This window comes from Burkholderia sp. ABCPW 11 (assembly GCF_001523445.1).
Lineage (GTDB): Bacteria > Pseudomonadota > Gammaproteobacteria > Burkholderiales > Burkholderiaceae > Burkholderia.
Genome location: NZ_LOVM01000013.1, coordinates 1 through 57,671 on the forward strand (window position 1 = coordinate 1; position 57,671 = coordinate 57,671).

Sequence of the window (57,671 nt, forward strand, 5' to 3'; positions counted from 1 at the left end):
CTGACAGGAATATGAATTGCTTCATAAACCTGACTTACTTTAGTGTGAGACTCTTGATACTTTTGCTATCTGATCCGGGGATCAGCTCGCTTCCATCAAGCGCCCACACTTATCGGCTGTTAATTTTTAAAGAGCATTCTGCGAGGAATCCTGAACCCCTCAGCAGCGCTGCGTTTTCAGCAGCAGAGAAGCGAGATTATGAACCGTGTTTCGCAGCGCGTCAACTACTTTCTGCACGACATCGTTGCGACTGCGGGGTCATCTTCCTGCGCCGTCGGGGCTCGCTACTTCCGAACCCCAACAGCACCGCTTCCCTTCCTCCCGCGCTGCGTTTCCGTTAGCGCGAAAGAGGCGTGATTCTATGCATCCGCCCCCTTCCGTGCAAGCTCTTTGTGAAGAAAGTTCGAAAAAGCCCCCGTGCGCTGCCGCGCACGGGGGCTTTTGAAGAACCGAGCGAAGCAATCACGCCGAGAATCGATACAGAGCAGTCACCGGATACCTACCGCGGTGCGCGGCGCCCGCCGATCAACGGTGCTTGAACACCGGCTTGCGCTTCTCGACGAATGCCGCCATCCCTTCCTTCTGGTCTTCGGTTGCGAACAACGAATGGAACAATCGCCGCTCGAAGTGGACGCCTTCGGCCAGCGTCGTCTCGTACGCGCGGTTCACCGACTCCTTGACCATCATGACCGCCGGCAGCGAGAACTCGGCGATCGTCGTCGCGGCGGCAATCGCCTCGTCGAGCAGCTTGTCGGCCGGCAGCACGCGCGACACGAGCCCGGCACGCTCGGCTTCGGCGGCGTCCATGAAGCGCGCGGTCAGGCACATGTCCATCGCCTTCGCCTTCGATACCGCGCGCGGCAAACGCTGCGTGCCGCCCGCACCCGGCATGACGCCCAGCTTGATTTCCGGCTGACCGAATTTGGCCGTGTCCGCCGCGAAGATGATGTCGCACATCATCGCGAGCTCGCAGCCACCGCCCAGCGCAAAGCCCGAAACCGCAGCAATGATCGGTTTGCGGATCTCGCGGACCGTCTCCCAGTTGCGCGTGATGTAGTCGCCCCGATAGACATCCATATAGGAGTAGGCCGCCATCATGCCGATGTCCGCGCCGGCAGCGAATGCCTTCTCGCTCCCGGTCACGACGATCGCGCCGATATCGTCGTCCGCATCGAACGCCTTCAGCGCAGCACCCAGCTCGTCCATCAGCGCATCGTTCAGCGCATTCAGCGCCTTCGGACGGTTCAGCGTCACCAGACCGACACGCCCGCGGGTCTCCACCAGGATGTTCTCGTAAGCCATCTATTTCTCCTCGATCAATGAAATGAGAAACGCCTCGCACATGCGAATAGTTTGATGCTACCATTCTCCGACCAACCGGTCGGTTAATTAATCGATCCGATCCCTCTCAACGTTCATCAGGCCGCCGCCATGACCCATGCCCTGTTCACGAAGCACGAAGACACGCTGAAACACGCACTCGCCGCCATCGAGAGCCGCGGGTACTGGAGCCCGTTCGCCGAAATGCCGAGTCCCAAAGTGTACGGGGAAAGTGCAAGCGCGGACGGTGAGGCCGCGTTCAAGTCGCACCTCGACAAGACCTTCGTGCTCGACCAGCCGGCGTCCGGTGAAACGGTCGGCGCCGAGCGCTCGCCGTACGGCATCGCGCTGGGCGTCCGGTATCCGAAATCGACGCCCGACGCCCTGATCGCTGCCGCAGCGGCCGCGCGGCGCACGTGGCGCGAAGCCGGCCCGAGCGCGTGGGTCGGCGTCAGCCTCGAAATCCTCGCGCGCCTGAACCGCGCAAGCTTCGAAATTGCCTACAGCGTGATGCACACCACGGGGCAAGCCTTCATGATGGCGTTCCAGGCCGGCGGCCCGCACGCGCAGGACCGCGCCCTCGAGGCAGTTGCCTATGCGTGGGACGAACTGCGCCGCATCCCGGCCGATGCGCACTGGGAAAAGCCGCAAGGCAAGAACCCGCCGCTCGCGATGCACAAGCGCTATACGATCGTGCCGCGCGGCACGGGCCTCGTGCTCGGCTGCTGCACGTTCCCGACCTGGAACGGCTACCCGGGCCTGTTCGCCGATCTGGCAACCGGTAATGCCGTGATCGTCAAACCGCATCCGGGCGCGATTCTGCCGCTCGCCATCACGGTGCGGATCGCCCGCGACGTGCTGCGCGAAGCCGGGTTCGACCCGAACGTCGTCACGCTCCTCGCGACCGAACCCAACGATGGCGCCCTCGTCCAGGATCTCGCGCTGCGCCCGGAGATCAAGCTGATCGACTTCACCGGCAGCACGCAGAACGGCACGTGGCTCGAACGCCATGCCCATCAGGCGCAGGTCTACACCGAGAAAGCCGGCGTCAACCAGATCGTGATCGACTCGACCGACGACCTGAAGGCCGCCGCCAAGAACATCGCGTTCTCGCTGGCGCTGTACTCCGGCCAGATGTGCACGGCACCGCAGAACATCTACGTGCCGCGCGACGGCATCCGGACGGCCGACGGCCATGCGAGCTTCGACGACGTCGCACAAGCGATCGCGATTGCCGTGCAAAAACTCACCGGCGACCCGGCACGCTCGGTCGAACTGATCGGCGCGATCCAGAACGACGGCGTGACCGCGCGTATCGACGACGCGCGCAAACTCGGCCGTGTGCTCGCGGACAGCGTGCCCCTCCAGCACCCCGCTTTCCCCGATGCGCGCGTGCGTACCCCCCTCGTGCTGCAACTCGACGTGGCCGACCGCGAGAAATTTACGCAGGAGTGGTTCGGCCCGATCTCGTTCGTGATCGCAACCGACTCGACCGCGCAATCGCTCGATCTGGCCGGTGCAATCGCCGCCGAGCATGGCGCACTGACCCTCTCCGTCTACAGCACCGACGACGCAATCGTCAACGCCGCACACGACGCAGCGGTGCGTGGCGGCGTCGCGCTGTCGATCAACCTGACGGGCGGCGTATTCGTCAATCAGTCGGCCGCGTTCTCCGACTTCCACGGCACGGGCGCGAATCCAGCCGCCAACGCCGCGCTGGCCGACCCGGCATTCGTCGCCAACCGGTTCCGCGTGGTTCAAAGCCGCGTCCATGTTGCCCCGAAGGCAGTACCTGCGGAAGCTGGCCAGACGGCATAACCCGAATGGCCGACGTGCAAACGCCGCCACGTTCTCTACCATGAACGAATCCGCCACCCGGCGGGTTCGTCACTCACCGATACGCTCATGACAGACGCCTACATCTGCGACGCGATTCGCACTCCCATCGGCCGCTACGGCGGCGCCCTGAAAGATGTCCGCGCCGACGACCTCGGCGCGGTGCCGCTCAAGGCGCTGATCGAGCGAAACCGCGACGTCGACTGGGCAGCGATCGACGACGTGATCTACGGCTGCGCGAACCAGGCCGGCGAGGACAACCGCAACGTCGCGCGCATGTCCGCGCTGCTGGCAGGCCTGCCCACCGCCGTGCCGGGCACGACGCTGAACCGACTGTGCGGCTCCGGAATGGATGCGGTCGGCACGGCAGCGCGCGCGATCAAGGCAGGCGAAGCGCGCCTGATGATCGCAGGTGGCGTCGAGAGCATGACGCGCGCACCGTTCGTGATGGGCAAGGCCGCGAGCGCGTTCGCGCGCCAGGCCGACATCTTCGATACGACGATCGGCTGGCGTTTCGTCAATCCGCTGATGAAGCAGTTGTATGGGGTCGATTCGATGCCGGAGACGGCCGAGAACGTTGCGGTCGATTACCACATCAACCGCGCGGATCAAGACCTGTTCGCGCTGCGCAGCCAGCAGAAGGCCGCGCGGGCACAGCAGGACGGTACGCTCGCCGAGGAAATCGTACCGGTCACGATTGCGCAGAAGAAGGGCGATCCCGTGGTCGTGTCGCGTGACGAGCATCCGCGCGAGACGTCGCTCGAAGCGCTCGCGAAGCTGAAGGGCGTCGTGCGCCCGGACGGCTCGGTCACGGCCGGCAACGCGTCGGGCGTCAACGACGGCGCCTGCGCGCTGCTGCTCGCCAATGCGCAGGCGGCCGACCAATATGGCCTGCGCCGCCGCGCGCGCGTCGTCGGGATGGCGACGGCCGGCGTCGAGCCGCGCGTAATGGGCATCGGTCCCGCGCCGGCCACGCAGAAGCTGCTGCACCAGCTCGGCATGCGCATCGACCAGTTCGACGTGATCGAACTGAACGAGGCGTTCGCGTCGCAAGGTCTCGCGGTGCTGCGCATGCTCGGCGTCGCCGACGACGATCCCCGCGTGAACCCGAACGGTGGTGCGATCGCGCTCGGCCACCCGCTCGGCGCATCGGGCGCGCGGCTCGTCACCACGGCGCTCCATCAACTCGAGCGTACCGGCGGCCGCTTCGCGCTCTGTACGATGTGCATCGGCGTCGGCCAGGGCATCGCGCTCGCGATCGAACGCGTGTAACCGACGCGCCGCGCGCCTATAACGAAGTCATGAAGGAGACACTGCATGTCCTATCAGGCGATCCAGCTGGATATCGATCAGGCCGCGCGCGTGGCCACGATCACGCTCAACCGCCCCGACAAGCTGAACAGCTTCACACGGGCGATGCATCGCGAACTGCAATCGGCGCTCGATGAAGTCGAAGCGGCCGGCGCACGCGCACTGATTCTGACGGGTGCGGGACGCGGCTTTTGCGCGGGCCAGGACCTCGCCGATCTCGACTTCACGCCAGGCGCGTCCACCGACCTCGGCACGCTGATCGACGAGCATTTCAATCCGCTGATCCGCCGCCTGCAGCGTCTGCCGATTCCCGTGATCGCCGCCGTCAACGGAACGGCGGCCGGCGCCGGCGCAAATCTCGCACTTGCGTGCGACCTGGTGTTCGCTGCCCGCTCGAGCAGTTTCATCCAGGCCTTCGTCAAGATCGGGCTCGTGCCCGATTCGGGCGGCACGTGGTTCCTGCCGCAACGCGTCGGCATGGCACGCGCGCTGGGGCTCGCGCTGACCGGCGACAAGCTCGGCGCCGAACAAGCCGAACAGTGGGGCCTGATCTGGCGCGCGGTCGACGACGACGCGCTCGTCGCCACGGTCCGCCAGCTTGCCACCCAGCTCGCGCAGCAGCCGACGCTCGCCATCGCATCGATCAAGCAGTCGATGCGAGACAGCGTCACGAACACGCTCGATCAGCAGCTCGACCTCGAGCGCGACCTGCAGCGCAAGCTCGGCCAGTCGGACGACTATGCGGAAGGTGTGAAGGCCTTCATCGAGAAGCGCGTGCCGCGCTTCGAAGGGCGTTGACATGATGAACGCCACCGCCACGCTCGACCCCGATTCGCTTGCCCGCGCCACCGCGCAGGCCATGTACGACGCCGACGCCTGCAGCCGCGCGTTCGGCATGGAAATCGTCGAAGTACGCGCCGGCTACGCCCGCCTGCAGATGCGCGTGCGGCCCGAATTCCTGAACGGGCACCAGACCTGTCACGGCGGAATCATCTTCACGCTCGCCGATTCGACGTTCGCGTTCGCGTGCAACTCGTACAACCTGAATGCGGTCGCGGCCGGCTGCTCAATCGAATTCCTGCGCCCCGTGCACGGTGGCGACGTGCTGACGGCCGAGGCGGTCGAACAGGCGCGTGCCGGCCGCCACGGCATCTACGACATCCGCGTCACGAACCAGACAGGCGACACGATCGCGATGTTTCGCGGCAAATCGGCCCAGATCAAGGGCACGGTCATCCCGGAAGACCGCTGACGTCGACGGCTCGCCCCATAACAAACACTGGAGACATGCATGACTACCCCGCTACCGCTCGAGCCGATCGAGACCGCCTCACGCGACGAGCTGACCGCACTGCAGCTCGAACGCCTCAAGTGGTCGCTCCGGCACGCGTATGACCACTCGCCCGTCTATCGCCGCAAGTTCGACGAAGCCGGTGTGCATCCGGACGACCTGAAAACGCTCGCCGACCTGTCGCGCTTTCCGTTCACGACCAAGGGCGATCTGCGCGACAGCTATCCGTTCGGGATGTTCGCGGTGCCGCAGGACCAGATCTCGCGCATTCACGCGTCGTCGGGCACGACCGGCAAGCCGACGGTCGTCGGCTATACGGCCGCCGACATCGATACGTGGGCGAATCTCGTCGCACGCTCGATCCGCGCCGCCGGTGCGCGCCGCGGCGACAAGGTCCACGTCAGCTACGGCTACGGGCTGTTCACGGGCGGGCTCGGCGCGCACTACGGCGCCGAACGCGCAGGGCTGACCGTGATCCCGTTCGGCGGCGGCCAGACCGAAAAGCAGGTACAGCTGATCCAGGATTTCCGGCCCGACATCATCATGGTCACGCCGAGCTACATGCTGTCGATCGCCGACGAGATCGAGCGCCAGGGTCTCGATCCCGTGCAGAGTTCGCTGCGCATCGGCATCTTCGGCGCGGAGCCGTGGACCAACGACATGCGCGTCGCGATCGAACAGCGGATGGGCATCGACGCGGTCGACATCTACGGGTTATCCGAAGTGATGGGCCCGGGCGTCGCGTCCGAATGCGTCGAGACCAAGGACGGCCCGACCATCTGGGAAGACCACTTCTATCCGGAAATCATCGATCCCGACACCGGCGAAGTGCTGCCGGACGGCCAACTCGGCGAACTCGTGTTCACGTCGCTGACGAAGGAAGCGCTGCCGATCGTCCGCTATCGCACGCGCGACCTCACGCGCCTGTTGCCGGGCACCGCCCGGACGATGCGCCGGATGGAGAAGATCACCGGCCGGTCGGACGACATGATGATCGTGCGTGGCGTCAACGTGTTCCCGACACAAATCGAGGAACAGTTGCTCAAGCAGCGCGCGCTCGCGCCGCACTATCAGATCGTGCTGACCAAGGAAGGTCCGCTCGACGTGCTGACGCTCAACGTCGAGCCGTGCCCGGAAACCGCGCCCGATACCGCGGCGATCCAGGCGGCAAAACAGGCGCTCGCGTACGACATCAAGTCGCTGATCGGCGTGACGGCCGTGATCAACGTGCTGCCCGTGAACGGCATCGAGCGCTCGGTCGGCAAGGCGCGCCGCGTCGTCGACAAGCGCAAGGGCTGAGGTCGCTCGCCGCGCATGCGGCGCGCAGCGGCCGATCCGCGCCTGCAAACGAAACAGCCCGGTCGGCCAATGCCGATCGGGCTGCTCGACTCCAAAGCGTCGTTCGACGTGACGCGCACAGCATTACGCGAACTGAAATCACATGGGCACACCGGCGATCAGACCGGCACACCCACGCGCACGAGGCGCGCCGTCAATGCCGCCGCTTCGTTCGCGCGCGACCGTCCTGCCAGCCGGCGCCGCCCGACATCACGAATTCGGGAACAGCAGCCACATCCTGCCGACCTGCTTCATCCGGCCGGCCAGATCACCGGCATCGTCGCCGAGCCCCCAGAAATAGTCTGCCCGCACGCCGCCCTTGATCGCCGAGCCCGTATCCTGCGCGAACACGAGCCGGTTCATCGGCGTATTCGTCAGCGGACGCGTGGTCTGCAGGAACACCGGCGTGCCGAGCGGGATCGACGACGGATCGACCGCGATCGAGCGCTCCGGGGTCAGCGGCACGCCGAGCGCGCCGATCGGGCCGTCCGCGCCGCCGTGCGGCGCATCTTCCTTGGTCGGCATGTCGCGGAAGAACACGAAGCGCGGATTCGTGTCGAGCAGCGCGTCGACGCGCGTCGGGTTCGCCTTCGCCCAGGCCTTGATGCCCTGCATCGTCGCCTGCGCGGGCGTCAGCTCGCCGCGATCGAGCAGCCACTTGCCGATCGAACGGTACGGCTGATTGTTGGTGCCGCCGAAGCCGACCCGCATCACCGAACCGTCGTCGAGCAGCACGCGACCCGAGCCCTGCACCTGCAGGAAGAATGCCTCGATCGGATCGTCGACCCACACGAGCTCGTTGCCGTTCAGGATGCCGGCGCGCTCGAGCTGCGCGCGTGCCGGCAGCGCGGCGCCCGCGCGATAGCCGGCCGGCCAGCGATAGAGCGCGTATTGATACGGGCCGCGGCGCACGCGCGACCCGTGCAGCAGCGGCTCGTAATAGCCGGTCACGAGCCCGTCGAGCGTCCCGTCGGTATTCGCGAGCTGGAACGGCGTGAAATACGTTTCGAAGAAGGTGCGTGCGCTGCTGACGTCGAGTTCGTCGAGCCGATCGGCGGCCGCGCAAGCGCGCGTCCAAGCCGGCTGGCGCGCGAGCCGCGCACAATTCTGCCGCAGCGCGGCCGTCGCGCCGATCAGCGAATCGTCCTGCCAGCCCGGCACCTGCTGCCACGCGACCGGCGTGAGCCGCTTCGCGGCGACCTGCCCCGGCACGATCGCCGCGCCGGTCGGCGGCTTCAGCGCGGAGGTTCGCGTCGGCGCGCCGCCGCACGCGGCGAGCAGCGCCGCCGCCGCGGTTGCGGCCATCCACCCGGCCAGCCGGGGCCCAAACCACATACAATGTCCGTTCTTGATGGAAACCGCCATGTCAGATTTTCTCGACCAATATCCGATGCTCATCTTCGCGCTCGAAGCCTTCGTAGCGCTTGCCCTGCTGATCTTCATCGTCGTGTGGACGTCGTCGGGCAGAAAGAAGCAGGCCCGCCACAACGACCGCCAGCCGCGCTGACGCGCGCCGCACGCTCAATGCAGCGTGCGCGGCATGTGCAGGGCGAACTCGTCGACCGGCGCCTCGAAGCGCTCACCGTCCTCCGCCACGCAGAAGTACGCGCCGCGCATCGTGCCGACCGGCGTCGCGATCACGGCCCAGCTCGTGTATTCGAAATGCTCGCCCGGCTGCAGCAGCGGCTGGTGGCCGACGACGCCGAGTCCCTTGACTTCCTGCACGTGGCTCTCGCTGTCCGTGATGATCCAGTGGCGCGCGATCAGTTGTGCCGCGACCTGCCCCGTGTTGCGGATGGTCAGCGTGTACGCGAATGCGTATTGACGGTGATCGGGGTCGGATTGTTCCGGCAAGTAGCTGGTTTTCACCGAAACGGTGAACTGATACTGACTCATGGTGTGTCCACTGTAGGTAACCGCGCGCGCCGACTCGGGCGGCCGGGCCGCGGGCGCGCTGCATTGGTTCGGCATTCTATGCGCAATCGGGCCGCAACCGCACGGCCTGCCGCCGCGCACCGGGTCGCCGGACGGTAGAATGACGGTTTTGCGCCGCAACGTCCCCGCTCCCCTGTCATGACTCAATTCCGCATCGCTCCCAGCATCCTGTCGGCCGACTTCGCACGGCTCGGCGAAGAAGTCCGCAACGTGGTCGCCGCCGGCGCCGACTGGATTCACTTCGACGTAATGGACAACCATTATGTGCCGAACCTCACGATCGGCCCGCTCGTCTGCGAGGCGATCCGCCCGCACGTGCAGGTACCGATCGACGTGCACCTGATGGTGCGCCCGGTCGACCGGATCGTGCCCGATTTCGCGAAGGCCGGCGCGAACCTGATCAGCTTTCACCCGGAAGGCTCGGACCACATCGACCGCACGCTGTCGCTGATCCGCGACCACGGCTGCAAGGCCGGCCTCGTGTTCAACCCGGCCACGCCGCTGAACTACCTCGACCACGTGATGGACCGCCTCGACTTCGTGCTGCTGATGTCGGTGAACCCGGGCTTCGGCGGCCAGTCGTTCATTCCGGAAACGCTGAACAAGCTGCGCGAGGCGCGCGCCCGCATCGACGCGTACACCGAACGCACGGGCCGCGAGATCCTGCTCGAAGTCGACGGCGGCGTGAAGGCCGACAACATCGCGGAAATCGCGGCAGCCGGCGCCGACACGTTCGTCGCGGGTTCGGCGATCTTCGGCAAGCCCGACTATCGCAAGGTGATCGACGAGATGCGCGCGGCGCTCGCCACCGTCGAGCGGAGCTGACGCCGTGGCCGACTCGTCGTTCGCCGGCCACGCGCCGGCCGGGGCCGCCTCAGACGCGGCCGCGATCCGCTTTGCCGCGCCGCGCATCGATGCCGCGCTGATCGACCTCGACGGCACGATGGTCGACACGGCCGACGATTTCACGGCCGGCCTGAACGGGATGCTCGCGCGGCTCGGCGCGCCGGCCACGTCGCGCGACGAAGTGATCGGCTACGTCGGCAAGGGCTCCGAACACCTGATCCAGAGCGTGCTGAAGCCGCGCTTCCCGGCCGATGAAGCGCACGCGCGCTTCGACGACGCGCTCGCGATCTACCAGACCGAATACGCGAAGATCAACGGCCGCCACACGCGTCTCTATCCGGACGTGGCGGCCGGGCTCGACGCGCTGCGCGCGGCCGGCATCCGGCTCGCGTGCGTGACGAACAAGCCGCACCGCTTCGCGGTCGAGCTGCTCGAGCAATACGGGCTGGCCGGCTGCTTCGGCATCGTGCTCGGCGGCGACAGCGTCGCGCGCAAGAAGCCCGATCCGCTGCCGATGCTGACGGCCTGCGACGCGCTCGGCGTCGCGCCGGACACCGCGGTCGCGATCGGCGACTCGGAAAACGATGCGCTGGCCGGCCGCGCGGCCGGGATGGCGACGCTGACGGTGCCGTACGGCTACAACCACGGCAAGGCTATACAAACGATAAATTCGGATGGTATAGTCGATTCGTTGCTGGTCGCGGCTCGCGCAATTTCCGCGCACAACGCCGGCCGGCCAACCGTCTGATTATTTCTTCCATCCGCATGTTTCTGAATAAAAAACGGAGTCTGAGCAGCATCGACCGGGGAGCCTGGCCCTGGCGTCGCTGGTCGCGCTAACCTCTTCGATGAGGTACGCTGAAGCACGTCTTCAGCGCCGTTTTTTATCTCGCTGCGCATCCGCGCGCCGATCGTCGCACCACCTCGAGTTCCACCGCGCCCGAACGCTTGCGTTCAGGACCGGCCGCAGGCTCGCGACGTTCACGCCCGGAGTGCCGGCCGGCAACAGGCACTTCTCGATCGACCGCCCTTTCGCCGACGGCCACCCGCGCAGCGTCAAGTGATCCCTGGCGCCCGCGCCGCTCGTCCCGAACAGGACCGGAACATGACCGAACTCGAATTCCAATCGCTCGCGAACGAAGGCTACAACCGCATCCCGCTGATCGCGGAAGCGCTCGCCGATCTCGAAACACCGCTGTCCCTCTACCTGAAGCTGGCCCAGCCCGAACGCGCGGGCGCCAACTCGTTCCTGCTCGAATCGGTGGTCGGCGGCGAACGTTTCGGCCGCTACTCGTTCATCGGCCTGCCCGCCCGCACGCTCGTGCGCACCCGCAACGGCGTGTCGGAAGTCGTGCGCGACGGCCAGATCGTCGAGACGCACGACGGCGACCCGTTCCAGTTCATCGAATCGTTCCAGGCGCGCTTCAAGGTCGCGCAGCGCCTGGGCCTGCCGCGTTTCTGCGGCGGCCTCGCAGGCTACTTCGGCTACGACGCGGTGCGCTACATCGAGAAGAAGCTCGCGAACACCGCGCCGCGCGACGATCTCGGGCTGCCCGACATCCAGTTGCTGCTGACCGAGGAAGTCGCGGTGATCGACAACCTCGCCGGCAAGCTGTACCTGATCATCTACGCGGACCCGGGCCAGCCCGAAGCGTACGCGAAGGCAAAACAGCGGCTGCGCGAACTGAAGCAGCGCCTGCGCACGACCGTGCAGCCGCCCGTCACGTCGGCGAGCGTGCGCACCGAGACGTTCCGCGAATTCAAGAAGGACGACTATCTGGCCGCCGTGCGCCAGGCGAAGGAATACATCGCGGCCGGCGAGCTGATGCAGATTCAGGTCGGCCAACGGCTGACGAAGCCGTACCGCGACAATCCGCTGTCGCTGTATCGCGCGCTGCGTTCGCTGAATCCGTCGCCGTACATGTATTACTACAACTTCGGCGATTTCCACGTGGTCGGCGCGTCGCCGGAAATCCTGGTGCGCCAGGAAAAGCGCGGCGACGACCAGATCGTCACGATCCGTCCGCTCGCCGGCACGCGCCCGCGCGGCAACACGCCGGAGCGTGACGCGGAACTCGCGACCGAGCTGCTGAACGATCCGAAGGAGATCGCCGAACACGTGATGCTGATCGACCTCGCGCGCAACGACGTCGGCCGCATCGCGGAGATCGGCTCGGTGCAGGTGACCGACAAGATGGTGATCGAGAAGTACTCGCACGTGCAGCACATCGTCAGCTCGGTCGAAGGCAAGCTGAAGCCCGGCATGACGAACTACGACGTGCTGCGCGCGACGTTCCCGGCCGGCACGCTGTCCGGCGCGCCGAAGGTGCGCGCGATGGAACTGATCGACGAGCTCGAGCCGGTCAAGCGCGGGCTGTACGGCGGTGCGGTCGGCTACCTGTCGTTCTCGGGCGAGATGGATCTCGCGATCGCGATCCGCACGGGCCTGATCCACAACGGCAACCTGTACGTGCAAGCGGCGGCCGGCGTCGTCGCGGATTCGGTGCCCGAATCCGAATGGCAAGAGACCGAGAACAAGGCGCGCGCGGTGCTGCGTGCGGCCGAACAGGTCCAGGACGGCCTCGATAGCGACTTCTGACCGGAGACTGACCATGCTGCTCATGATCGACAACTACGACTCGTTTACCTACAACCTGGTCCAGTACTTCGGCGAACTCGGCGAGGACGTGCGCACCTACCGCAACGACGAAATCACGCTCGACGACATCGCGCGCCTGAATCCCGACACCATCTGCCTGTCGCCGGGGCCGAGCAATCCGCAACACGCGGGCATCACGCTCGAGGTGCTGCGCGAATTCGCGGGCAGGAAGCCGATCCTCGGCGTCTGCCTCGGCCACCAGGCGATCGGCGAAGCGTTCGGCGGCCGCGTGGTGCGCGCGAAGACCATCATGCACGGCAAGGTGAGCCGGATCGAAACCGACTGCCGCGGCGTGTTCGCCGACCTGCCGAAGCATTTCGACGTCACGCGCTATCACTCGCTCGCGATCGAACGCGAATCGCTGCCCGATTGCCTCGAGGTGTCCGCATGGACCGACGACGGCGAGATCATGGGCGTGCGCCACAAGACGCTGCCGGTCGAAGGCGTGCAGTTCCACCCGGAATCGATCCTGTCCGAGCACGGCCATGCGCTGCTCGAGAATTTCCTGAAGCAGAGCCGCGCCGCGGCCGCACCGGCCGCCTGACGGGAGACGTACGATGACGATTACCCCGCAGGAAGCGCTGCAGCGCACGATCGAGCACCGCGAGATCTTCCACGACGAAATGCTGCACCTGATGCGGCTGATCATGCGCGGCGACATGTCGCCCGTGATGGCGGCCGCGATCATCACCGGGCTGCGCGTGAAGAAGGAGACGATCGGCGAGATCGCCGCCGCCGCGACCGTGATGCGCGAATTCGCGAACCACGTCGAGGTGCGGGACAACTCGAATTTCGTCGACATCGTCGGCACCGGCGGCGACGGCTCGCACACGTTCAACATCTCGACCGCGTCGATGTTCGTCACGGCGGCTGCGGGTGCGAAGGTCGCGAAACACGGCAACCGCGGCGTGTCGAGCAAGTCCGGCAGCGCCGACGTGCTCGAGGCGCTCGGCGTGAACATCGACCTGCAGTCGGACCAGGTCGCCGCATCGATCGCCGAAACCGGCATGGGCTTCATGTTCGCGCCGAACCATCACCCGGCGATGAAGAACATCGCGGCCGTGCGCCGCGAACTCGGCGTGCGCACGATCTTCAACATCCTCGGCCCGCTGACCAATCCGGCCGGCGCGCCGAACCAGCTGATGGGCGTGTTCCACCCCGACCTCGTCGGCATCCAGGTGCGCGTGATGCAGCGCCTCGGCGCACAGCACGTGCTCGTCGTGTACGGCAAGGACGGGATGGACGAGGTGTCGCTCGGCGCCGCGACGCTCGTCGGCGAATTGCGCGACGGCGAGGTGCACGAATACGAGATCCATCCGGAGGACTTCGGCCTGCAGATGGTGTCGAACCGCACGCTGAAGGTGGAAAATGCCGACGAATCGCGCACGATGCTGCTCGGCGCGCTGGACAACCAGCCGGGCGTCGCGCGCGAGATCGTCACGCTGAACGCGGGCACCGCGCTCTATGCGGCCAATATCGCCGAGTCGATCGCGGACGGCATCCAGCTGGCCCGCGAAGCGATCGCGAGCGGCAAGGCCCGCGCGAAGGTCGACGAACTCGTGCGCTTCACGCAGCAGTTCAAGCGCTGACCCTCTTACGAATCAAGCAGGAATCCCTATGAGCGACATTCTCGACCGAATCATCGCCGTCAAGCGCGAAGAAGTGGCGGCGGCCATGCGTAGCACGCCACTCGAGGCGCTGAAGCTGGAAGCCTCCGCGCGCGACCTGCGCGACTTCGTCGGCGCGCTGCGGGCGAAACACGCGGCCGGCAACGCCGCCGTGATCGCCGAAATCAAGAAGGCAAGCCCGTCGAAAGGCGTGCTGCGCGAGCATTTCGTGCCGGCCGACATCGCGCGCTCGTATGCGGCGCACGGCGCCGCGTGCCTGTCGGTGCTGACCGACGAGCAGTTCTTCCAGGGCGGCGTCCGCTACCTCGAGGAAGCGCGCGCGGCCTGCACGCTGCCGGTGCTGCGCAAGGACTTCATCGTCGACGCGTACCAGATCGTCGAAGCCCGCGCGATGGGCGCCGACGCGATCCTGCTGATCGCCGCGGCACTCGACACGCCGCTGATGCAGGATCTGGAAGCCTATGCGCACTCGCTCGGCCTCGCGGTGCTGGTCGAAGTGCACGACCGTAACGAGATGGAACAGGCGCTGACGCTCAAGACGCCGCTGCTCGGCATCAACAACCGCAACCTGCGCACGTTCGAGACGTCGATCCGGACCACGCTCGACATGCTCGACATGATTCCAGCGGACCGCATCGTCGTGACCGAATCGGGCATCCTGTCGCGCACCGACGTCGACACCATGCGCGCGGCGAACGTGAACACGTTCCTCGTCGGCGAGGCGTTCATGCGCGCCGACCAGCCGGGCGAGGAACTCGCACGGATGTTCTTCTGATGGCGATCGAAAAGGAAATCAAGCTCGCGCTGCCGGCCGGCCAGGCCGACGCGGCGCGCCGCTTCTTCGAGACGCTGACCGGCGAACCCGGCCACACGATCACGCTCGCGAACGTCTATTACGACACGCCCGATCTCGCGCTGGCGCGCTCGAAGAGCGCGGTGCGCGTGCGCCGCACGCCGGACGGCTGGCTGCAGACGTTCAAGACAGTCGGCAGCGCGGAAGGCGGCCTGCACCGCCGCCACGAATGGGAACTGCCGGTCGCGGGCGACGCGCTCGAAATCGACGCGCTCGTCGCGGCCTGCGACGTGCCGGAAGCCGCCGCCGCGCTGAATGACGCGGCCGGTGCACTGTACGCGCTGTTCCGCACGGATTTTTCGCGTACGCTGTGGCGCATCGCAATCGGCGGCGCGACCGTCGAGGCCGCGGTAGACCTCGGCGAGATCGTCGTCCAGGCGGAACACGAAACGCGCCGCGAACCGATCAGCGAAATCGAACTCGAACTGATCGACGGCCCGGAAACGGCGCTCGCGACGCTCGCCGCCGAACTGCAGCAGGCACTGCCGGGCCTCGTTCCCGAAAACATCAGCAAGGCGCAGCGCGGCTACCGGCTGCGCGCGCAATAAACACGCATCACGCATGGCAACCCGCAAGACTTCCCGCGCGCCGCAACAGGCGTCGCTGTTCGACGATCCCGTGCCGGAACCGGCACCGGCCGATATTCCGTCCGAGGCTTCCGAGCCGCCCGCGGCCCAGCGAAAATCCACGAAGAAGACAGCCGCACCGGCGCCCGCGCCGGCCCCGACCGCCTCGGCACCGCAGCCCGTTGCTGCCGACGTGCCACATCTCGCCGCGCAATTCGACGCGCTGCCGGCCGTCTGGCGCGACGTGCTGAAACCGTTCACCGACAGCGACGCGTACGCGCCGCTGTGCCGCTTCGTCGATGACGAGCGCGCGGCCGGCAAGACGGTCTACCCGACCGACGTGTTCCGCGCACTGCGCCTGACGAGCCCGGACGACGTGAAGGTCGTGATCCTCGGCCAGGACCCGTATCACGGCGACGACCGCGGCACGCCGCAGGCGCACGGCCTCGCGTTCTCGGTGCCGCCGGCCGTGCGCCCGCCGCCGTCGCTGCGCAACATCTTCAAGGAAATCTCCGCGAACTTCGGTCACGACACACCGCGTCACGGCTGTCTCGATACATGGGCGCGCCAGGGCGTGCTGCTGCTCAACACCGTGCTGACGGTCGAGCGCGGCGCGGCCGCGAGCCATGCGAAGCGTGGCTGGGAGCAATGCACGGACACGCTGATACGCGAGCTCGCCGGCCGCCATCGCGGGCTCGTGTTCATGCTGTGGGGCGCGCATGCGCAGGCGAAGCGCGCACTGTTCGACGCGAACGCGCATTGCGTGCTCGAGGCGCCGCATCCGTCGCCGCTGTCCGCGCACCGCGGGTTCCTCGGCTGCCGCCATTTCGCGCTCGCGAACGACTATCTGATCGATGCAGGCCGCGAACCGATCGACTGGCGCCTGCCGGACGCAGCCGAAACGCTCGCGTAACGGCCTAGCGCCCGTCCACGCTAATAACGGGCTTGCGCCGGCCCCAGGGTTCGCCGGGCGAATACGAAAATGCCGCGTCCCTTTCGGGGCGCGGCATTTTTTATCGGGCGATGCAGCGGGTGCATCGCACCCGCATCGACCTGACGCGTTACGCGGCGGCGATCGCTTCGCGTGCGCCGGCCAGCGCGGCGCTCTGCGCATCCGGGCCAAGGTTCAGGCCTTCGGCGTGGATGAAGCTCACGTCGGTCATGCCGACGAAGCCGAGGAACGTGCGCAGGTACGGCGTCTGGCTGTCGTTCGGCGTACCCAGGTACTTGCCGCCGCGCGCCGTCACCACGTAAACCTTCTTGCCCTTGATCAGGCCTTCCGGCCCGTTCTCGGTGTAGCGGAACGTGACGCCTGCACGGGCGATCCAGTCGAAGTACGTCTTCAGTTGCGACGAGATGCCGAAGTTGTACATCGGTGCGCCGATCACGATGATGTCGGCAGCCTGCAGTTCGGCGATCAGCGCATCGCTCTTCGCGACGATCGCATTCTGTTCCGCGGTGCGCTTATCGGCCGGCGTGAAGAACGCGCCGAGCACCGATTCGTCGAGGTGCGGCAGCGCATCGGCCAGCAGGTCGCGAACCACGACGTTCGCGCCGGGGTTCGATTGTTGCAGCTTTGCCGTCAGTTCGTTGGCCAGCAGCGTGGATTGCGCACCTTGCGAACGCGCGGCGGAATTGATTTGCAGAATGGTCGTCATGTCAGGCTCCGGTAGGGTTGCGCTTCGGTAGCGCGAGTGACGCCATTGTGCGTGGCCGCATAACCGCGAAAAAGCGGGTTCTGGGCGACGGATTGTTGCAGCAGCGGGACAATACCCGATCGCGCCCCGATACCCGCTCGCGTACGGTTACCCCTTCAGCCAGGCTTCGCGGGCCTTCGTGGCCGCAGCAGGCTTCGCGGCCGCCGTCAGCCGGTAGCGCGTGACTTCCGGACCGTCGAGCTTCAGTTTCGCGGTGCGGAGCTCGTCGCGGCGAAACGCGTGGACCTCGACCTTGTCGCCCGGCCGGTAGCGGGCCAGCAGCGCATCGAGATTCGTGCCCGTCACGCGCAACCCGTCCACCGCGATCAGCGTGTCGCCGGCCGACAACCCCGCGCGATGCGCGGCGCCGCCTTCGTAGACCGCCGCCAACGTGCAGTCCGCGCCACCGCGCAAGCGCGCGCCGATCGTCGGCTTCTCGGCCGCGCCGAGCGCGACGTCGGGAGCCAGCGTCACGCCGAACGGCGCGAGCAGGTCGCCGAGCGGCAGGTCGCGCGTGCCGTGCACGGCGTCCACGAATAGGCGGCCGAGCGCGACGCCCGTTGCCTCTTCGATCAGCGTCTCGACTTCGTTTTCCTCCACGCCCGCCTGCTTGCCGCGATAGAAGTCGCGGCCGTAGCGTTGCCACAGCAGGCGCATCACGTCGTCGAGCGACTTCCGGTTACGCGTCTGCGCGCGAATCGCAAGGTCGAACGCGAGCGCCACGAGCGAGCCCTTCGTGTAATAGCTGACGATCGCATTGGTCGCGTTCTCGTCCTGACGGTAGTACTTGATCCACGCGTCGAACGAGCTTTCCGCGACGCTCTGCTTGAGCCGGCCCGTGCCGCGCAGCACGCCGCCGATCGTGCGGCCGAGCGCCGCGAAATATTCGTCCTGCGACATCAGCTCGCTGCGGACCAGCATCAGGTCGTCGTAATACGACGTGAAGCCCTCGAACAGCCACAGCAGCGACGTGTAGTTCTCGCGCGTGAGGTCGTACGGCACGAACGCCGCCGGCTTGATGCGCTTCACGTTCCACGTGTGGAAATACTCGTGGCTGCAGAGGCCGAGATACGTGCGATAGCCTTCCGTCGTTTCCGGCCGTCCCTTCACCGGCAGGTCGGTACGGTTGCAGATCAGCGCGGTCGACGCGCGATGCTCGAGGCCGCCGTAGCCGTCGCTGACCGCGAGCGTCATGAACACGTAGCGGTCCATCGGCGCCTTCTTCGACTTCGGCTCGAACAGCGCGATCTGCGCTTCGCACACGCGTTTCAGGTCGGTACGCAGCCGCTCCAGGTCGAGCTGCGTCACGCGCCCGGCGATCACGATGTCGTGCGGCACGCCGTGCGCGTCGAACGTCGCGAGCGCGAATTCGCCGATCGTCACCGGATGGTCGGACAGCTCGTCGTAGTTCGCCGCGCGATACGCGCCGAAACCGTAGCGCTTCGTCCCGCTCGCCTCGGGCAGCGCGGTGCCGACCCGCCACGTGCGGAACGCGGCGCCGGCCGGTTTAGCGATGTCGACTTCGCACGGCGCGTCCTCTCGACCGGCGACGCTCAGGAAAACGGCCGTCGCGTTGAAGAAGCCGCCCGACTCGTCGAGATACGCGGAGCGCACCGACAGGTCCCACGCATAGACGTCGTAGCGCAGCGTCAGCGCGCCGGTCACGGGCGCGGCCTGCCACGTGTGCTTGTCGGTCTTCGCGATGCGCACCTTGCGGCCCGCGTCGTTGAACGCGCGCAGCGTCACGATGTTGCGCGCGAACTCGCGCACGAGGTAGCTGCCCGGAATCCACACCGGTAGCGAGAAACGCTGGCCTTCGGGATCGGGATCGGCAACCGTCACCGTCACTTCGAACAAGTGCGCGGCAAGATCTTTCGGGACAATCGAATAGCGGATCGGCTGGGTCATCGTGGCAATCGGTCGGGGCGGGCGAAAACGAAGAGAGGCGCCGGCAGATCATGCGGGCGCCCCTCGCCGGCCGGGCCGTGCGCCCGGCGTGCGGTCGGTTACTTGCTCGAGGCGAGCGCCTGGTTGAGCTGGTCGGCCGATACCGCGCCCGGCAGGCGGCGGCCGTCCGGCAGGAAGATCGTCGGCGTGCCGGTGACGTTCATCCCGCGGCCGAGCGCGAGGTTCTTGTCGAGCGCGGTGGTGTCGCAGGTACCGGCGCCGGACGGCGCGCGGTGGTCGAGCATCCAGCTTTCCCACGTTTTCGCGCGGTCGGTCGCACACCAGATCGCCTTCGACTTCGCGGTCGAATCCGGCGACAGCACCGGGTACAGGAACGTGTAGACGGTCACGTTGTCGACCGACTGCAGCGTCGTCTCGAGCTTCTTGCAGTACGGGCAGTTCGGATCGGAGAACACCGCGATCTTGCGGGCGCCGTTGCCCTTGACGACCTTGATCGCATTCGCGAACGGCAGGCTCGCGAAGTCGATTTTGTTGATTTCGGACAGGCGGGCGTCGGTCAGATTCTTGTGCGTCCTGGCGTCGACGAGATCGCCGAGCAGCACGTAGTCGCCGGCAGCGTCGCTATAGATGATCTGCGAGCCGAGGTTCACTTCGTAAAGGCCGGCCACCGGCGATTTCGACACGCTCTTGATCGGCGCGTCGTTACCGAGACGGGCTTGCAGCGTGGCCTTCAGCTTGTCGGTGGTCTGGTCGGCCTGCGCGGTGCAGCCAAGCGTCGCCATCGTGACGGCCAGCGCCAGCGATGCGATGCGGATCGTTTTTTTCATCGAAATCTTCCCTTCAGCTCAATCGGAGTGCACGGCACAGTGTACGCCGTAACGGAACCGTCTCCGACCGGCGCGGCGGCAGAAGGTTCGTTCAGCCGAGCGCGGCCGACACGAGCCAGCGCTTCACGAGCGGCTGCGCGCCGACGAACGCCATGCCCGCATTGCGCACCGCCTTCGCGAGCGAACCCGGCACCGCGAACAGCCGCTGCAGGCCGTCGGTCGCGACCATCAGCGCGCGGATGTCCTCGCAGCGCGAACGCTCGTAGCGGCGCAGCAGCACCGTATCGCCGAGATTGCGGAAGCTTTCCTTGCCCGCGATCGCATCGGCGAGCGCCGCGACGTCGCGCAGCCCGAGGTTCATCCCCTGCCCCGCGAGCGGGTGGATCAGGTGCGCGGCATCGCCGACCAGCGCGACGCGCGGCGCGATCAGCTTGTCGACCGTCTGCAGCGCCAGCGGGAAGCCGGCGGCCGGCGTCACGCATTCGAGCGCGCCGACCTGGCCGTGCGACACACGCTCGACCTCGGCCGCGAGCTGCGCCGGATCGAGTGCGAGCAGTTCGTCAGCATGCGCGGTGTGCGCGGACCACACGAGCGACACGTGGCCGTCCGGCAGCGGCAGCAGCGCAACGATCTCGCCTTCGTGAAACCATTGGTAGGCCGTCTCGCGGTGCGGCAGCGACGCCTTGAAGTTCGCGACGACGCCCGTCTGCCGGTAGTCGCGCCGCTCTACCCTGGCCCCTATTTGGGAGCGCACCCACGAATGCGCGCCGTCGGCGCCGACCACGAGATCCGCTTCGAGCACCTGCCCCGACGACAGCGTGAGCACGGCCGCGTCGTCGCGCACGTCGAAACCCTGCGCACGTGCGTCGAACCACGTGAGGTTCGGCTGGAATCGCAGCGCGGCGTCGAGCGACGCCTCGACCAGCGACGATTCGGCGATCCACGCGAGCTGCGGCACGGACGCCTGGTAGGCGGAGAAATGCAGTTCGGCATGCGCATCGCCATACACGCGCATGTCGTACACCGGCGCGAGCCGGCCATGGTCGAGCGCCTGCCAGACTCGCAGCCGCTCGAGCAACGCCTGCGAACTGGACGACAGCGCGTAGACACGCGTGTCGAACGCGAGATCCGCGGGGCGCGGCGTGGCCGGCTGGGCGAGCAAGGCTGTCTTGTAGCCGGACTGGGTCAGCGCGAGCGCGGCCGTCTTGCCGACGAGCCCGCCGCCGACCACGGCGACGTCGAAGGTGTGGTGGGCAGTCATGGCGGGCATTATAGCCGCGGGGCCAAACCCTTACGCGGCCGGACTTTGCGGGAAATCAGCAGAACCGCGGGCCGGTGCGCCGACGCGTCGGCCCGCCGCATCGGCCGTTCGGCGCCCAGCCCGGAATCCGGGGCGCCGGCACGGTACAATAGCGTTTTTGACCGTCGGCCCGCCGCGCTCCATGCGCCGGCCGCCCTTTTTTCCCGCGCCGCCGTGCCCTGTCCGGCCGCGCCGCCTCACCCGTCCGAAGGATTCCATGAGTCTCAAATGCGGCATCGTCGGCTTGCCCAACGTCGGCAAGTCCACCCTGTTCAATGCGCTGACCAAGGCCGGCATCGCCGCCGAGAACTACCCGTTCTGCACGATCGAGCCGAACGTCGGCATCGTCGAAGTGCCGGATACGCGCCTGAAGGCGCTCTCCGAGATCGTCAAGCCGGAGCGTGTCGTGCCGGCCGTCGTCGAATTCGTCGACATCGCGGGCCTCGTCGCGGGCGCGAGCAAGGGTGAAGGCCTCGGCAACCAGTTCCTCGCGAACATCCGCGAAACCGACGCGATCACGCACGTCGTGCGCTGCTTCGAGGACGACAACGTCATTCACGTCGCCGGCAAGGTCAGCCCGATCGACGACATCGAAGTGATCAACACCGAACTGGCGCTCGCCGACCTCGGCACCGTCGAGAAGGCGCTCACGCGCTATTCGAAGGCGGCGAAGTCGGGCAACGACAAGGAAGCGGCGAAGCTCGTCGCGGTGCTTGAAAAGGTGCGCGCGCAACTCGACCAGGGCAAGGCCGTGCGCGGCCTCGCGCTGTCGGACGACGAAGAGGCGCTGATCAAGCCGTTCTGCCTGATCACCGCGAAGCCAGCGATGTACGTCGCCAACGTGAAGGACGACGGTTTCGAGAACAACCCGCACCTCGAGGCGGTGCGCAAGTACGCGGAAAGCGAAAACGCGCCGGTGGTCGCCGTATGCGCGGCGATCGAGGCGGAAATCGCCGATCTCGACGACGCGGACAAGGAAGCGTTCCTCGCCGACATGGGCATGGAAGAGCCGGGCCTCGACCGCGTGATCCGCGCGGGCTTCAAGCTGCTCGGCCTGCAGACCTACTTCACCGCAGGCGTGAAGGAAGTGCGCGCGTGGACGATCCACATCGGCGATACCGCGCCGCAAGCGGCCGGCGTGATCCACACCGACTTCGAGCGCGGCTTCATCCGTGCGCAGACGATCGCGTTCGACGACTTCGTCGCGTACAAGGGCGAGCAAGGCGCGAAGGAAGCCGGCAAGATGCGTGCGGAAGGGAAGGAATATGTCGTGCACGATGGCGACGTGATGAACTTCCTGTTCACCCGCACATAAGCGGGTATGGACATTCACCCCAGAATCCAAAGCCCATGGACGCGGGGTCGTCAGCGTGCCTTAACGGAGGTCCGCCCAGACCGGCCTCCGAGCGTTATGTAGTCAATCGAATTCGGCCGATAGCCGCCCTCTCGGGTTTTCCATCCCCTTCTTTACAAATAGGGCAAGCCGGCAAAGCCGGCGCGTCAGACGTTCGAGTGTGTACAACTCTGGAACCGCCCGCAGGGCGGCTGTCCACACCCTCGTGGTGTGGGCAGCAGAGTTGTGCACACGGGGACCTTGCACTGTCACCTGGCATCGGCATTTTTCCGAAATGCTACGCTTTCTCGGCGACCGCACTCAGCCGGTCAAAACTTCTGCTCAAGTTCAGCGACGAACTGGCTTGCTGGTATACCCAGAGCCTCACACCAGCTGCATAGTTCAATAACATCGAGCCGGCGCTCGCCGCGCTCGCACTTGCTAATGAAGGTCTGAGTCGTCTCAAGACGAGCTGCGACCTCTTCTTGTGTAAAACCCGCCTCTTCTCTAGCTGCTCGCAGCAGCTTAGCGAACATAGCGTATCGACGAGAGTAGATAGATTTTTCCATTGGCGGCTCGACGCGAAGAGCCGCAAGGTTGCAAGCGATTTTGGAATAGTCCAAAATAGACTATTTGCAAAGCAGGCCTCGTCCTGCCACGGCGCTGATTCGCGATGCCGCGCTGCCGTCGAATGTCAACTTCACGCGACGGGCACTCGGTTGCGAACTTCACTTTCAAAATTGCTCCTTGCGAAGGACAGCTGTCACATCGCAGGTCGATGACGGAGAATTATTGGTGACTGCTCCTCAAGCACAACGTCTAACGCTATCCCGTGATAACTCGCCGGCGGTGCGCCGGCTGGTGAAGACGGTTGAACCCGTGGACACCGGACTGCATCCCAAGCCCCGCTTGTGGATGGCAAACAGTAGGCAGCGCGAGCTATTTTCTTGCTTCCCGTTATTCTTTCGCGCGGTTCACCATCCCGAGTCGTACCTAGCGAACATCTCGCACTTCGGTATTCAGTGCGGCGTTGGCTGGTATCCAATCATTGAAGCGCTGGCGCGCGACATTGAAGCCGAGCTTCGCGCCTTGTGGCAGGAGCAACTCCAGTTTCCGGAGCAAATCGCCCAGATGGATAGGGCACTCCTGCACGGCCGGGCCACCTATCCTATGCTTCCCCTCTGCACCGACATCACACAGGCCGGCGGCCAGCTTACGGTAGTTCTGCTCAGTGGACAGCTGTGTCCCCTGGATGTGGAATCGCGAATCCAAGCGCAAGTGCAAATCGCAATTGCAGGCGCCCGGCACGTATGCGAGAGCTGCGGCAGGCCGGGCGAACTCCGGAAGGGCTATTGGCATCGCGTCTATTGCGACGGGTGCATCGTCCCAGCCACCGACCTCAGTCCCGCAGAATCACACGCGTAGACCAGCAAAACTGCGAGCCGAAGCGACCGATTGCACTTGCAACGTATACGAGCAATCTCCATGACCACAGCGTATGAGCGCACGAAAGCAGTCATCGAAACACGCAGGCTTTTGCAACTGCTTGGCTCCCCCGCCAGTACCGCCACGCGCGACGCAGTTCAGGGCGCCGCGCTGTTACTCCTCCGCCACTATCCGCTGGACATCGACCTCGAGATATCAGCCGCGGCATTGCCGGGAATCTGGGCCGCTCCCAAGCGCTAATGGACCGATGCGACAAGAATCTCGAGTTCTGGTCGCTCGCGAGATAGGGTGATGCTGCTGTGCGTTGAAAATCGGCCGGCCCAAAGCCGCTGCGCCGCAAAGAATCGACCTCCCGCGAGGTAACATGACGCAACGCCTTCAGGACGTTGTTGGCAAGCTGTATCGGTCACCAGCCGGCCACGCACGTCAGGTATTCGCACTGTCGCGACGCGACGCGGAAAGACTGCCCCGTCTGCCGTCGGTGGCCGTCATCTCCGTGACCGCTCCGGGACGTTCACCGGCCAATCTCGACGGCTTCGACCACGTGCTGCGCCTGAGCTTCACCGACGTGGACTTTCTGAAACCTGACTTGTCCAGAAAGGCAACGGAAAAGCTCACTGATGCCTTCACCCGCGGGCACGCTGACATGATTCGCTCATTCGTCGAACGCCTGCCGGACGAAATCAACGCAATTGTCGTCCATTGTGAGGGTGGCTACTCGCGGTCGTGTGCCATAGCGCTCGGACTTCACCGCCTATATGGCTACAACGTGGAAATGGAGCATCTCGCTCATGCGAATTCCTCAATACTTCACGTGATGACCGGAGACGAAAACATAGCCGGCGGTCGTGCAGAGCACGGCCAGCCGGGAATACTGGATGATGCATATAAAGGACTCAAGGACGGGCTTGCCGGCAAGACGATATTGGAAAGAAGGCCCCGCAAATCACTGCGACGGTCTGTGCGTCGGAAATGAGGTATGGCACCATTTCGCCAACTGGCTAGCGATTAAAGTTTGGGCATACGCTCTGTACGGGTCGCCTCATCCTTGTCTTTGTCGGGGGTCGGAAAAATCGATACCGACGACCGTCAATCCGTAGACGTTGTCCGGGAACAACGAAATAAGCTCGGCCGCCCTTACCTGAAGGAGCGAGATGAGTTCTGGGAAACGGATAAGCTTGTTGTCGCTTGGCCGTTTCCATTTCCGCGTCGGCTCCGTGTTGCCAACTGCATAGATGCCATAGTTGATACCTTCTGCACGCAAATACTGCCCAACAAGCTGGACCTCCAGACGTTCCAGAAGCTGTTCGACCGTCCATCCAAGGTTTGCTAGCTTCACTTCTACTGGAACAGCACTCAGCCCCGGAATTTCTATGCGAAGGTCTGGTCGCTGGTTCAAATCTACTATGGACTCCTGCGTAACCGAAAACCAGTTCAATGACCGGTCATCGAGTTGTCGCTTGAGGAACCCCTGGAAGTGCACTTCTTTGTCGTCGGCGCGTACCTGCAGTCGGTCAGTCGCATTTTCAGAAATTTCTACATTAGCCTTAATATCCGAGAGAAGGCGGGTCGTCAGCTCATATAGCTGGTAGTGTGAGCGAGGCTTGTGCCGATATCGGGTTCCGAACGACTGCACGTCTTCTGGAAACCATGCCGTCGGGTCAGCTCGTTTTCCATTTCTCTCGTCCTGGATACTCAAAATCCACTCAATTTCACTAGGTAAAGTTTTGTTCTCAACGAAGCTTCGTAATACTGAGTCGCATTCAGGCGAATCTGACGTGCGAAGCACTTCCCAAAGCCTCGCGCGGAAATCCTGTGCGTCGTCCCGAGCGACGGGCGAATATGCTCCTTGACTTGTCCTGTCGATATCATTTTCTCGACGAACATGCCGGCAAACCAACGGAAGCAAGCGGGCCAAGGATGGGGGAGAGAGATATGAAGCACGTCCCGTCGCTAGCTCCCCGCCAAAGCGCCCCCCCAGATGCGCACAGAGCGAAATAACCAACTCGTCGGCTTCGTCCCGTGCGGTACAACCCGCGATAACGGACTCGAGATATGCAATCGCCGACAAGGCATCCAATCTGAGCCACATACTCATCCAGGTCAACCAACGACCGTGGGATGGTACATATTGCTTTATTCGCGTAGACGCAAGACCCGCAAGCTCGTCGAGGTACGAATCACTGGTTCGCAGCAGTGTCGTCGTAGCGTGCTTGAGAACGTCATTGTGTAGCGGGTCAACCTTCGACAAGTTGCGCCAGACCGCAATAGCAGACGCGCTAGTCGGCGACTTCGCCGCGGCCAGCTTGGCGGTGACTTCATGGACGAGAGGTAAGTCAGCAGCGTATTTGAATTCGGCTTCTATAGCGGGAGATAGCGCATCAGCCACCGCGTCCGGAAACGCTAGTGCGAGAGTTTCAAACCATTCCGGCAAGCCATTGAGTTCACAGCAAGCAAACCTCACCGCGCGCGTAACGTCGGCTCGGCTAAAGTCACTAAACGTTAGACGACCCGCCTCCCATTCCGATTGAAGCGCAATCAGACCGAAAGTCGACCGAACATCGACAGAATTTTTTTCTTTTCGTTCCGACGGTAGTTCTGGTGAATAGGTCAACCAGAAATTGCGGCACCCTGCCTCGGCAGCTGCGGCAGGTGCGCGCCCCCACTTAGCGCTAACTTTTTCCCATGCGACCACTCCGTATTTCGTCGCGCTGCTATCGTGCATTACTGCGACCATATATTGAATAGCGCCGGGATACTTCGCCGAACGAATTCCAGGAAGATGCGTCCATATCCAATACCTCCCTCGAATTTCGCTTTTCCGGCGCTCCCACGCCATCTTTCGAATTGTCCACCAATGAGCGTCGAGCAGGCGTTGACGCACATACCTATCATATCGGCGATGAAACGGCGCTATTAACCTATTCTTAAAATGGGACAATACAAATGGACGAAGGTCCTCTTGAGTTAATGTCCGGCGTAACTTCCATGCTATAGTGGGTAACGATTTATGTGTCCTCCACGAAAGAAGAAGCGCGGCTTCGATTGCAACTTTCCTGTCATGCGCATTTTTACATTTGAGGCTATCGGAAATCATCCACTCTAAGTCGTCCCGCTTCCACGGGAGTAAGCAGTGGTAAGGGTCGAGCCTATGAGCCGGAGGTTCTTTCTTTTCGATTGTACGATAGCAAGCAACACGTCGCCAAAAGATGGCATGACGAAGTTCGGAATTATTATCCAGTACACCCCTTATCGTATCCCGCAACGACTCCTCATCAGCGTCACCTTTCCCTTCGAACATAATCCCACGCTCAACTTCCAAGACGGCCTTAAAAATCGTATCAATGTCCCCATTGACGTACGCTGATTTTTCTAGCACAGCAGCCAGAGCAGGTGCTATAAGGTCTGAGACCCAATAATAGTGCGCTGATGCGTCGCGTCGTGCACTGATTGGCTCCCGTTCCAGCATGGCGACGATGCCTTTCAGAAACGGCATCGCATTCGCGTCATCGAGAGACTCCATCAGTTTAGATTTGACTGAATTAAGGAACTCTATGTCGTAACGGTTGACGGATGTAGCTCTTCGAAGAAGCTCGAGGGCGCCATCGACCGAGATGTTCGTTGGGAAAAGCGTCTCAAAGAGATGCCCAAGGGTCACATTGTCTAAGTTGGCGACAAGCCGATAGTTATCCGCCAACTTTAGCTTATGCGCTGCTGTACCCGCATCACGAATTGCAAGAACTGCATACCGGCGTATCTCCTCCGAAGTTGTGGAGCTCTGAAACAATGCAATAACGCTGTCGACGCACTCCGTGAGCTTGCCCTCCATGACTATCATCAGCAAGCGTGCCTTCAAACCATCCGAAATTTCGTTGTCGGCAAGGTAGCCCGAAATATCTCCTGCAAGTTCGGAGTCCGCAATTCGAGCGAGAGATTCGAGGTCTACTTCGATTGGAACGTACTCGCGGCTACGATACTTCTGCATGATGGCAGTCAGGACACGCTTGCGATAGTGAATCGACAGAGCCGCGGGGTCCCCCCATTGCAGGTGAATTTCAGGCGCCGTCTCTAGCAGCAAGGTCTCCAACCGGCCACGCCACGCAGCCGCATCCCGCCTCACCAGCCAAGCGGCAACAGGCTTCATTGACGCACGTAGCGTAATTGCACCATTGGACCGAACGAACAGTAGTTCCCTCAGAGATTCAAACGGGCAGTTGTGCTCCATCAGACGTTCAATCCAGGACGCGGCGAGGTACTCGACGTGTGACCGATGGTGGAAGGAAAGTGCGCCACGGCTTTCCGAATCGAACAACGCTCGGTCGAGCAGCGCTCGTCTTTCCCGTGATGTCCAATCGCTCGGGAGAACAAGGTCGGTCGCGATGTGCCTTTGGCCAGTAATATGAGCATCATCAGGGACGGCAAACTTTAGGTTCTTGCAAAGTATCGCCGCCGCCGCGAGAAATTCGGCCCCCACCCTCGCGCGCTCCGGCGTTAATGGGTCACCCCGTTCTTTGTTGGATACTTCGGCAAGCAGTTTGCGAACCATGTACTCGGTCAATGCCGTTAGACCGCTCAGCTCACGATTTTCCTTCCAATAGCTGTACAGGCTTGCGACATCCAGCGGACGACCAGCAAATGGCCAGGCATTGTGCTTGCTCAATGCTTCCAGAAATTTCTCCGCGTCCAGAATTCCTTTACTTTGCGCATAAAGGCGAACCTGGTCTGGCGTGAGCGGAAGGATTGTCGTAACGAGAATTTCTTCTGGCGTCGTTCCCGGATTTTCCGGCGGAGCTACGAACCGTTCTCTTATTGCCTCGCGGTCAGTCCGTGGTCGCCACTCGCTGATTCTCGAACTGATTATCAGTTGTGCTCGAAACCGTGCCGGCCCTAGCGCTTTGCCAAGTCGTTCGAGCGCGGTAATGAAATCATCGTCGCGCGTCAACTTTGACTCATCGACTGCATCGAGCAAGAAAAGCGCGGCGTCAGTCGATTTCTTCCAACGCTCGAATCGTTCCAACTCGTCAGCAGACAGAAGAGCCTTGACGTCCTCGGTGACCAATTGCTCGAGACGCAAGAAGAAACTATCAGGACGACGGCGTTGTTGAGCGCGAAGCTCCTCCGACTTCCCGCTGCCCGGTTCGCCGAGCACTACGACTAAGCGGTTACTCAAAAGTCCGTGCCAGTCGAGCGCTGAGTAGCGACTAACGTATTCCGAGACATAACTTTGAGTCGCAATATCGTCAACCGACTCTTCATCGCGATAACGCTGAAATCTTCGGCCGAGCTCAACAAAGCCTCCGGTGTGCGTCTGAGCGGACTCCAGAAAATCCGTGCTTACTAAACTAGAAGTTGCCTTTGCGTCCAAAGCTACCCCCGGGATTTCGGTTGTTTCGTGGCATTTTAAGATGACGCAGGGAGTCTCAATCGACCGCACTCTCCCTCGCCTCTTCATAAAGGATGGAGCGCGACAGTCAAGCAGGGTAGCCGACGCGCAATGGCGGCTGCCATTGACGCCTGTCGATTCCCGTTCGTTGGACGAGGTTTTCGACAAGCGTCAAGTCTCTACCAAAAACGTAGTGCTGTGCCTGATTCACCACCGCGAGGTTCACCCGTCGCACTTGGTCACGAGTAAGCGACCTCTGGGCAATCTGGTCACCGATGCCCGACATTGCCAGCGTTGACACTTGTGACAACGGAAGGAGGGTTATAACCTCCGGCGAGAGGAAGCCCGCGCCGGCATATACGTCCTGTTCCGGCTGGTCTCGCCAAACCCGACAAACAGGGCTATCGCTAGTAACAAAGGAAAAGCGCTCCGATTCACGACGCCAGATAGTCCAGTTCAGCCGCAGGAAAACGTGAGCGAATCTCGGCGCATGCCGCAACATCGCGCCAATGGCCTCCGCCCGCTCAACTCCCGGGTCCAGTGGTTCCGGTAGCGCCTCCGCCTCCTCGCGCCCGGCTCCATGCGCCCGGAAAGCCTCCAACCAGGCTACGTACGCTGGCGTTCGCGTGTACTGGAACGCTACATAGGCTGCCAACGTCATCCGGTCGCCGTCACCGAGTTCATCACCATTGTCGACACGCCGAATCGAGTGGCTGGCAGCCGTCTCCACTTCCCCGAGCGCCGCTTCTATGTCAAACACGCGGTTGCCCTGCTCATCTTCGTACGCATAGTAGTCGCGCCGGTGAGCAACTTCTGAGGGTCGCTGAGCTCGGTACACGTTCCGAACGCGGTCATAGACAGCGAGTCGTTGAGTGTCGTCGGCACAAAAGCCGTCGAGATAGAAGCGGGGGACGAAATGGTGACGCCGAGGCTGGTTCATTCAAACCTTCCTGTGGTTGGGCTTTACGTCAGAAGTCGCAGTGCACTTCCAGACTGCCGAAAAATGCATTTCCCGCCGGTTGCGATGCATGCCTCGACGGTTACATCGAAAGGCAGGCAACGGATGCTAACAACGAAAGCTTTCCATTCAGCGGATTCCTGAAGCGAAGTCCGCGGCTGGGATTCAACAAATCGACAGGCCCGAAGACGCATTGTGCGCCGCACCGACCGGCAAACAGCAGGGAAACAATTTCGGCGTGATTTCGAGTATCATCCTCGGGGAGTAGAGTAAAAGTAAAAGGGTTTTTTGCGAGGAAGAGACCTTGGCCGTCTATGTAGACAACGCTCGGATAGCGTGGCGCGGTCGCCGGTGGTGCCATTTGGTTGCCGATTCGCTTGATGAACTGCACGGGTTCGCGAAGTCCCTAGGACTGAAACGCGGTTGGTTCCAGGCGCAGGCGTCGTTGCCACATTACGACGTCACTGTCGAAGTTAGAGACGTAGCATTGAGTCGAGGCGCGATGCAGGCGGACCGACGAACGCTCGTTTTGCGTGGCCGCCAATTGAAACTCGAACTCCAAGACTCGCTCGCAAGAGCAAACGCTCAGTTGAGACTGTTTGACTGAGCATAGAGTTTTTCGTCGTCTCAACTTTCGCGGTTTCACAGGCGACAGACCACGCCTGGTGTGCCGCTCTCGCCATGTACCTGACCGCAGACACAATCGATGACCTGCTGAACAAGGTTTATCGTCGCCTCCTGAGAAAGCGCGGCGCAAGTGAAATCGTTCCAACGAAAGGCGCCATAAACGAAATAAACGGCGCGCTGCTACTCTTAAAGAACCCAAGGGCCAGACTAAGCCAAAGCGAAAGAAAAAATACCGTTTTCAGTTGCTTAGGCGAATTTCTTTGGTACCTCTCTGGCTCCGACAAACTCGACTTCATCCAGTATTACATCAAGACGTACTCGGAATTTTCTGACGACGACGAGACGATTTTTGGCGCCTACGGCCCGCGCTTATTCGGTTCCGATAACGCCCCCAACCAAGTACAAAACGTCATCCGGACACTCCAGGCAAGCTCCCCATCGCGCCGAGCCGTCATTCAGCTCTTCCGTGGAGAAGACCTTGCCAAGAACCTGGAGAAGAGGCGAAAAGACCTTCCCTGTACGTGCACGCTGCAATTCACCGTCAGAGACCATCAACTACATGCGATGGTCATGATGCGTTCGAATGATGCCTTCATGGGGCTGCCCCACGACATCTTCGCGTTCACCATGCTGCAAGAACTCATCGCTCGCTCCTTGGGAGTCGAAGTCGGTCAATACAAACACGCGGTCGGCAGCCTTCACCTCTACGTAACAGACACTCAGTCAGTATTCGATTACCTCGACGAAGGCTACCAAGAGCGCGTTTCAATGCCCAACATGCCGGCAGGCGACCCTTGGCAGACGGTAGAGAAGGTACTACACGCCGAGCGCCAAGTGCGGCAAGGGAAGCAACCGAAGCTTGACGACCTTCCTCCCTATTGGGCCGACCTTGTCCGGCTATTGCAGGTGTATCGCTACTCTCGCAAAGGGGCTCGCCAAGCAGACAGGGAAAAGCTGGTCGACATCAAAGAACAAATGACGACCAATGTCTTCGACGTTCACATCGCGAAGCGTCAGCGTCAAACGGCAGCACCTTCTGCGCCGATGTTGTTTGATGGTGCGGCCCTTGATGCTCAGCAACCGGCAAGCACCGACTCAAACAAAAGATAGTTGACTGAACCAACACGTTCGATGGACCATTCATGAAGAATCCAGCTCTCTCCAAAAAGCTCGACGCCATTCTTGCGGCGTATCGTGTCAATGGCAAGGCTCTACCTGGCATATCAACAGTAGAAGAACGCGAAGCCTTGGTCGCCCAAATCGTCGATAGCGTCGCACGCATCGATTACATCAAGGCCATCGCAGCTCGGCCAATCTCTCTGAAGCGTCTTGACCCCAAGAACGCGGAAATGTTTGACCCGCTGCGAGCCGCGATTCATCACATGCGCAATGGCAACGTGGACGAGGCGTTCTGGTTAGTCTTTCTGTTCGTAGTCTGCGGCAAGCACTTGAAGAAAGGCTATGGTCTCTTGCGAATGGTCTACGGTGCCTACAATGATAAATTCACTTGGACTTGGGATAAGTTCTCAAGGAATCCCAATCAGTTTACGCTATGGCTTCATCAGCATCTCGATGACATCGAGGCTCAGAAGAAAGACTTCCCGTTTGGAAACCACCGCAAATATGAGAGTCGCGGGGAGCTAGACATCGTGCTCAAGAGCTACTCCGCATGGATTGGTCCGAAGCGGTCACATGCGACGTTTTTTGCCAATGCGAAAGCTGAGGCCGGAAACGACCCCAAGAAGCTATTCGACTATCTGTATAAAAAAATGAAAGCAGTTCAACAGTTTGGCCGAACAGGCAAGTTTGATTACCTGACAATGATTGCCAAAGTAGGGCTTGTTGAAATCGAACCGCCGTCAGCGTACATCGTTCATGCAACGGGCCCGGAGCGCGGAGCGCGCCTACTTTTCAGCGGAGCGGTCGACAACAAGACCTATTCGAAAAAGAAATTGGATGAACTCGCAATCGAACTCGAGAAGGCCCTAGGCGTCGGCATGCAGGTGATTGAGGATTCGCTTTGCAATTGGCAAAAAAGTCCCGCGAAGTACAAGCCGTTCCGCGGTTAAACGGCATTCCACTTGTAACGATTCTTCAAATTGTTATAGATTTTTTGGCTGACTAATCCACGGAACTGCATCTGTCCAACGACGATGCCATACGATACCCCGGCGTCGCGAGCAAGTCGCATGATTCCCTTGAGCGACTTCGACGCCCCGGGCAAGCGAGCCTGCAGGTGAGGAGGAATGAGTTGCTCCGTCGCAAACTTATTGGCCTCTTCTTCCTGGGGAGACATTGGCCCGTCCGATGTCTCGAGAATCATCAAGTCTGCATCCCAATGCAAGACCAAGTGTCCTGCTTCATGAAAAAAAGAGAACCAAAACTGGTCATCGCTCAGATATCTGACTGACAGTAGCAGCACCGCTTTGTCTGGGGCGCAAAAAAAAGTTGCGCCACTCGCGCGACAGCCCTTCGGGGCCTTCACAATGACAACGGCAACGCCAGCCTCAGCACAAAGCTGCCGAAGCTTCGGTAAAAATTCAGATGGGTTCGGAATATTAGTCAGCGCTCGAATCTTCGAAAGCTGAGCTCCAAAGAGTGCAGGACTCCACTTCTTACACTCAATTTTCTCTGCTTCGAGTTCACCCCGCCGAAGCCATACTGCAGTCGCGACCTCATCCTCCTCGAACGTGTCACTCGTACGAAACGCGGCCGCGCCTTTTGTATCAGAATACGTCCGACGCCACGCATCCAAGTTCGGCACGTCGAAGAACGCAAGGCAACGGCGGAGTTTCTCTCGCTTGTCTCTCGTCGGCTCAAGCCAGCCAAACTCTTGCATCTGCTTGACCGGCAGGCTCTTAAGCCAAGCTTGGTACTCTTCATTGTCTGGGTCGACGCCATCGGTCATCTTAGCGAGCTGCTCCCGATACTGTTCTTCTCGGCATAGCCAGAAACCGGCAGACGCCCCAAGCTCCGCCTCGAGACGCTTGGCGATACGAGCCGTGAGAGCACATTTTCCCTCTAGGAGGCTTTCGAAGTCGGCCTCGGACATATCAACCGAGTGCGCCAAGCGCGTCGAGGCAACGCCCCGGGACTTCATCAAATCGCTGATGGTTCGACCTGGCGGAATGGCCCACATGGGCGCGAATTCGGCTTCAGCTCTCATTGGTACGCTCGATAGACAAGATTTTCACGCGCGTTACCTGCGCCCAGTCTAGGGCTCCCGGTTCACCTGGAGGAGGACGATTGTTAGCCTCGGCAACCATACGGTACTCGTCGTCGATTGGAATGACAATTCGGTCATGCGCTGTCTCGTCGAATTTGCCGAAGCCCCATTCAACGTACTTGAGCGGAGAATCGGCCGCGCGCAGGTCCGCTAGCCGACTATGAATTGTCCGCCCAGCTACCTCCCCGTACTTCAGCTTCGCCGAACGCGGGCTCTCACACACCGCTCGGACCTTCTCGTCTTTAAACGCCAGTTTTATGGGCATCGTATGAACTATGCCGGCGGCCGATAAGCTGGCCAGCCTACGTAACGCTTACATGAGGAACGTCATCGTCTGTCTTTACGGATTGTGCAAGCTTCTACGAGACTGTGAGCCGTCGGCTCGAGAATCATGACACATGCTTCTCGCAGATTTTATCAATAATCCGGGCTAGACCGATGAAACTGGATACAACGGCCCTTGATGGTTCAGTGCTACCGTAGTGGGCCATACACTCAACGAGACACAAAACCTACGCCCCCCACCACGTGCGCCAGCGCTTCGCTCATGCGGGATTTGTTACCCGCCTATTCCCATCCGTACATAGCACGGTCGTACAGGCAAGCCAGCTTACGAAACGCCGTGGAATAGTTCGAGGTCTGGAAGCGGTCAATGTTCGCGGCAAGAAACTGCCCAATAGCAGCGTAGTCTTCGCGCTTCCAGTCAACGAACGGCAGATACTGCGCAACGATTTCCGGCGTGAACCTCTGAATCATCTCGGAGACACTCAACCCGCGGTAGTTCCGCATGTACCCCTTTGCCAAACTCTTTGCCTTGAAGTCTGCGGGCGTCAAGTCGACGTAGCGGTCCACATCGTATTCAGATAGCTGGTATTCATCTCTATCATTGATGCCTGCGGCTCGCAAAAGAAAGAAAATCGGAAGATACTTCAGGCCCTTCGATACCTGCGGCATCGCCTCAAGAAGCACACGCCGCGCCTCGTAACCCTTGTTTCTGAAAATGACGTCTTCGAACAGGTCGATTGGCTTAATGCCACGATAGCCGACATCCCCAAGGCGACGTCTCTCTTCTTCCTCTCTCTCCGCCGCCACGCCGACGCCTACAACGAACTCGATGTCTTCGCGCCCATTGACCTGGTCTACGTCGACCACAACAAGCTTGCCATGAGGCTCGGTCGATTTTACGAGTTCGTATAGCTGCTCCTTGCAGTAACGAAGCACGCGGGCAGGAATCTTTCTCTTCGTCGACTCGATAGCCTCATAGATTCCCACGAATGAACCCGCCCTAATTAAGGTGATAGGGATTTGGGTCTTCTCGAGAGCGATAACGGTTTGCGAAATCGTGTCATCCTCGCCTTCCCGAGCACGCTGCACAAAAATCAGGTTGTTGTTGAGCTGCTGAAGCTTGTCGGGTCCGATGCAGGCGCAGATTGCTCTGAGCAGTGAAATAATATTCTCGTCATTTAGTGAGTAGCCCATGAAGATAACGGGGTGCTCGACGAAAATCGTGATGAGCTTCGCCGCCAGATATGCATTGCGCTCGTTAAAATCCTCATAGTCAGCGCTCGTAAGCACCAAGCTTCGCGGCGTATTGACGCAGCCGTGAATTTTGTATATTTCACCGATGGATTGCGGATTCGAGAATAAAAGCTCGTCTTGTCCGACATACACCCTGTAGTCGGGAAAAAGTGTCTGAAGGAACGTATCCCAGTTGGTGGTGATGATGCCGTCAACGTTCAGGCGGCTTAGCGCGTCGAGCTCATCCGCGAACTCGCTCTGGCTAAGGTCTGGAACGCCGACGCCCTTTAGATAGTCGCAAATTTCGACCCGAAGCGGCCCCGTTCTCTCACCGATTTTCTTCGAGTGCTTCTCCCGGCTAACCGCGTAAGCCTCGTGAGTCCACCAAACCTCATGGAAGTCTTCGGCCATTGCGGCAGCGACGGCGGGCAGGTCACCATTTACGGACGAAAGATAGTACTCGTATGGCTTGATGTGCTTGCAGAAACGGCGGAGTAATCCTGCCCAGTCATCTAGACCGAGGTATCGGCGAGAAAGACCAGAACCTGCGAAAAGAAACGGCCCCGAACTGTGTGCGTGCAACTGCTTTGCGAGAACTTCGGAAATGGTCATGGCATCACGTCGAAAGGAGGTAAGTGGCACTTGATTCTAGCCCCTCGCTTCTGCACTTTCGACGTATTCCGCATCTCGTTTTCACCCGCGGGCCAACGCGAACGCTCGCAAACGTTTTTCGTCGAGGGCGAAGTAGTTCTAGAGTTGATGGACTTACCATCGATTGCAGGAAGGTCTAACCCCCTCTGGTGTGCGGTACGGAGCAAGGCAGTTGTGCCGAACGTCGCCGTTCTCACTCACTGAAGTACGCATCCGTCAAGTGCCAGCACGCGTAGCAGCCCCGGAGAACCATCTGGACAAACGGCCTGCGTCGGTGACACCTCGACATTGTCGCTGCGGCAGCGGCGTTTACGGGTCGTGTAAAGTGCTTCACTCACATGTCATACATTGGCAATTGACATTCGATTGAGAAGCCGTGTCCGTGCCTCGTAACCCGCCACAATGTCCGGAGCCTCTAGACGATATATTTCTCTGCCAACGCGGAGATGCTATCGAAGAACGGATTTAGAATGCTTTGCAGATGCGTCGGTTGTTCGCTCAGCCTGTATTTGGACTCAGCGAGTAACTGACCCGGTGAGAACAGCCTTGTCTGCGGAAACTTCTGATGCTTCCGATAGTCTTCAAAGAACTCATCGAATGTGCAACGGCCAATACGTATGGCTTCTAGCAGCCGGTCCAATTGGTCGATGCTTAACACGAGCGGAATTTCGGCATCCTCGGCAGCCTCGAATATGAATTGCCCGTTACCGAGCATCAAGTCGCCGTAGGTGACGATGACCTGATGGATGCGCGCATGCATGAATTCGGCATCTACACGTACATGGTGGACCACATTCTTGAGTTGACTGGCAGCCTTGACTACTGTCGCCTTGAACTTTGACTTGTAGGTCTTGGCAGAACCCGTTGCGGTCAGTGTGTGTGTCAAAGCTTTGTTCTTCGCCTCGACAAGCACAATGTAGTTATCGCCGAGGACAGCGAAGTCGTTGCATGAGCCATTGACATTGAACCGCTCAACGATTTCCTGTTCGCTCAATACGTGAGGGCAGCACCGACGAAGGGAATCACCCACGTACGACTCGAAAGCACCTTCGAAGGTCCGACGTACCGCATCGTCTGCGGACCGTCCTACTATGTCACTAAAAGCGAACTCAATGTTCCTCTGAAGGCAGGCGCGCCCCCAATAGAACCGCTCGCCACGATACGTAACAAAGGGGGAGCGATATAGAAGATTCGGTTGAAACCACTCATCTTCAACGATGCCTTCGCCCGATACCGATTCCATTCGCTCATGCGGGATGATTACGGTTCGCAGAAACGCAGCAATGGCTTCCTGTCCGAACGCCAGTGTCATCGCTCGAACGTACATCGGAGAAAAGACGTCCTCGATGCGCTCATCAGCCATACTCCAGATGAACACTGCAACGCGCAGGTATACCTCCGGCGACATTCCCAGTGCTCGTCCCAATGCGCGGTACAGCTTCGTGTCGGGACCTATGCGTCGAAGGAGGTCCACCTGGCGAGCAAATGCGCCTGTCTCTTGCGGCAGTTGATACGGCAACTGGGACAAAAGCATCGTGCGTATCGAGAGGTCTAGGGGATTACCGGAGCGCATCCATGTCACCCCTGTGTCCATCTGCTTCCATGCGAGGTTCATGCAAGCAGCCAAGTCAGACGACGACATCGGAGCCGTCAAGTACATCGAAGGCCTATCGCGTAAGGCCCATGCCCCAAGTCGCTCCGCAATCCACGGCATCCGACGTGCCCTCTGCTCGCCAGTCAGAGCATCCGTTCGCTGCATATACGCGGATAGACTCCTGAGAACGGAAACATACGAGAACTTCCGCATCTTGTTGCGGACAGGGCGAATCGCGTCAGCGTAGGACATCTCCGACCTTAAGAAGATGAGTACAACCTCTTGAGCGCTGCGAGTCGATATCTGGCAAATATCGGGAAATTGCCGCTTCGGCTCTAACGTCTCACGATGTAGAGCTCCGCCCCGGGCCAGTCGCAGCAGACACTACGCCCATCTCACGTGGAGGGTGCCAAATTCGTTACGTCGAATAGTGGAACGAGCGCATAATTCCTTGGAACGTATCACACACGCACGCCAACATCAAACTCGGCGAACGTGCAGATTCATTGCGTCTTCAACCACAGCTAAGGGACTAAACAGCAATGTCGTCGAGACGGAAACCGCTGACCAAGGTAGGCAATTGGCAATTGGGCGAGAGATTAGGGAAAGGCGGAAACGGCAGGGTAGTAAAGGCTACGAATGCTGGACAGACCGCAGCCGTCAAAATACTAACAAGAAGTTGGGACACCCAGCGCCTCGCCCGGTTCCGTGACGAAATCTCAGCGATGCAGAAATGCGAGCACCTTGGATGCATCCCAGTTATCGATTTTGATATCCCTGAGAGGCCGTCAGATGAACGTCCGGCTTGGTTCGCGATGCAGCTAGCCCAACCCATGATGGATGCATTGGGCGATAAACCAACTCTCGCGGAGGTCGTCACTAGCATTCGGGACATCGCACACCTTCTGACTGAGATTCATGCACTCGAAGTCACCCATCGTGACATCAAGCCCGATAATCTGTTCAAGTACGCTGGGAAATGGACGGTAGGCGATTTCGGTCTCGCGGATTTCGAGGGTAAGGAGTCTCTGACGCTAGAAGGTGAACGTATCGGCCCCGTCTTCTACATGGCGCCAGAGATGCTCAATGACGCGTCTGACTCGGACGGAGAGCCCGCAGATGTGTACTCGCTTGCAAAAACCCTCTGGGTCCTAATAACTGGTCAGAACTTCCCACTTCCGGGAGTTTTGTCGACAACAGTTGAAGCGCTACGCGCAAGTTCATATGTATCGGACGCTCGTGCATCGTTACTTGACGCAATTCTGGAAGCTGCAACCAAGCACGTGGCGAGCGAACGACCAACTATGGCTGCCTTTGCTCGCGAGCTTGACGCATGGTTAGCCCCTCCCGTGCTAAAGACCGACGCCGCAGAACTCGACCTGTCCGACCTTGCACCGGTCCTTGCCGTACCAAAATATCACATGGAGACGGCGCAAGCGGCGAGCAATGAGCATCAACAGCGTTTAAGCGAAACCGGCGAGCGCATCCGCGAAAAGCTCCGACCTATATTCCTTCGACTCAGTGAGGCCTTGACCAATGCAAATTTCATTGGAGTGGGCGTGCAGGTCGACAACTACTATTGGGGCGGCGAGTTGCAGGCGACCGTTCCACGCAGAGATGAAATTCGCGAGTTTGCGCGTCTGAAAATGACCATCGGTTGCGATTTCAGCGACGCGACTTCCGCAAAGATATCGGCAAATTATCAAATATCCCGAGATAATCGACCGCCCACCGATGTCTGGACTGAATCGGTCAACTTCTTGCCTGGTGGAAGTGAAGAGGACGTAGAAATCGACCGCCTCTTTTCTGCGATTCGCGTTCAATTCAAGCCGGTCGTCCAGCAAGTCATCGAGTTGGATGGGTCCATCAATCAGCGAAGCACGCTCTTCGCCGACGACAGTCCCTACGCACAGATGCTGTCGGTGCAGGACAGTCTCGGTACGACGATAGCATTTGATGGGAATCTGCGGCCACACCCTCGTGCAACGGGCAAAACTGTTCAAGTTGGCCAACGTATCGACTTCGTGGCACTGGCAATTGACCCGAAAGAGGAACCGTTGGAGTACCAGTTTAAGATGTTGCACCAGACCACCGATAGCGGCTGGACCGATTCAAACACGTGGAGTTATAAATTCACTGCAGACGACATAGGTGAGGAGCGCGACATATCTGTTCGCGTTCGGAGTAAACGCGAGCATCGTCGCTTCGGAGGCGGTGAGAAGGTGCACTCTTACGACGACCTGATACAGCTTCGCTATACCGTAATCCCTGCATCGCCGTCGGAATAGTTGAGCAAAGACCACAGGGGCGCGTTGCCGTAGCGGCGGCTGATGTAGGCCTCGTGCCCCCGTTTCAAATCCTGCCGTCAGTCTCTCAGAGTTCGATAACCTGACGCGAACGACTCCGGAGCTTACGCAGACAGTTGCTCGTTTTCGGGAAGGCGTAGCTCCACCGAGCGGCGCGGGCGGGCTTCTCAGCTTGGGAAGTTGGGACTCGTCGGCCGGCGGTGACGGCAAATGCCATGCGCTCACCCCGCAGTTGGAGATGTGGCGTTTCGAGAGCTACTTAAATCGCACCTGCATCTTGCGGCTCATCAGCCTACCACGCGGGCCAACGGCAAGGCGTCCATCGCGCAGCGCCTCATACCGGTTCGCGTAGACCGAAAGGTTGCCATGTGAGACGACGTGAACTTCCCTCGGCTCCTCGACCTCGACGCGCACGTCCGCATTCGCGCTCGCCGCGGCCCGCGCCAGAGTACGCGCCAGGAGGGTGCTCGTGGACTTCGCTGCCAAAAGCGGCGAATTGAACGTCAACGTATGCGCATGGCATATCCGGGCGATGCGCACTAGTTCGTCGACCTGCGCGCGAAGTACCGCGACATCGCGAGGGCGCACGCTCGTATCGGGCAGATGCACGCGCAACTCGCGGCCGTAGCAGGACGTCACAATCATCGACGCCTTGCCGGGGTTCAGCCGGAAGTACATGCTCTGCAGCGGCAAGAAGGTCACCAGCAGCAGTGCTGTTGCAAGGTCGCTTCTGGGGCTCAGCCACGCAAATACGCTAGTGGTCACCATGCAAGCGAGCGTGACGTAAAGGGCGTTCACTCGCGCGAAACCCATGAATGCCGCGCGCTGCACAGGGGTCGAAATCCACCAGTCCAGCATTCGGCCCACCAATTTGTGTCCGAGCGAAAGGACACATGACAGCAGACGGCCGAAATTGAAGCCAACCGTCTCGAATCCACGCGAAAAAATGTTGCTGCTCATCACCGTATTTCCTCATCAAGTTGGACTGGCACACGGTACCGCGCAGAAAGAGGCCTTTCCCGTGCGCCATAGGCCGACTATCGCCTTTCGGAAATAACGGCTGCGGCGAGAAACTCTTTAGCCGGCGAAGATGGCACGTGCTGGAGCCCATCACGCTATCTGTCACGTGGATGAGTATCGCAGTGATGCGCTTCACAGTACCGCCTCAGTGCTCGAGGCAGATTGATTAATGTCGCCGGCGCACAAACCTTTCTGCGCCGCTTCGTCCGAGCGCTCTTATCCCTGATGCGTATGGTGACTCAAGAAGCCAACTGGCGCTAACAAGGAATGGCAGGGCAGCTCAATCTAGCTGAACTCACAGTCATTGATAAATCATTTAGTTATACAAACCGTATAATTTTTATTGAGCAATACGCAAGTAGTAGTATGCTGGCGAGGGCTTTGTCCAGAGGCGCTCGGTATCGTACACTCATTCAGACAGAGCAATCGAAATACTTGAAAGTAGGAAGCGCATTTGCTAAATTGGAAAGTGGGCGCAACGCCTATTTGACCCACATCGCACTCGAAAACGTCGCGGGGCCCTATGACCGGGGTCCACCTCGCATATTTATAAGAGGGTAAATTGGCGAGGATGCGATGTGGCAAGAAATCGAGCAACGCGATGGGATTAGTCATAGACGGTTTGTAAGCGGTCCGCCTCGTCCGCGGCCGGCCACCCGTATCAGAAGCCTCTCCGACCGCCGTGGCCGCTGTCGAGCAGAATTGCCCGACCGGCGACCCTCCGTTCCGGCATATTTACTCCGCAGTAGCGTCCGTTACGAACAGGCTGTGGTACACAGGGAGTTCTGTAGTGCCAGCATCGCCAAAACTGCTGCTCTAATCTCAGCTCCCTATCGGTCTCCATCCACCGGTCAAACCGGCTCATCCTTCCGAACGAGATTTGGTTTAACCTCGCTCGTTCAATGCGCTCCCATGCTCGATGATTCAGAACGAATCATCCTAAACATTCTCGTGGGGCCGCACGATGGCGCGGCTTGAATACATTCACCATGAGTTCTTCGATGCCTCGTTGTGCGAGCACGATGAACTGTTCTGGACGAAAGAACCAAAGAGGCCGATTGACCGATTGCCGCAAATCTTCTGGGACGACGGCCGCGGCTGGGACGAAGCAAACCTGTGGGCCTTGGACCGGACTGCGTCCTGTCACGTGCATGCCGAGACGACCAACCGAACGATGAAGCACTTGAGTCGGTACGCCAACTTCCTTGAGGCGTCTGGTATCGACTGGAGACACTTTCCCATCCGCAAGGAAGAGCAGGTGCTAAGGAGATTCAGAAAGCACCTCGTTGAAGAGCGGGACGACGGCATGCTGGCCAGCAGCACGGCATCGAACTGTATGAGCACTGTCATCCAGTTCTACAGGTTCGCTGAAGCGCACAACCTTGTGCGCGCCGATGGCCCCATGTGGGTTGACCGGCTTGCCGCCATCCCTTTCTATGATGCAGCCGGCTTCAAGCGGAGCATGGTCCGCCTGACCAATGACCTCAAAATCCCGAACCGCAAGCGGGTAGGCGCTACGCTCGAAGAAGGTCTTTTGCCGCTTCGCTCAGAGCACATGAGCAGACTACTGGCATACACGGCAATGCATGAAATCGAGGAGCTGCACCTGACGCTCAGCACAGGCTTCTTCACGGGAGCACGCGTAGGCACCATCACCACCCTCACCTTGAGCAGCTTGCAAACAGCGAGGGAGGACCCGCATACGCCTGGTATATATCGGCTTCGCGTGGGGCCAGGAACTGGTGTGGCCACCAAGTTCTCGGTCGCTGGCGAGCTAATGGTTCCCAAAGCGGTGCTGGATGACCTAAAAATATATGCCTATTCGACAACGCGGCTCCTAAGAGAAGCGAAGGCGCGGGGCGACGACAAGAATCGGCTTTTTCTTACGCGCAGGGGGCGCACATATACCGTCGACACTGTGAATCGGCTGGTTCAGGAAATGAGGCAACGCGCTGTCGCGGCTGGACTACAGTTCATGCAGCGTTTTAGATTTCACCAGTCTCGCGCCACTTTCGGGACGTGGTTGATGCAAATCCTGCTTGATAGCGGAGCCAAGACCACCGACGCGATAAGGTTCGTCAGGGACGCGATGCTTCACAAGGATGAAAGAGACACCTTACGCTATATCACGTTCCTCGAGAACACCCGCGCGAAGGGGCAGTTTGCAGCAGCCTTTAATGACGCATTCACCGGCCTCCGCAACAGAAATTGGGACAACGCAGATGCGTAACCAACTGCGGTTACCGGACCTAAGCTTCCCCCATGTCAGGTTCGGAGCGAATGAGACGCCGTGGAACCTGAACATCCTGCTTTACAAGGGCGGTGCTGAAGCTAAAGCGGACAGGGTTGGAAGGTTGGTAGCCAGCGGAGCACTGGGCGACCCACAGTTCGACCGCTTGGAACTCGTATCCAGGCTGCACGAAGAAATCAGTGTGGGGCTCGGTAGTGGTGGCTCTCGAGAAACGGCATCCACACAGGTCCGCTTCGTGAGGACCTTCTTCGGATTTGCAGACCGGACGAATCGACCATTGACCCTCGAAGCTGTCGCCGACACCTACTGTGCGTGGGCAGACTCGTTGTTTCATCGAACACGCATGAACAAGCGAATCGCTGCAAACGTGCGCTATCCAGACCATCGACCTCTTTCGATGCACTCGGCCTACGCCTTTGGTGCAGCGGTGGGGACGCTCTTGGACCGTGTCCTAGAACGGCACACTCGTATCGTGGAGTTGACCCGGCTGAAATGGACGAGCCAGCGAAAAACAGCGGTCGGCGTCCAAGCAGAAAAACAAAACTTGTGCGAAACCTTTGCCTTTGGACATTTGCTGCAAGACATCTGTGATGGGCTAACGCTCCACACGGTTCTTGATACCCCTCTTCCCGTTGAAATCAAGCTGAGGAGCGGAACGACACTAACTCGCAATGGAGACAAAGCATGGCAATTGCAAATTGCGAATGAAGCAAAACTTGGGGAGCGGCACCCACTTGCTAATCTGCGGATTGAGGCTGAGTTGCTCATGTTCATCGGGCAAACGGGGATGAACCTAGCGCAAGCGCTCAATATCGAGCTACGGCACTTCTTCTATGTCAGCCACCTCGATGGCTATCAGGTAAAGGAGCATAAAGACCGCCGCAGTGGTACCGTGCTATTTGAAATATTCAAAGACTACAAGCCGCACTTTGAGCGTTATCTAGAATGGCGCAAGAAATTATTCTCGTACTCTAATCGTCTCTTTCCTTTTATCGGAATTAGAGGACGCAGGCCGGAGGGGAGATTCGACGCGCACAGACTTCGTGCCGCCTGCAAGGAAGTCGACGTCCGCTTTATCTCGCCGCGCTCATTGCGAAACACAAGGGTGAACTGGCTGCTACGCAAATCAGCCGACCCCGACCTGACAGCCGAAATGGCGCAACATACGCAGCAGACGTTGCTCAGAGTATATGAGCGACCAAGTCTTCAGCGTGCCATGGTCGAGGCTACACGGTTCTGGTCGAAATTTGACCCGCATTCGGCTAGGACGCAAGCTGTGGCACCGGGTGGTTGTACCGGCTCTCCCAAAGAGGTTGTAGCGATTCCCAAGAATGCGCCAAAGCCCAATTGCATAAGGGCTTCTGGGTGCTTATGGTGTGAGAACCACCGCGACGTGGACTCGCTTGACTACGTCTGGGCACTCACGAGCTTCGGGCATCTCAAAGTCATTGAGTTGAGTAGGACGAGCTTGTCGAAACGCGACGAAGACGCGCCGCCCTCGCAGCTTGTTATTGCCCGCATCTACGCGAAGTTGAGGTGGTTCGAGCAGTCCAACGAAGTAAGACGCAGGTGGGTTGTCGAAGCGCAGGCCCGCATTGCTGAGGGAGATTTCCATCCGAACTTCCGAAACGAAATCGCTGAACTGGAGGGTACGGCATGAGCGCGTCCGGCTATGACCTTGTGCTGAAGTTGACCAGCGCACCGATTACACCTGAAAGTGCTTGCTATCGGCCACCATACTGGCCACCGCCAAACGACTGGATTGTCAGTGAAGACGCGCAAGGTTCTCCCCTGTCACGATGGGGCGACAACTATTGGGACTTCTCCGGGTGGGCAGGTAGAAGCTTCAAACTTCGATTCGCAGGAGGACGGCACGGACGTAGCGCCCCATCGCTAAGTCCCGAGAACCAGCACATAATGAGACTATTGGCCACTTGGATAATCTGGGGCCCTCGGGGTGCCAGAAGCTGGGGGTATGTCAAGTCGTGCTTCAACCACATACGTAGGCTTGTGGTCCTCTGCGACCGCGAAGGCATTTTGGCGAGCAATCTCGTTCAATTCCCAAGAGTGCTCGAGAAGGTATCGGGGCTGTTCCCGCTCGCAGGCCAGAAGAGACATGTTCTGATTATCTTGGACCGCTTGCTCCGAGAGAAGGACCAGATTGGATTCTCGCTGCTAGATGAGGTGGGCATCAGCCGCTTGTCTCGGGCCTTTGTGGAAGATGGCGAAGACGAAGTCGTACAAACCGCCTACATCCCACCGCGCATTTGGACCTATCAAGTTCTGCGGCTGAGAAAGTGTCTCGATGATTTCCTCGAATACAGGCAGCGGGTCGAAGACTGCTTCAACTTCTGTGCGGACGCCTATGCGCACAACTTCGGCTCCCTTGAGGCCGCGCTTGCCGCAAAGGCACGTCCGGACACCTACCTCCCGTTTACTGCGCAAAAGCAGGGAGCTGGTATGCGGACCGGTCGACAGTACCATGGTCGCTTTGAGCTTACCGCTCAGAGATTCGGCATCTACGCACTCCTTCAAGAGTGGGTTCGCCCCCCGAAAAAAGAAACCATCGACATTAGGTCCTTCGGTGCGTATTTGACGTTGGTTCAGTCAGTAGGGCTCGCGTACATCATTAACTTCACGCTCCAACGGAAAGAAGAGGCTGCCGAGTCGAGGTCCGATTGCCTCCTATGGGACCCGGACCCTGTTCTCGGTCGCATCCCAGTCATTCGCGGCGAGACCACCAAAACCGACCCGGATAGCGACGCTCGGTGGCCAACCAGCCCCAGTGTCGAGGTCGCTGTAAACGCGATGACCTCGATAGCCAGGTTGCGCACGCGCTGTGCGGCCTCCCACCCTGGCGTCTACTGCAGCGACTACGACAAAGCTAATCCCTACCTGTATTGCGCCGCCTTTGAACCGTGGGCGTGCAGTCCGGGCAGGAAACTCCACTCGACGCGTAAAAATGTGCAGAACTACCAATTCTTGATACAACGGTATCCGCGACTTTTTGACCAGGAGGTAATGAGGGTTACCGAGGACGACCTGGTCACTGCTCGCATGTTCACTCCGAACCTAGATAAGAGTGGAAAGTTCAAGATTGGCGAGACTTGGCCATTGGCCTATCACCAGCTCCGCCGGACAGGTGCAATCAACATGTTTGCCAGTGGCCTTCTAAGCGACAGCTCTATCCAGGTCATCATGAAGCACCTTACGCTTCTTCAAACCCGATACTACGGGCGGAACTACAGTCGGGTTCGCTTTAACGAGGAGTGCGAGGGTGTAACTGTGGCGGCCCGATACGAGGTGCTGGCCAAGCAGATTGAAGTCCTTGTGGAGGACCGCTACGTCTCCCCGCTTGGCGAGCAGCGCAAGCAGGAGATTGTGGTCAACTTGATTGGAAACAAGGACTTCAACGCGCTTGTTAAAGCGAGCCGCAACGGTGAAGTCTCGTTCAGAGAGACCCGACTTGGAGGCTGCACAAAGAGGGGCCACTGTGACTATGGCGGCATTGAGTCGGTTGCGCGGTGCGCGGGCGGTGATGGCGACAGACCTTGCCGCGACGCGATATATGACAGGAAAAGACAACCATCAGTCGAGCTGCGGCTTGAAAGCATCGAACGACAAATTGAAGAAGCTCAGCCAGGCAGCCCGCGTCAGCGGGCCCTACAAACCGAGGCACGCAGTCTGAGGAACTATCTCGATGTCATCCGCAACTGAGACGGCAGAACAACGATTCCGCTTGGCTTTCGAACGCCTGAAGGCCGGCAGGCCGCAAGTGATGCCGCCGGGGACTCCTGTGAGCCAGAACAACGTCGCCAAGGAGGCTGGCACCGACCCCACCGCACTCAGGAAGGCGCGCTATCCGGCGCTGATTCGCGAGATTCAAGCATGGGTAGAAATCAATAGCGAAGAGAAAGCGGTGCAGCGGGAACGTCGAGACCGACGGGCGCGCGCACGCGACGACTTAGCGGCAAAGGTCAAGAGGCTGGAGGACCAGCGCGACCACGCACAGGCAAAGCTCCTTTCCGCAGAGCGCATGGTGCTCGAACTTCTGAAGGTGAACGCTCGCCTTCAGGCCCGGCTTGATGATTTGATTCCCCCGCCGACGCCGTTGCAGAAGTAACTGTCAGCTATGGACATCCGGACCCTAAAATGAGTCTGGATTCAGATGAAACCATGGACATCGAGGCGACAGAATATTTTTCAATATAAACAGTTAGTTATGGCATGTCCATGGCCCTCAAACTCTGGCGTGCGCGCTCAACGTCTGACACCTGCATCGGCACGATGCCGTGCGATACGCATGGCATCGCGCAACGCGTGCCCCGGCACGAAAGACGAATGGCCCGACCGGCAAACGCCGCTCGGGCCATTTTCATGACCGGGGCTTGCGCCCCGCCGTCACGTCATTCGATCCGATCACGTCGCCGACACGCGCCGCCCCGCTTGCGCCTGCGCATCGCGCCCACGCTTGTTCAGCCACGACGCGAGCAGCACGATCAACGCCAGCACGGCCGTCGCGCCGACTTCCATCCGGTGCTCCTCGCTGACGAGCATCACGGTCAGCGTGCCGCAGATGAACAGGATCACGGCCCACGTGAGCCACGGGAACAGCCACATCCGCAGCGTCAGGTCGGTGCCGCCCGCTTCGAGCGTCTTGCGCATCCGCAACTGCGAGATCGCGATCACGAGATACACGAGCAGCGCGATCGCGCCCGAGGTCGCCAGCAGGAAGCCGAACACCTGTTCCGGCATCAGGTAGTTCGCGATCACGGTCAGGAAACCGAACGCGGTCGACGCCAGCACAGCCGCGCGCGGCGTGCCGGTCGAATCGGTGCGATGCAGGAAGGCCGGCGCGTCCTTGCGCCGGGACAGCGAGAACAGCATCCGCGACGCGGTGTACAACGCCGAATTCAGGCAGCTTGCGACCGACACGAGCACGATCACGTCGATGATCGCCTTCGCGTTCGGCACGCCGATCAACTCCATCGCGCGCTGATACGAGCCGTGCTTCGGCAGCAACGGGTCGTTCCACGGCACGATGGCCGCGACGACGAGGATCGAGCCGAGATAGAACAGCGTGATACGCCAGATCACGGAGTTCGTCGCGCGCACGATCTGGCGTTGCGGGTTGTCCGATTCGGCGGCCGCGATCGTCACGATCTCGGTGCCGAGGAACGAGAACATCGTCGTCAGCATCGCCGCGAGCACCGCGCTCGCGCCGTGCGGCATGAAGCCGTCGTGCACGAACAGGTTCGACACGCCCGACACGGCCGGCGCGGGAACGATGCCGACGATCGCCGCGCCGCCGATGCACAGGAACACGACGATCGCGACGACCTTGATCAGCGCAAACCAGAATTCGAATTCGCCGTAATTCTTGACGGAGAAGAGGTTGGTGACGGTGAGCAGCAGCGTGATGCCGAGCGCGAAGATCCACGTCGCGATGCCCGGGAACCACGCATTGAGGATAGTCGCGGCGGCGGTCGCCTCGATCGGGATCACAAGCACCCAGAACCACCAGTACAGCCAGCCGATCGTGAAGCCGGCCCAGTGGCCGATCGCGCGATCGGCATAGGTCGAGAACGACCCGCTGTCCGGATGCGCGACGGCCATTTCGCCGAGCATGCGCATCACCAGCACGACCAGCACGCCCGCGATTGCATACGCGAGTATCGATGCCGGCCCGGCTTCCGCGATCGCATGGCCGGAGCCAACGAACAAGCCCGCGCCGATGACGCCGGCAATCGACATCATCGTCACGTGACGCTGCTTCAGGCCAGTGCCGAGGCCCGTGTTGCTTCCACTCATCTGTCTCTCTCCAAAAAACGGTTCCGGTACGACCGGTGTCGCGTGAAGGCGGCGCGGGGTGTTGTCGTTGTCGAATCCGGCTGCGGCCCCGCATGCAATCGCACACGGGCACGAGGCCGGACCGGGCCGTTCCGGTCGGGTCGTCCGCGCAGTCTGCGAAGCTGCGGGTGCGATGCGGCGCGCTGGGCGCCGGCGCATCGCGTACGCCCGTTCCGTCGGCTGTCGTCAGCCGCCTTCGAAGCGAAGGAGTGTAAGCATCAAACGGTTCGTCACTAAGAACCAATTGAAGAATTTCGATGGAACCACTCGTTGCATCGATACGAACCGATGCAACGCTTGATCCGGTTCGGCGGCGGCTCGTGCGCCGGGCGCGCCGTTCAGTTCCCGTCGCGGGCGGCTTCGTCCCGCCACTTCGCCGGCACGCGTGCGTGCCATTCTCGCAGAAGCAGGTTTTTCACGGCGTCGGGATGCGCGGCCGACAGGCGCACCAGCACGATCGGCCAGCCGACATAGTGATCGGTCACGTAATACACGTCGGGCGCCGATTCGATCAGCCATGCGCGCTCGTCGGGGCCGACGCCCTTCACGACGAGCGTGTCGCCGTCCTCGCGCAGCCGCGCGAGCACTTTGCCCTTCACCTTGAGCGCGGGCGTGCCGTACGACGTGCCTTCCTCGACGCCGCGCCACGCCAATGCGATCTGCCGGACTTCGTCGAATGTCACGATGCCTCCCCGACCCTGCGTCGATGGTTGACGGTCCGGCCACCTTACCGGAAATCGCGCGACGCGCCCAGCAGGTGGCGTTATCCGCCGGCCGCGCGCGCGGCGTCCGGCGCACGCCCGGTGGTCGCGACGATCGCGAACGCGATCGCATTCGCGGCGGCGCTCGCGAGGATCGGCACGAGATAGCCACCGCCGGCATCGTAGATGAAGCCGGCGGCGGCCGGCCCGATCAGCGTGCCGAACGCGACGCTCGTGTACAGGATGCCGATGATCGCGCTCACGTTGCGGCCGCCGAAATAGTCCATCACGACCGCCGGCAGCACGGCGACCCAGCCGCCGTAGAACACGCCGAACACGAGCGCGAACGCAGCCAGCGTCGCGACGGTGCCGGCGCCCGCCCACGCGACCAACGCGACGGCCATGCCGGCGAACATCGCGAGCAGCGACGCGCGGCGGCCGAAGCGGTCGGCAAGACCGCCGAGGAAGAAGCGGCCGGCCGTGCTGCCCACGCCGATCGCGCCGAGCAGCAGCACGGCCGTCGACGGCGCGACACCGTGATCGAGCGCATACGGCACGAGGTGAACGAACGGGACGAACACACCGAACGAGCAGACGAGGCAGGCCGCATAGAGACTCGCGAACGGCCGCGACGTGACGGCTTCGCGCACCGTCGCGCCGGCACGCACGTTCGCGCCGTTCGCGCCGGTCGATGCAGCAGCGGCATTCCGGCTGCCATCGCCGGCGACATCGCCGTCCGGCAGCCATCCGCGCCTGTGCGGGTCGTTCTCGATCAGCAGCGACATGCCGGCTCCCAGCACGATCGCGATCGCGGCCAGCGTGAAATACGCACCGCGCCAGCCGACCTGCGCGATCAGCGCGGACGCGAGCGGCGGCATCGCCAGCGTGCCGACGCCGATCCCCGCGACCGCGAGCCCCGATGCGAACCCGCGCCGGCGCACGAACCAGCGCTGCACCGCGCCGACGGCCGGCACGTACGCGCAACCGACGCCGAGCCCGACACCGAGCCCGTACGCGACATAGACCTGCAGCAACGTATGCGCGGCACCGGCGGCCGCGAGCCCCGCGCCGGTCAGCAGCATCCCGGCGACGGCGAGCCGCCGCGAGCCGAAACGATCGGCCAGCGGCCCGCTGACGATGCCGAAGCCGAAGTACAGGAAGCCGGCGAGCGAGAACACGAGCGAGATCTGGCCGCGCGACGCGGCGAAATCCCGCTGCAGCGACTCGACGAACGCGCTGAACGTATACGCGCTGCCGAACCCGACGAACGTGACGGCGAACGCGGCCGCCACCACGTACCAGCCGTAGAAAAGGCGCGATGTGCCGGGGCGCTTCATGACGATGCTCCTTTCGGGTTCCACCGGCTGCCGGGCGGCGTCCGGATTGCCCCGTGGATATAGTTGAACTATGTTGATCGCATCGGCCGCCCGCAGGCAGCCGCGAAACGTGCGATCCGATGTGTCAACGGTACTCGCGCGTACGCGTCGCCTCAAACCATATTTCGTCGGCCTTTCGCTTTAGAAAAACTAAATGAATCGTTCCCGCCTGCCGCCGCTCAACGCCTTGCGCGCCTTCGAAGCCGCCGCCCGCCACCTGTCGGTGAAGTCGGCTGCCGAGGAGCTGTCGGTCACGCCCGGCGCAGTGAGCCAGATGATCCGCACGCTCGAGACCCATCTTGGCGTGCAGCTGTTCGAGCGCGTGAATCGCGGCATCCTGCTGACGGCCGCCGGCCGCGACTACCTGCCGCCCGTGCGCAACGCGTTCCGGCAGATCGCCGATGCGTCGCAGCGCGTGTCGAGCGCCGCCGACAGCGGCGTGCTGACGGTGAGCGTCACGCCGTTCTTCGCGTCCGCGTGGCTCGTCCCGCGCCTCGCGCAGTTCCGGCAGGCTATCCCCGACGTCGACCTGCAGGTCGTCACGAGCCATGCGCTCGCGGATTTCTCGCGCGACGGCGTCGACGTCGCGATCCGCCACGGCCTCGGGCGCTACGTCGGGCTGTGCAGCGAACGGCTGCTGACGGTCGAAATCGTCGCGCTCGCGTCGCCCGACCTCGTCGCGCGGCTCGGCATGCCGGCGACGCCGGCCGAGCTCGTCGGCTGGCCGCAACTGCACGACGCCGAACGCAAGGGCTGGCACATCTGGTTCGGCGCGCAGCGGATCGACGATTTCGGCCCGCCGCGCGGCCCCGCGTTCGACGACTCGGGCCTGCTGCTGCAGGCGATCGTCGCCGGCCAGGGCGCCGGGCTGCTGCCGGCCGCGATGGTGCGCGGCGAGCTGGCGAGCGGCCGGCTCGTGCAGCTTGCCGACGCCGCATGGCTCGACGATTTCGCGTACTACCTCGTCTATCCGCCGCATCACGCGGAACGGCCGAAGGTTGCCGCGTTCCGCCGGTGGATTCTCGACGCCGCGCAGGCCGACGGCGCGGCGTCGATGTCCGGCGCGGCGTAGCGTCGCGCGGCGCCACGGCGTCGATCCGCTAACATGCGGCGCGGGCCACCGGCCCGGCATCGACGACAACGACGACAACGAACAGAACGAGAGAGACCATGCGTGCCCTGCTCCATCGCGCGACCCATGTCGCGGCCCTGTCCGCCGCGCTCTTCGTCGCGGGCGCCGCGTTGCCCGCTTCCGCGCACGCGTATCGCGCGCCGCCCGGCTACGGCAACGAAGCCGATCTCGACCGTCACGACACGTATCGCAACCGCGACGGCGAAACCGTGCATGCGCCCGCGCATTCGAAATCGGGCCGTGTGCCGAACGGCGCGAGCGCGCGTTGCCGCGACGGCACGTACAGCTTCAGCCGCCACCGGCGCGGCACGTGCTCGGGGCACGGGGGCGTCGCCGCATGGCTGTGAGCGCGGATCGGCCGAATGGCCTGCACCGCGCCAGCGGCAGCCGGCGGCGAAGTACAATACGCGCTCGCACCGCCGCGCCCCGCGCGGCACGCTCCGTACCGAATCCCCCGACGCCGCCACGCCCGCGCGCTGCGCGGCCGTCTCAACCACTTCTGACTTTCACACCGAAATGGCCCAATACGTTTTCACGATGAACCGGGTCGGCAAGATCGTGCCGCCCAAGCGCCAGATCCTGAAGGACATCTCGCTGTCGTTCTTTCCCGGCGCGAAGATCGGCGTGCTCGGCCTGAACGGCTCGGGCAAGTCGACGCTGATCCGCATCATGGCGGGCATCGACAAGGACATCGAAGGCGAAGCGACGCCGATGCCGAACCTGAACATCGGCTACCTGCCGCAGGAACCGCAGCTCGATCCGACGAAGACCGTGCGCGAAGCCGTCGAGGAAGGCCTCGGCGACCTGTTCCAGGCGAACAAGAAACTGGAAGAAATCTACGCTGCGTATGCCGAGCCGGACGCCGACTTCGACGCGCTCGCAGCCGAGCAGGCGAAATACGAGGCGATCCTCGCGTCGAGCGACGGCGGCAGCCCCGAGCAGCAGCTCGAAGTGGCCGCCGACGCGCTGCGCCTGCCGGCGTGGGATGCGAAGATCGAGCACCTGTCGGGCGGCGAAAAGCGCCGCGTCGCACTCTGCAAGCTGCTGCTCGAAAAACCCGACATGCTGCTGCTCGACGAGCCGACCAACCACCTCGACGCCGAATCGGTCGACTGGCTCGAGCAGTTCCTGGTGCGCTTCCCGGGCACCGTCGTCGCCGTCACGCACGATCGCTACTTCCTCGACAACGCGGCCGAGTGGATTCTCGAACTCGACCGCGGTCACGGCATTCCGTGGAAGGGCAACTACAGCAGCTGGCTCGACCAGAAGGAAGAGCGCCTGAAGCAGGAAGAGGCGTCGGAATCCGCGCGCCAGAAGGCGATCAAGAAGGAACTGGAGTGGGTGCGCCAGAACCCGAAGGGCCGTCAGGCGAAGTCGAAGGCGCGTATCGCGCGCTTCGAGGAGCTGAGCAGCCAGGAATACCAGAAGCGCAACGAAACGCAGGAAATCTTCATTCCGGCCGGCGAGCGCCTCGGCAATGAAGTGATCGAGTTCAAGAACGTCAGCAAGTCGTTCGGCGATCGCCTGCTGATCGACAACCTGAGCTTCAAGATCCCGGCCGGCGCGATCGTCGGCATCATCGGCCCGAACGGCGCCGGCAAGTCGACGCTGTTCAAGATGCTGACCGGCAAGGAACAGCCGGATTCGGGCGAAGTGGTGATGGGCCCGACGGTGAAGCTCGCGTACGTCGACCAGAGCCGCGACGCGCTCGACGGTTCGAAGACGGTGTTCGAGGAAATCTCGGGCGGCGCCGACGTGCTGACGGTCGGCAAGTACGAAACGCCGTCGCGCGCGTACATCGGCCGCTTCAACTTCAAGGGCGGCGACCAGCAGAAGATCGTCGGCAACCTGTCCGGCGGCGAACGCGGCCGCCTGCACCTCGCGAAGACGCTGATCTCGGGCGGCAACGTGCTGCTGCTGGACGAACCGTCGAACGACCTCGACGTCGAAACGCTGCGTGCGCTGGAAGACGCGCTGCTCGAATTCGCGGGCTCGGTGATGGTGATCTCGCACGATCGCTGGTTCCTCGACCGGATCGCGACGCACATCCTCGCGTTCGAAGGCGATTCGCAGGTCACGTTCTTCGACGGCAACTACCAGGAGTACGAAGCCGACAAGCGTGCGCGCCTCGGCGAGGAAGCCGCGAAGCCGAAGCGCCTGCGCTACAAGCCGATCAGCCGCTGATCGGCGCGGCCCGGGCGCCCGGCGCCGCGATCGCGCGGCGCCGGATGCCGAAAGCGGCCGTATCCGGAACGGCACGACGAAAAAGCGAGCCCTTGGCTCGCTTTTTTTCCCCCGACGTTCGCCCCGCCGCTTACGCGAGCGCGCCCAGCTCGCGCAGCCGCGCCTCGGTCGTCGCCGCGCTCGTATGATGAATGCCGTGCCAGCCGAGCGCCGTCGCAGCCGCGGCGTTCTTCGCGTTGTCGTCGATGAACACGAGCTCGTGCGGCGCGATGCCTGGCAGGTGCGGATCGATCCGCGCATGCATCTCGCGGTAGATCGCCGGATCGGGTTTCACGAGCTTCACGCGGCCCGACACGACGATGTCCTTGAACCGGCGCAGCACCGGGAAGTTGTCCCATGCATACGGAAACGTCTGCGCGGACCAGTTCGTCAGCCCGAACAGCGGCATCCCTTGCGCGTCCAGCCGGTCGACGAGGGCCGCGCCCTCTTCGAGCACGCCGCCGATCATCTCGTGCCAGCGCGCGTAGAACGCGCGGATCAGCGCTTCGTGCTCCGGAAACTTCGCGACGAGTTCGGCCGTGCCTTCCTCGATCGTCTGCCCGCCGTCCTGGCGGACCACCCAGTCCATCGCGCACACGTGCGTGAGGAACCAGCGGCGCTCGGCATCGTCGGGAATCAGTTCGCGGTAAAGGTACTCGGGGCTCCAGTCGATCAGCACGCCGCCGAAATCGAACACCACTGCCTTGATCGTCATGCGAACTCCGTGGCGAGCACGTCTGCGAGCGGACGCGGCGTCACCGCGTTACCCGACAGCGAATTATTGTTCCAGATGAAGTGATGATGCGCGACGATCTGCGCCGCCGACAGGTGAGCGCGCTCGTTCGTCGTGTGCAGATCGGACACGACCGTCGTCCGGTAGCCGAGCAGCGCGGCACGGCGCGCGGCCGAATCGACGCAGAACTCGGTCGCATAGCCGCAGATCAGCACCGAACGGATGCCATGGCGATCAAGCTGCACCGCGAGCGGCGTGTCGTGGAACGCGTCGCTCGCCTGCTTGCGCACACGCCAGTCGTCGAGACCTACGATGAGCCCCGCATGCAGCTCCCAGCCCGGCGTGCCGGGCACGATGTCGTCGCCCGCGTCGCCGTCGTGCTGCACGAAGCACACCGGCGCGTTCGCCGCGCGCGCCGCCGCCGTCAGCCGGTTGATGCCCGACACCACGTCGTCGAGCCGGTACGCGGGCTGCGCCCGCTCCACCAGCCCGCGCTGCATGTCGACCACGATCACCGCAGTGTCCGCCATGACTTCCCCTCGCTGTGATTGTTCCGCCGTCGTGCGGTCGCTATCCGGCCGCCCTCCAGCCATTACCGCGCGTTGCGTCAGATCGGCTGCGTGCGCGCATCGAGCCACGCCTTCGCGTCGCCGCTCAGGTGCCGGCCGACGCGCTCGCGCACCGTCGCGTGATACGTGTTCAGCCACGCGCGCTCTTCGTCGTGCAGCATCTCGATGAGCACGCAGCGCGTGTCGATCGGGCACAGCGTCAACGTCTCGAACGCGAGGAAATCGCCGAATTCCGTCTGCCCGGCCGCACGGTTCACGACCAGGTTCTCGATCCGGACGCCCCACTGGCCCGGACGGTACACGCCCGGCTCGATCGACGTGATCATCCCCTCTTCCATCGCCGTGTACGGCTCGGCCGGCGCATAGTGCGAGATCACCTGCGGCCCTTCGTGCACGTTCAGGAAGTACCCGACGCCATGCCCGGTGCCGTGGCCGTAGTCGAGCCCGGCCGCCCACATCGGCGCACGCGCGATCGCGTCGAGCATCGGCGAGCGGATGCCGCGCGGGAAGCGGGCGCGCGACAGCGCCATCATCGATTTCAGCACGATCGTGAAATCGCGCCGCTGCAGGTCGCTGACGGTGCCGACCGGCACGACGCGCGTGATGTCGGTCGTGCCCGTCATGTACTGGCCGCCCGAATCGATCAGCAGCAGCCCGTCGCCGGCGATCGTCGCGTGCGACTCGCGCGTCGCGTGGTAGTGCGGCATCGCGCCGTTCGCGTTGAAGCCGGCGATCGTCGCGAAGCTCGCCGACACGTAGCCGGGGCGGCGCGCGCGCGCGGCCGTGAGTTTTTCCTCGATCGTCAGCTCGGTGATCGTCTCGCGATTGACGGCCTGTTCGAACCACGCGAAGAATTCCGCGAGCGCGGCGCCGTCGTGCTCCATCGTCACGCGCACGTGCTCGATCTCGGCGGACGTCTTGCGCGACTTCGCGAACGTCGACGGATTCACGGCCTCGATGAGCTTCACGCCGGCCGGCACGGCCTCGAGCGTGCCGAACGTCACGCGGCGCGGGTCGATCAGCAGCGTCGCGCCGTCGGGCAGCGCCGCGAGCGACGCACGCGCGGCGTCATAGGCGCGGACGTCGACGCCATCCTGCGCGAGCGACGCGGCCAGCGCCGGCGGCACCTTGCCGTCGGCGACGAACAGCGTCGCGCGATCGGTGCCGATCATTGCGTGCGCAACGAACACCGGATTGAAGTTGACGTCGGCGCCGCGCAGGTTGAACAGCCACGCGAGATCGTCGAGCGTCGACACGAAGTGCCATTGCGCGCCCTGCGCGTGCATCGCGCGGCGCACGTCGGCGAGCTTGCTCGCGCGCGTCGTGTCGGCCTGCGGCGCGACGTGCTCGAATACCGCGTCCCCGGGCAGCCCCGGCCGCTCCGGCCAGATCGCATCGAGCAGGTCGACGTCGGTACGCAGCGCGATGCCGCGCGCGCTCAGCGCGGCCGTCAACCCGC

General features: G+C 61.9%; 50 protein-coding genes (1 of these 50 running past the window's edge). 29 read left to right on the top strand and 21 right to left on the bottom strand.

Annotated features, from left to right (window positions below; genetic code table 11):
- Positions 1–525: 525 nt before the first annotated feature.
- Positions 526–1,302 (bottom strand): enoyl-CoA hydratase, encoded by a 777-nt coding sequence (locus tag WS61_RS05775; RefSeq protein WP_059499653.1) that lies wholly within the window; start codon positions 1,300–1,302, stop codon positions 526–528.
- 129 nt (positions 1,303–1,431) lie between these two features.
- Here WS61_RS05775 and paaN point away from each other — a divergent pair, with 129 nt between their 5' ends.
- From paaN to paaK, 5 genes are all read left to right on the top strand, one after another.
- On the top strand, positions 1,432–3,138 hold the full coding sequence (gene paaN, locus WS61_RS05780) for a phenylacetic acid degradation protein PaaN (protein WP_059499654.1): 1,707 nt from the start codon (positions 1,432–1,434) through the stop codon (positions 3,136–3,138).
- 87 nt (positions 3,139–3,225) lie between these two features.
- Complete coding sequence (gene pcaF, locus WS61_RS05785) at positions 3,226–4,428, top strand: 3-oxoadipyl-CoA thiolase (RefSeq protein ID WP_059499655.1); 1,203 nt, start codon at positions 3,226–3,228, stop codon at positions 4,426–4,428.
- A gap of 45 nt (positions 4,429–4,473) precedes the next feature.
- Positions 4,474–5,265, top strand: coding sequence for a 2-(1,2-epoxy-1,2-dihydrophenyl)acetyl-CoA isomerase PaaG (gene paaG / locus WS61_RS05790; RefSeq protein WP_059499656.1), 792 nt, complete (start codon positions 4,474–4,476; stop codon positions 5,263–5,265).
- A gap of 1 nt (position 5,266) precedes the next feature.
- A complete protein-coding gene (gene paaI / locus WS61_RS05795) occupies positions 5,267–5,719 on the top strand; it encodes a hydroxyphenylacetyl-CoA thioesterase PaaI (protein ID WP_059499657.1) in 453 nt (150 codons plus the stop codon).
- A gap of 39 nt (positions 5,720–5,758) precedes the next feature.
- Complete coding sequence (gene paaK / locus WS61_RS05800; protein ID WP_059499658.1) at positions 5,759–7,057, top strand: phenylacetate--CoA ligase PaaK; 1,299 nt, start codon at positions 5,759–5,761, stop codon at positions 7,055–7,057.
- 249 nt (positions 7,058–7,306) lie between these two features.
- Here the strand turns inward: paaK and WS61_RS05805 are convergent, their stop codons facing one another.
- Positions 7,307–8,431, bottom strand: coding sequence for a murein transglycosylase A (locus WS61_RS05805; protein WP_257127099.1), 1,125 nt, complete (start codon positions 8,429–8,431; stop codon positions 7,307–7,309).
- Positions 8,432–8,459: 28 nt separating this feature from the next.
- On the opposite strand from WS61_RS05805, the gene WS61_RS35545 reads away from it, so the two are divergent.
- The gene (locus tag WS61_RS35545; protein WP_006482075.1) at positions 8,460–8,603 is read left to right on the top strand and encodes a hypothetical protein; all 144 of its coding nucleotides are present in this window, start codon (positions 8,460–8,462) and stop codon (positions 8,601–8,603) included.
- Between the two features lie 14 nt (positions 8,604–8,617).
- Here WS61_RS35545 and apaG read toward each other — a convergent pair whose 3' ends face one another.
- Positions 8,618–8,992: a Co2+/Mg2+ efflux protein ApaG gene (gene apaG / locus WS61_RS05810; RefSeq protein WP_006477037.1), complete on the bottom strand. Its 375-nt coding sequence runs from the start codon at positions 8,990–8,992 to the stop codon at positions 8,618–8,620.
- A 177-nt stretch (positions 8,993–9,169) separates the two neighbouring features.
- Here apaG and rpe point away from each other — a divergent pair, with 177 nt between their 5' ends.
- The 8 genes from rpe (at position 9,170) to WS61_RS05850 (ending at position 16,496) form a co-directional block, all read left to right on the top strand.
- The gene (gene rpe, locus WS61_RS05815) at positions 9,170–9,856 is read left to right on the top strand and encodes a ribulose-phosphate 3-epimerase (RefSeq protein WP_006482066.1); all 687 of its coding nucleotides are present in this window, start codon (positions 9,170–9,172) and stop codon (positions 9,854–9,856) included.
- Between the two features lie 4 nt (positions 9,857–9,860).
- The gene (locus WS61_RS05820) at positions 9,861–10,625 is read left to right on the top strand and encodes a phosphoglycolate phosphatase (protein WP_059499659.1); all 765 of its coding nucleotides are present in this window, start codon (positions 9,861–9,863) and stop codon (positions 10,623–10,625) included.
- Between the two features lie 357 nt (positions 10,626–10,982).
- The gene (trpE, locus tag WS61_RS05825) at positions 10,983–12,476 is read left to right on the top strand and encodes an anthranilate synthase component I (RefSeq protein WP_059499660.1); all 1,494 of its coding nucleotides are present in this window, start codon (positions 10,983–10,985) and stop codon (positions 12,474–12,476) included.
- A gap of 13 nt (positions 12,477–12,489) precedes the next feature.
- The gene (locus WS61_RS05830; protein ID WP_059499661.1) at positions 12,490–13,080 is read left to right on the top strand and encodes an aminodeoxychorismate/anthranilate synthase component II; all 591 of its coding nucleotides are present in this window, start codon (positions 12,490–12,492) and stop codon (positions 13,078–13,080) included.
- 13 nt (positions 13,081–13,093) lie between these two features.
- Positions 13,094–14,125 (top strand): anthranilate phosphoribosyltransferase, encoded by a 1,032-nt coding sequence (gene trpD, locus WS61_RS05835; protein WP_034209840.1) that lies wholly within the window; start codon positions 13,094–13,096, stop codon positions 14,123–14,125.
- 28 nt (positions 14,126–14,153) lie between these two features.
- Positions 14,154–14,939 (top strand): indole-3-glycerol phosphate synthase TrpC, encoded by a 786-nt coding sequence (gene trpC / locus WS61_RS05840; protein WP_059499662.1) that lies wholly within the window; start codon positions 14,154–14,156, stop codon positions 14,937–14,939.
- Complete coding sequence (locus WS61_RS05845; protein WP_059499663.1) at positions 14,939–15,565, top strand: CYTH domain-containing protein; 627 nt, start codon at positions 14,939–14,941, stop codon at positions 15,563–15,565. The genes trpC and WS61_RS05845 overlap by 1 nt, the downstream gene beginning before the upstream one ends.
- Before the next feature lie 13 nt (positions 15,566–15,578).
- Positions 15,579–16,496 (top strand): uracil-DNA glycosylase, encoded by a 918-nt coding sequence (locus tag WS61_RS05850; RefSeq protein WP_059499664.1) that lies wholly within the window; start codon positions 15,579–15,581, stop codon positions 16,494–16,496.
- Positions 16,497–16,644: 148 nt separating this feature from the next.
- On the opposite strand, the gene WS61_RS05855 is transcribed toward WS61_RS05850, so the two are convergent.
- From WS61_RS05855 to WS61_RS05870, 4 genes are all read right to left on the bottom strand, one after another.
- On the bottom strand, positions 16,645–17,241 hold the full coding sequence (locus WS61_RS05855; protein ID WP_059499665.1) for an FMN-dependent NADH-azoreductase: 597 nt from the start codon (positions 17,239–17,241) through the stop codon (positions 16,645–16,647).
- A 147-nt stretch (positions 17,242–17,388) separates the two neighbouring features.
- Positions 17,389–19,188, bottom strand: a complete 1,800-nt coding sequence (locus WS61_RS05860; protein ID WP_059499666.1) for a M61 family metallopeptidase — start codon at positions 19,186–19,188, stop codon at positions 17,389–17,391.
- A 98-nt stretch (positions 19,189–19,286) separates the two neighbouring features.
- Positions 19,287–20,015, bottom strand: a complete 729-nt coding sequence (locus WS61_RS05865; RefSeq protein WP_059499667.1) for a DsbC family protein — start codon at positions 20,013–20,015, stop codon at positions 19,287–19,289.
- A 91-nt stretch (positions 20,016–20,106) separates the two neighbouring features.
- Complete coding sequence (locus WS61_RS05870) at positions 20,107–21,285, bottom strand: UbiH/UbiF family hydroxylase (RefSeq protein WP_059499668.1); 1,179 nt, start codon at positions 21,283–21,285, stop codon at positions 20,107–20,109.
- Between the two features lie 247 nt (positions 21,286–21,532).
- On the opposite strand from WS61_RS05870, the gene ychF reads away from it, so the two are divergent.
- Entirely contained in the window at positions 21,533–22,630 is a 1,098-nt protein-coding gene (gene ychF, locus WS61_RS05875) for a redox-regulated ATPase YchF (protein ID WP_059499669.1), read from the top strand.
- A gap of 347 nt (positions 22,631–22,977) precedes the next feature.
- Here ychF and WS61_RS32680 read toward each other — a convergent pair whose 3' ends face one another.
- A complete protein-coding gene (locus WS61_RS32680) occupies positions 22,978–23,217 on the bottom strand; it encodes a helix-turn-helix domain-containing protein (RefSeq protein ID WP_080278811.1) in 240 nt (79 codons plus the stop codon).
- A 226-nt stretch (positions 23,218–23,443) separates the two neighbouring features.
- Here WS61_RS32680 and WS61_RS05880 point away from each other — a divergent pair, with 226 nt between their 5' ends.
- From WS61_RS05880 to WS61_RS05890, 3 genes are all read left to right on the top strand, one after another.
- Positions 23,444–24,073, top strand: coding sequence for a hypothetical protein (locus WS61_RS05880; RefSeq protein WP_157692680.1), 630 nt, complete (start codon positions 23,444–23,446; stop codon positions 24,071–24,073).
- Between the two features lie 60 nt (positions 24,074–24,133).
- Positions 24,134–24,334: a BPSL0761 family protein gene (locus WS61_RS05885; protein WP_059499671.1), complete on the top strand. Its 201-nt coding sequence runs from the start codon at positions 24,134–24,136 to the stop codon at positions 24,332–24,334.
- Positions 24,335–24,458: 124 nt separating this feature from the next.
- Positions 24,459–25,070, top strand: coding sequence for a hypothetical protein (locus WS61_RS05890; protein WP_052139785.1), 612 nt, complete (start codon positions 24,459–24,461; stop codon positions 25,068–25,070).
- Between the two features lie 66 nt (positions 25,071–25,136).
- Here WS61_RS05890 and WS61_RS34715 read toward each other — a convergent pair whose 3' ends face one another.
- The 3 genes from WS61_RS34715 to WS61_RS35155 form a co-directional block, all read right to left on the bottom strand.
- Positions 25,137–29,459 carry an NACHT domain-containing NTPase gene (locus WS61_RS34715; RefSeq protein WP_157692681.1) on the bottom strand — a complete coding sequence of 1,441 codons (4,323 nt, stop codon included), beginning with the start codon at positions 29,457–29,459 and terminating at the stop codon, positions 25,137–25,139.
- A 106-nt stretch (positions 29,460–29,565) separates the two neighbouring features.
- Positions 29,566–30,417 (bottom strand): DUF4238 domain-containing protein, encoded by an 852-nt coding sequence (locus WS61_RS05895; protein WP_059499672.1) that lies wholly within the window; start codon positions 30,415–30,417, stop codon positions 29,566–29,568.
- Positions 30,418–30,517: 100 nt separating this feature from the next.
- Positions 30,518–30,826, bottom strand: a complete 309-nt coding sequence (locus WS61_RS35155) for a hypothetical protein (protein WP_179949660.1) — start codon at positions 30,824–30,826, stop codon at positions 30,518–30,520.
- On the opposite strand from WS61_RS35155, the gene WS61_RS32685 reads away from it, so the two are divergent.
- The 3 genes from WS61_RS32685 (at position 30,797) to WS61_RS05905 (ending at position 33,131) form a co-directional block, all read left to right on the top strand.
- Positions 30,797–31,042 carry a DUF4031 domain-containing protein gene (locus tag WS61_RS32685; RefSeq protein ID WP_229656742.1) on the top strand — a complete coding sequence of 82 codons (246 nt, stop codon included), beginning with the start codon at positions 30,797–30,799 and terminating at the stop codon, positions 31,040–31,042. The two genes, WS61_RS35155 and WS61_RS32685, sit on opposite strands and share 30 nt — an antisense overlap.
- Positions 31,043–31,116: 74 nt before the next feature.
- Positions 31,117–32,172: a thymidylate synthase gene (locus WS61_RS05900; RefSeq protein WP_038789018.1), complete on the top strand. Its 1,056-nt coding sequence runs from the start codon at positions 31,117–31,119 to the stop codon at positions 32,170–32,172.
- Positions 32,173–32,204: 32 nt separating this feature from the next.
- Positions 32,205–33,131: a hypothetical protein gene (locus tag WS61_RS05905; protein ID WP_059499673.1), complete on the top strand. Its 927-nt coding sequence runs from the start codon at positions 32,205–32,207 to the stop codon at positions 33,129–33,131.
- Here WS61_RS05905 and WS61_RS05910 read toward each other — a convergent pair.
- From WS61_RS05910 to WS61_RS05920, 3 genes are all read right to left on the bottom strand, one after another.
- Complete coding sequence (locus tag WS61_RS05910) at positions 33,128–34,228, bottom strand: ImmA/IrrE family metallo-endopeptidase (RefSeq protein WP_059499674.1); 1,101 nt, start codon at positions 34,226–34,228, stop codon at positions 33,128–33,130. The two genes, WS61_RS05905 and WS61_RS05910, sit on opposite strands and share 4 nt — an antisense overlap.
- A gap of 627 nt (positions 34,229–34,855) precedes the next feature.
- Positions 34,856–36,418: an SIR2 family protein gene (locus tag WS61_RS05915; RefSeq protein ID WP_059499675.1), complete on the bottom strand. Its 1,563-nt coding sequence runs from the start codon at positions 36,416–36,418 to the stop codon at positions 34,856–34,858.
- 454 nt (positions 36,419–36,872) lie between these two features.
- Entirely contained in the window at positions 36,873–38,072 is a 1,200-nt protein-coding gene (locus WS61_RS05920) for a hypothetical protein (protein ID WP_157692682.1), read from the bottom strand.
- Between the two features lie 521 nt (positions 38,073–38,593).
- Between WS61_RS05920 and WS61_RS05925 the strand changes: the two genes are divergently transcribed.
- On the top strand, positions 38,594–40,339 hold the full coding sequence (locus WS61_RS05925) for a protein kinase (RefSeq protein ID WP_095211614.1): 1,746 nt from the start codon (positions 38,594–38,596) through the stop codon (positions 40,337–40,339).
- A 273-nt stretch (positions 40,340–40,612) separates the two neighbouring features.
- On the opposite strand, the gene WS61_RS05930 is transcribed toward WS61_RS05925, so the two are convergent.
- The gene (locus WS61_RS05930; protein WP_157692683.1) at positions 40,613–41,317 is read right to left on the bottom strand and encodes a hypothetical protein; all 705 of its coding nucleotides are present in this window, start codon (positions 41,315–41,317) and stop codon (positions 40,613–40,615) included.
- Between the two features lie 1,024 nt (positions 41,318–42,341).
- On the opposite strand from WS61_RS05930, the gene WS61_RS05935 reads away from it, so the two are divergent.
- From WS61_RS05935 to WS61_RS05950, 4 genes are all read left to right on the top strand, one after another.
- On the top strand, positions 42,342–43,607 hold the full coding sequence (locus WS61_RS05935; RefSeq protein WP_059499679.1) for a site-specific integrase: 1,266 nt from the start codon (positions 42,342–42,344) through the stop codon (positions 43,605–43,607).
- Positions 43,600–45,288 carry a site-specific integrase gene (locus WS61_RS34720; RefSeq protein WP_059499680.1) on the top strand — a complete coding sequence of 563 codons (1,689 nt, stop codon included), beginning with the start codon at positions 43,600–43,602 and terminating at the stop codon, positions 45,286–45,288. The genes WS61_RS05935 and WS61_RS34720 overlap by 8 nt, the downstream gene beginning before the upstream one ends.
- Positions 45,289–45,695: 407 nt before the next feature.
- Complete coding sequence (locus tag WS61_RS05945) at positions 45,696–47,345, top strand: hypothetical protein (protein WP_157692684.1); 1,650 nt, start codon at positions 45,696–45,698, stop codon at positions 47,343–47,345.
- The gene (locus WS61_RS05950; protein WP_038771198.1) at positions 47,329–47,751 is read left to right on the top strand and encodes a hypothetical protein; all 423 of its coding nucleotides are present in this window, start codon (positions 47,329–47,331) and stop codon (positions 47,749–47,751) included. Before WS61_RS05945 ends, WS61_RS05950 begins: the two co-directional genes overlap by 17 nt.
- Before the next feature lie 296 nt (positions 47,752–48,047).
- Here the strand turns inward: WS61_RS05950 and gabP are convergent, their stop codons facing one another.
- The 3 genes from gabP to WS61_RS05965 all read right to left on the bottom strand — a co-directional run bounded on the left by gabP (position 48,048) and on the right by WS61_RS05965 (position 51,516).
- Positions 48,048–49,439, bottom strand: coding sequence for a GABA permease (gene gabP / locus WS61_RS05955; protein WP_059499681.1), 1,392 nt, complete (start codon positions 49,437–49,439; stop codon positions 48,048–48,050).
- Between the two features lie 377 nt (positions 49,440–49,816).
- The gene (locus WS61_RS05960; RefSeq protein ID WP_059499682.1) at positions 49,817–50,161 is read right to left on the bottom strand and encodes an MmcQ/YjbR family DNA-binding protein; all 345 of its coding nucleotides are present in this window, start codon (positions 50,159–50,161) and stop codon (positions 49,817–49,819) included.
- An 80-nt stretch (positions 50,162–50,241) separates the two neighbouring features.
- On the bottom strand, positions 50,242–51,516 hold the full coding sequence (locus WS61_RS05965) for an MFS transporter (RefSeq protein ID WP_059499683.1): 1,275 nt from the start codon (positions 51,514–51,516) through the stop codon (positions 50,242–50,244).
- A gap of 193 nt (positions 51,517–51,709) precedes the next feature.
- Between WS61_RS05965 and gcvA the strand changes: the two genes are divergently transcribed.
- From gcvA to ettA, 3 genes are all read left to right on the top strand, one after another.
- The gene (gene gcvA, locus WS61_RS05970; RefSeq protein WP_059499684.1) at positions 51,710–52,627 is read left to right on the top strand and encodes a transcriptional regulator GcvA; all 918 of its coding nucleotides are present in this window, start codon (positions 51,710–51,712) and stop codon (positions 52,625–52,627) included.
- A 98-nt stretch (positions 52,628–52,725) separates the two neighbouring features.
- Entirely contained in the window at positions 52,726–53,034 is a 309-nt protein-coding gene (locus tag WS61_RS05975) for a DUF3761 domain-containing protein (RefSeq protein ID WP_059499685.1), read from the top strand.
- 169 nt (positions 53,035–53,203) lie between these two features.
- Positions 53,204–54,871 (top strand): energy-dependent translational throttle protein EttA, encoded by a 1,668-nt coding sequence (gene ettA / locus WS61_RS05980; RefSeq protein WP_059499686.1) that lies wholly within the window; start codon positions 53,204–53,206, stop codon positions 54,869–54,871.
- 130 nt (positions 54,872–55,001) lie between these two features.
- Here ettA and WS61_RS05985 read toward each other — a convergent pair whose 3' ends face one another.
- From WS61_RS05985 to WS61_RS05995, 3 genes are all read right to left on the bottom strand, one after another.
- The gene (locus WS61_RS05985) at positions 55,002–55,625 is read right to left on the bottom strand and encodes an HAD family hydrolase (RefSeq protein WP_059499687.1); all 624 of its coding nucleotides are present in this window, start codon (positions 55,623–55,625) and stop codon (positions 55,002–55,004) included.
- Positions 55,622–56,173 carry a cysteine hydrolase family protein gene (locus tag WS61_RS05990; protein ID WP_059499688.1) on the bottom strand — a complete coding sequence of 184 codons (552 nt, stop codon included), beginning with the start codon at positions 56,171–56,173 and terminating at the stop codon, positions 55,622–55,624. Before WS61_RS05990 ends, WS61_RS05985 begins: the two co-directional genes overlap by 4 nt.
- 77 nt (positions 56,174–56,250) lie before the next feature.
- Positions 56,251–57,671, bottom strand: the 3' portion of a protein-coding gene (locus tag WS61_RS05995) for an aminopeptidase P family protein (protein ID WP_059499689.1). It continues 394 nt past the right edge of the window; 1,421 of the gene's 1,815 nt are visible here — the last part of the coding sequence; the start codon falls outside the window, past its right edge — the gene reads right to left on this strand; it ends in the stop codon at positions 56,251–56,253.

Coding starts and splice junctions, on each gene's coding strand:
- WS61_RS05775 (WP_059499653.1), bottom strand. CDS start 1,302: ATGGCTTACGAGAACATCCTGGTGGAGACCCGCGGGCGTGTCGGTCTG.
- paaN (WP_059499654.1), top strand. CDS start 1,432: ATGACCCATGCCCTGTTCACGAAGCACGAAGACACGCTGAAACACGCA.
- pcaF (WP_059499655.1), top strand. CDS start 3,226: ATGACAGACGCCTACATCTGCGACGCGATTCGCACTCCCATCGGCCGC.
- paaG (WP_059499656.1), top strand. CDS start 4,474: ATGTCCTATCAGGCGATCCAGCTGGATATCGATCAGGCCGCGCGCGTG.
- paaI (WP_059499657.1), top strand. CDS start 5,267: ATGATGAACGCCACCGCCACGCTCGACCCCGATTCGCTTGCCCGCGCC.
- paaK (WP_059499658.1), top strand. CDS start 5,759: ATGACTACCCCGCTACCGCTCGAGCCGATCGAGACCGCCTCACGCGAC.
- WS61_RS05805 (WP_257127099.1), bottom strand. CDS start 8,431: ATGTGGTTTGGGCCCCGGCTGGCCGGGTGGATGGCCGCAACCGCGGCG.
- WS61_RS35545 (WP_006482075.1), top strand. CDS start 8,460: ATGTCAGATTTTCTCGACCAATATCCGATGCTCATCTTCGCGCTCGAA.
- apaG (WP_006477037.1), bottom strand. CDS start 8,992: ATGAGTCAGTATCAGTTCACCGTTTCGGTGAAAACCAGCTACTTGCCG.
- rpe (WP_006482066.1), top strand. CDS start 9,170: ATGACTCAATTCCGCATCGCTCCCAGCATCCTGTCGGCCGACTTCGCA.
- trpE (WP_059499660.1), top strand. CDS start 10,983: ATGACCGAACTCGAATTCCAATCGCTCGCGAACGAAGGCTACAACCGC.
- WS61_RS05830 (WP_059499661.1), top strand. CDS start 12,490: ATGCTGCTCATGATCGACAACTACGACTCGTTTACCTACAACCTGGTC.
- trpD (WP_034209840.1), top strand. CDS start 13,094: ATGACGATTACCCCGCAGGAAGCGCTGCAGCGCACGATCGAGCACCGC.
- trpC (WP_059499662.1), top strand. CDS start 14,154: ATGAGCGACATTCTCGACCGAATCATCGCCGTCAAGCGCGAAGAAGTG.
- WS61_RS05845 (WP_059499663.1), top strand. CDS start 14,939: ATGGCGATCGAAAAGGAAATCAAGCTCGCGCTGCCGGCCGGCCAGGCC.
- WS61_RS05850 (WP_059499664.1), top strand. CDS start 15,579: ATGGCAACCCGCAAGACTTCCCGCGCGCCGCAACAGGCGTCGCTGTTC.
- WS61_RS05855 (WP_059499665.1), bottom strand. CDS start 17,241: ATGACGACCATTCTGCAAATCAATTCCGCCGCGCGTTCGCAAGGTGCG.
- WS61_RS05860 (WP_059499666.1), bottom strand. CDS start 19,188: ATGACCCAGCCGATCCGCTATTCGATTGTCCCGAAAGATCTTGCCGCG.
- WS61_RS05865 (WP_059499667.1), bottom strand. CDS start 20,015: ATGAAAAAAACGATCCGCATCGCATCGCTGGCGCTGGCCGTCACGATG.
- WS61_RS05870 (WP_059499668.1), bottom strand. CDS start 21,285: ATGCCCGCCATGACTGCCCACCACACCTTCGACGTCGCCGTGGTCGGC.
- ychF (WP_059499669.1), top strand. CDS start 21,533: ATGAGTCTCAAATGCGGCATCGTCGGCTTGCCCAACGTCGGCAAGTCC.
- WS61_RS32680 (WP_080278811.1), bottom strand. CDS start 23,217: ATGGAAAAATCTATCTACTCTCGTCGATACGCTATGTTCGCTAAGCTG.
- WS61_RS05885 (WP_059499671.1), top strand. CDS start 24,134: ATGACCACAGCGTATGAGCGCACGAAAGCAGTCATCGAAACACGCAGG.
- WS61_RS05890 (WP_052139785.1), top strand. CDS start 24,459: ATGACGCAACGCCTTCAGGACGTTGTTGGCAAGCTGTATCGGTCACCA.
- WS61_RS05895 (WP_059499672.1), bottom strand. CDS start 30,417: ATGAACCAGCCTCGGCGTCACCATTTCGTCCCCCGCTTCTATCTCGAC.
- WS61_RS05900 (WP_038789018.1), top strand. CDS start 31,117: ATGTACCTGACCGCAGACACAATCGATGACCTGCTGAACAAGGTTTAT.
- WS61_RS05905 (WP_059499673.1), top strand. CDS start 32,205: ATGAAGAATCCAGCTCTCTCCAAAAAGCTCGACGCCATTCTTGCGGCG.
- WS61_RS05910 (WP_059499674.1), bottom strand. CDS start 34,228: ATGAGAGCTGAAGCCGAATTCGCGCCCATGTGGGCCATTCCGCCAGGT.
- WS61_RS05915 (WP_059499675.1), bottom strand. CDS start 36,418: ATGACCATTTCCGAAGTTCTCGCAAAGCAGTTGCACGCACACAGTTCG.
- WS61_RS05920 (WP_157692682.1), bottom strand. CDS start 38,072: ATGAACCTCGCATGGAAGCAGATGGACACAGGGGTGACATGGATGCGC.
- WS61_RS05925 (WP_095211614.1), top strand. CDS start 38,594: ATGTCGTCGAGACGGAAACCGCTGACCAAGGTAGGCAATTGGCAATTG.
- WS61_RS05930 (WP_157692683.1), bottom strand. CDS start 41,317: ATGAGCAGCAACATTTTTTCGCGTGGATTCGAGACGGTTGGCTTCAAT.
- WS61_RS05935 (WP_059499679.1), top strand. CDS start 42,342: ATGGCGCGGCTTGAATACATTCACCATGAGTTCTTCGATGCCTCGTTG.
- WS61_RS34720 (WP_059499680.1), top strand. CDS start 43,600: ATGCGTAACCAACTGCGGTTACCGGACCTAAGCTTCCCCCATGTCAGG.
- WS61_RS05950 (WP_038771198.1), top strand. CDS start 47,329: ATGTCATCCGCAACTGAGACGGCAGAACAACGATTCCGCTTGGCTTTC.
- gabP (WP_059499681.1), bottom strand. CDS start 49,439: ATGAGTGGAAGCAACACGGGCCTCGGCACTGGCCTGAAGCAGCGTCAC.
- WS61_RS05965 (WP_059499683.1), bottom strand. CDS start 51,516: ATGAAGCGCCCCGGCACATCGCGCCTTTTCTACGGCTGGTACGTGGTG.
- gcvA (WP_059499684.1), top strand. CDS start 51,710: ATGAATCGTTCCCGCCTGCCGCCGCTCAACGCCTTGCGCGCCTTCGAA.
- WS61_RS05975 (WP_059499685.1), top strand. CDS start 52,726: ATGCGTGCCCTGCTCCATCGCGCGACCCATGTCGCGGCCCTGTCCGCC.
- ettA (WP_059499686.1), top strand. CDS start 53,204: ATGGCCCAATACGTTTTCACGATGAACCGGGTCGGCAAGATCGTGCCG.
- WS61_RS05985 (WP_059499687.1), bottom strand. CDS start 55,625: ATGACGATCAAGGCAGTGGTGTTCGATTTCGGCGGCGTGCTGATCGAC.
- WS61_RS05990 (WP_059499688.1), bottom strand. CDS start 56,173: ATGGCGGACACTGCGGTGATCGTGGTCGACATGCAGCGCGGGCTGGTG.